Origin of the sequence: Flavobacterium muglaense, from assembly GCF_014305155.1 — a bacterium.
Classification (GTDB): Bacteria; Bacteroidota; Bacteroidia; order Flavobacteriales; family Flavobacteriaceae; genus Flavobacterium; species Flavobacterium muglaense.
Genome location: NZ_JACRUK010000020.1, coordinates 1 through 57,671, shown reverse-complemented (window position 1 = coordinate 57,671; position 57,671 = coordinate 1). Strand labels below are relative to the sequence as shown.

At 34.7% G+C, this 57,671-nt stretch carries 55 protein-coding genes (1 of these 55 running past the window's edge); 33 read left to right on the top strand and 22 right to left on the bottom strand.

Going from position 1 to position 57,671, the window contains the following annotated elements:
• The 9 genes from H8R24_RS09885 to H8R24_RS09845 all read left to right on the top strand — a co-directional run.
• Positions 1-432 carry the 3' portion of a hypothetical protein gene (locus tag H8R24_RS09885; RefSeq protein WP_187018405.1) on the top strand. Its footprint begins 108 nt before the window's first position, so only the last 432 of its 540 coding nucleotides appear in the window; its start codon lies off the left edge, out of view; it ends in the stop codon at positions 430-432.
• Positions 433-439: 7 nt separating this feature from the next.
• Positions 440-868, top strand: coding sequence for a curli-like amyloid fiber formation chaperone CsgH (gene csgH / locus H8R24_RS09880; protein ID WP_187018407.1), 429 nt, complete (start codon positions 440-442; stop codon positions 866-868).
• Positions 844-1,164, top strand: coding sequence for a CsgE family curli-type amyloid fiber assembly protein (locus H8R24_RS09875; RefSeq protein ID WP_187018524.1), 321 nt, complete (start codon positions 844-846; stop codon positions 1,162-1,164). The genes csgH and H8R24_RS09875 overlap by 25 nt, the downstream gene beginning before the upstream one ends.
• A gap of 16 nt (positions 1,165-1,180) precedes the next feature.
• Positions 1,181-1,582 carry a curli production assembly/transport component CsgF gene (locus H8R24_RS09870; protein WP_187018409.1) on the top strand — a complete coding sequence of 134 codons (402 nt, stop codon included), beginning with the start codon at positions 1,181-1,183 and terminating at the stop codon, positions 1,580-1,582.
• Position 1,583: 1 nt separating this feature from the next.
• Complete coding sequence (locus H8R24_RS09865) at positions 1,584-2,972, top strand: CsgG/HfaB family protein (protein ID WP_187018410.1); 1,389 nt, start codon at positions 1,584-1,586, stop codon at positions 2,970-2,972.
• 48 nt (positions 2,973-3,020) lie between these two features.
• On the top strand, positions 3,021-4,514 hold the full coding sequence (locus H8R24_RS09860) for a carboxypeptidase regulatory-like domain-containing protein (RefSeq protein WP_187018412.1): 1,494 nt from the start codon (positions 3,021-3,023) through the stop codon (positions 4,512-4,514).
• 189 nt (positions 4,515-4,703) lie between these two features.
• Entirely contained in the window at positions 4,704-5,882 is a 1,179-nt protein-coding gene (locus tag H8R24_RS09855) for an AIR synthase related protein (protein ID WP_187018414.1), read from the top strand.
• 69 nt (positions 5,883-5,951) lie between these two features.
• A complete protein-coding gene (locus tag H8R24_RS09850) occupies positions 5,952-6,311 on the top strand; it encodes a hypothetical protein (RefSeq protein WP_187018416.1) in 360 nt (119 codons plus the stop codon).
• Positions 6,312-6,338: 27 nt separating this feature from the next.
• Positions 6,339-6,941: a GNAT family N-acetyltransferase gene (locus H8R24_RS09845; RefSeq protein ID WP_187018418.1), complete on the top strand. Its 603-nt coding sequence runs from the start codon at positions 6,339-6,341 to the stop codon at positions 6,939-6,941.
• A 75-nt stretch (positions 6,942-7,016) separates the two neighbouring features.
• Here H8R24_RS09845 and H8R24_RS09840 read toward each other — a convergent pair whose 3' ends face one another.
• Complete coding sequence (locus H8R24_RS09840; protein ID WP_187018419.1) at positions 7,017-8,912, bottom strand: heavy metal translocating P-type ATPase; 1,896 nt, start codon at positions 8,910-8,912, stop codon at positions 7,017-7,019.
• Between the two features lie 292 nt (positions 8,913-9,204).
• Between H8R24_RS09840 and H8R24_RS09835 the strand changes: the two genes are divergently transcribed.
• Positions 9,205-9,645, top strand: coding sequence for a hypothetical protein (locus H8R24_RS09835; RefSeq protein ID WP_187018421.1), 441 nt, complete (start codon positions 9,205-9,207; stop codon positions 9,643-9,645).
• A 73-nt stretch (positions 9,646-9,718) separates the two neighbouring features.
• Here H8R24_RS09835 and H8R24_RS09830 read toward each other — a convergent pair whose 3' ends face one another.
• The 6 genes from H8R24_RS09830 to H8R24_RS09805 all read right to left on the bottom strand — a co-directional run bounded on the left by H8R24_RS09830 (position 9,719) and on the right by H8R24_RS09805 (position 15,543).
• A complete protein-coding gene (locus H8R24_RS09830) occupies positions 9,719-10,864 on the bottom strand; it encodes a peptidylprolyl isomerase (protein ID WP_187018423.1) in 1,146 nt (381 codons plus the stop codon).
• Between the two features lie 38 nt (positions 10,865-10,902).
• Positions 10,903-12,027 (bottom strand): peptidylprolyl isomerase, encoded by a 1,125-nt coding sequence (locus tag H8R24_RS09825; RefSeq protein ID WP_187018425.1) that lies wholly within the window; start codon positions 12,025-12,027, stop codon positions 10,903-10,905.
• 19 nt (positions 12,028-12,046) lie between these two features.
• Positions 12,047-12,748: a gliding motility-associated peptidyl-prolyl isomerase GldI gene (gene gldI, locus H8R24_RS09820; protein ID WP_187018429.1), complete on the bottom strand. Its 702-nt coding sequence runs from the start codon at positions 12,746-12,748 to the stop codon at positions 12,047-12,049.
• 6 nt (positions 12,749-12,754) lie between these two features.
• Positions 12,755-13,762: a DHH family phosphoesterase gene (locus H8R24_RS09815; RefSeq protein WP_187018431.1), complete on the bottom strand. Its 1,008-nt coding sequence runs from the start codon at positions 13,760-13,762 to the stop codon at positions 12,755-12,757.
• A 68-nt stretch (positions 13,763-13,830) separates the two neighbouring features.
• Positions 13,831-15,087: a voltage-gated chloride channel family protein gene (locus H8R24_RS09810; protein WP_187018434.1), complete on the bottom strand. Its 1,257-nt coding sequence runs from the start codon at positions 15,085-15,087 to the stop codon at positions 13,831-13,833.
• A 72-nt stretch (positions 15,088-15,159) separates the two neighbouring features.
• Positions 15,160-15,543, bottom strand: coding sequence for a RidA family protein (locus tag H8R24_RS09805; protein ID WP_187018436.1), 384 nt, complete (start codon positions 15,541-15,543; stop codon positions 15,160-15,162).
• A 225-nt stretch (positions 15,544-15,768) separates the two neighbouring features.
• Here H8R24_RS09805 and H8R24_RS09800 point away from each other — a divergent pair, with 225 nt between their 5' ends.
• Positions 15,769-16,362 (top strand): hypothetical protein, encoded by a 594-nt coding sequence (locus tag H8R24_RS09800; protein ID WP_187018439.1) that lies wholly within the window; start codon positions 15,769-15,771, stop codon positions 16,360-16,362.
• 145 nt (positions 16,363-16,507) lie between these two features.
• On the top strand, positions 16,508-17,209 hold the full coding sequence (locus H8R24_RS09795; protein WP_187018441.1) for a hypothetical protein: 702 nt from the start codon (positions 16,508-16,510) through the stop codon (positions 17,207-17,209).
• 21 nt (positions 17,210-17,230) lie between these two features.
• Here H8R24_RS09795 and H8R24_RS09790 read toward each other — a convergent pair whose 3' ends face one another.
• Positions 17,231-17,758 carry a hypothetical protein gene (locus H8R24_RS09790; RefSeq protein WP_187018443.1) on the bottom strand — a complete coding sequence of 176 codons (528 nt, stop codon included), beginning with the start codon at positions 17,756-17,758 and terminating at the stop codon, positions 17,231-17,233.
• A 240-nt stretch (positions 17,759-17,998) separates the two neighbouring features.
• On the opposite strand from H8R24_RS09790, the gene guaA reads away from it, so the two are divergent.
• The 6 genes from guaA (at position 17,999) to yidC (ending at position 26,155) form a co-directional block, all read left to right on the top strand.
• Positions 17,999-19,528, top strand: a complete 1,530-nt coding sequence (gene guaA / locus H8R24_RS09785; RefSeq protein ID WP_187018445.1) for a glutamine-hydrolyzing GMP synthase — start codon at positions 17,999-18,001, stop codon at positions 19,526-19,528.
• Between the two features lie 125 nt (positions 19,529-19,653).
• On the top strand, positions 19,654-21,666 hold the full coding sequence (locus H8R24_RS09780; protein ID WP_187018448.1) for a LysM peptidoglycan-binding domain-containing protein: 2,013 nt from the start codon (positions 19,654-19,656) through the stop codon (positions 21,664-21,666).
• Positions 21,666-22,067 carry an OsmC family protein gene (locus tag H8R24_RS09775; protein WP_187018450.1) on the top strand — a complete coding sequence of 134 codons (402 nt, stop codon included), beginning with the start codon at positions 21,666-21,668 and terminating at the stop codon, positions 22,065-22,067. The genes H8R24_RS09780 and H8R24_RS09775 overlap by 1 nt, the downstream gene beginning before the upstream one ends.
• Positions 22,068-22,151: 84 nt before the next feature.
• Positions 22,152-22,385 carry a DUF3820 family protein gene (locus H8R24_RS09770; protein WP_187018452.1) on the top strand — a complete coding sequence of 78 codons (234 nt, stop codon included), beginning with the start codon at positions 22,152-22,154 and terminating at the stop codon, positions 22,383-22,385.
• A gap of 152 nt (positions 22,386-22,537) precedes the next feature.
• Positions 22,538-24,151 (top strand): CTP synthase, encoded by a 1,614-nt coding sequence (locus H8R24_RS09765; RefSeq protein ID WP_187018455.1) that lies wholly within the window; start codon positions 22,538-22,540, stop codon positions 24,149-24,151.
• A gap of 108 nt (positions 24,152-24,259) precedes the next feature.
• Entirely contained in the window at positions 24,260-26,155 is a 1,896-nt protein-coding gene (gene yidC, locus H8R24_RS09760; RefSeq protein WP_187018458.1) for a membrane protein insertase YidC, read from the top strand.
• Positions 26,156-26,381: 226 nt separating this feature from the next.
• Here yidC and H8R24_RS09755 read toward each other — a convergent pair whose 3' ends face one another.
• Positions 26,382-27,341, bottom strand: coding sequence for a fasciclin domain-containing protein (locus tag H8R24_RS09755; RefSeq protein ID WP_187018460.1), 960 nt, complete (start codon positions 27,339-27,341; stop codon positions 26,382-26,384).
• Positions 27,342-27,777: 436 nt separating this feature from the next.
• On the opposite strand from H8R24_RS09755, the gene H8R24_RS09750 reads away from it, so the two are divergent.
• From H8R24_RS09750 to H8R24_RS09730, 5 genes are all read left to right on the top strand, one after another.
• Positions 27,778-28,440 (top strand): toxin-antitoxin system YwqK family antitoxin, encoded by a 663-nt coding sequence (locus H8R24_RS09750; RefSeq protein WP_225876798.1) that lies wholly within the window; start codon positions 27,778-27,780, stop codon positions 28,438-28,440.
• Positions 28,441-28,518: 78 nt separating this feature from the next.
• Positions 28,519-29,706, top strand: a complete 1,188-nt coding sequence (gene mnmA / locus H8R24_RS09745; protein WP_187018465.1) for a tRNA 2-thiouridine(34) synthase MnmA — start codon at positions 28,519-28,521, stop codon at positions 29,704-29,706.
• Between the two features lie 39 nt (positions 29,707-29,745).
• Entirely contained in the window at positions 29,746-31,362 is a 1,617-nt protein-coding gene (locus tag H8R24_RS09740; RefSeq protein ID WP_187018467.1) for a S8 family peptidase, read from the top strand.
• A 15-nt stretch (positions 31,363-31,377) separates the two neighbouring features.
• The gene (locus H8R24_RS09735; protein ID WP_187018469.1) at positions 31,378-32,322 is read left to right on the top strand and encodes an NAD(P)H-dependent flavin oxidoreductase; all 945 of its coding nucleotides are present in this window, start codon (positions 31,378-31,380) and stop codon (positions 32,320-32,322) included.
• 9 nt (positions 32,323-32,331) lie between these two features.
• Positions 32,332-32,742 carry a hypothetical protein gene (locus H8R24_RS09730; RefSeq protein WP_187018472.1) on the top strand — a complete coding sequence of 137 codons (411 nt, stop codon included), beginning with the start codon at positions 32,332-32,334 and terminating at the stop codon, positions 32,740-32,742.
• 49 nt (positions 32,743-32,791) lie between these two features.
• Here H8R24_RS09730 and H8R24_RS09725 read toward each other — a convergent pair whose 3' ends face one another.
• Positions 32,792-33,226, bottom strand: coding sequence for a DUF4268 domain-containing protein (locus H8R24_RS09725; RefSeq protein WP_187018475.1), 435 nt, complete (start codon positions 33,224-33,226; stop codon positions 32,792-32,794).
• A 95-nt stretch (positions 33,227-33,321) separates the two neighbouring features.
• Here H8R24_RS09725 and H8R24_RS09720 point away from each other — a divergent pair, with 95 nt between their 5' ends.
• Entirely contained in the window at positions 33,322-33,978 is a 657-nt protein-coding gene (locus tag H8R24_RS09720; protein WP_187018477.1) for an NUDIX hydrolase, read from the top strand.
• 101 nt (positions 33,979-34,079) lie between these two features.
• On the top strand, positions 34,080-34,889 hold the full coding sequence (locus H8R24_RS09715; RefSeq protein WP_187018480.1) for a lysophospholipid acyltransferase family protein: 810 nt from the start codon (positions 34,080-34,082) through the stop codon (positions 34,887-34,889).
• A gap of 43 nt (positions 34,890-34,932) precedes the next feature.
• Here the strand turns inward: H8R24_RS09715 and H8R24_RS09710 are convergent, their stop codons facing one another.
• Together H8R24_RS09710 and H8R24_RS09705 are read right to left on the bottom strand one after the other, a co-directional pair.
• Positions 34,933-35,586, bottom strand: coding sequence for a hypothetical protein (locus H8R24_RS09710; RefSeq protein ID WP_187018482.1), 654 nt, complete (start codon positions 35,584-35,586; stop codon positions 34,933-34,935).
• 5 nt (positions 35,587-35,591) lie between these two features.
• Positions 35,592-36,086, bottom strand: a complete 495-nt coding sequence (locus tag H8R24_RS09705; RefSeq protein WP_187018485.1) for an RNA polymerase sigma factor — start codon at positions 36,084-36,086, stop codon at positions 35,592-35,594.
• Positions 36,087-36,355: 269 nt separating this feature from the next.
• Between H8R24_RS09705 and H8R24_RS09700 the strand changes: the two genes are divergently transcribed.
• Complete coding sequence (locus H8R24_RS09700; RefSeq protein WP_187018487.1) at positions 36,356-37,660, top strand: NAD(P)/FAD-dependent oxidoreductase; 1,305 nt, start codon at positions 36,356-36,358, stop codon at positions 37,658-37,660.
• A 99-nt stretch (positions 37,661-37,759) separates the two neighbouring features.
• Here the strand turns inward: H8R24_RS09700 and H8R24_RS09695 are convergent, their stop codons facing one another.
• Positions 37,760-38,824 carry a DUF3810 domain-containing protein gene (locus tag H8R24_RS09695; protein ID WP_187018490.1) on the bottom strand — a complete coding sequence of 355 codons (1,065 nt, stop codon included), beginning with the start codon at positions 38,822-38,824 and terminating at the stop codon, positions 37,760-37,762.
• 245 nt (positions 38,825-39,069) lie between these two features.
• Between H8R24_RS09695 and H8R24_RS09690 the strand changes: the two genes are divergently transcribed.
• Entirely contained in the window at positions 39,070-40,533 is a 1,464-nt protein-coding gene (locus H8R24_RS09690; protein ID WP_187018492.1) for an aminoacyl-histidine dipeptidase, read from the top strand.
• Between the two features lie 354 nt (positions 40,534-40,887).
• Here the strand turns inward: H8R24_RS09690 and H8R24_RS09685 are convergent, their stop codons facing one another.
• From H8R24_RS09685 to H8R24_RS09660, 6 genes are all read right to left on the bottom strand, one after another.
• Positions 40,888-41,142: a DHCW motif cupin fold protein gene (locus tag H8R24_RS09685; protein WP_225876799.1), complete on the bottom strand. Its 255-nt coding sequence runs from the start codon at positions 41,140-41,142 to the stop codon at positions 40,888-40,890.
• A 74-nt stretch (positions 41,143-41,216) separates the two neighbouring features.
• The gene (locus tag H8R24_RS09680; protein ID WP_187018494.1) at positions 41,217-41,984 is read right to left on the bottom strand and encodes a carboxypeptidase-like regulatory domain-containing protein; all 768 of its coding nucleotides are present in this window, start codon (positions 41,982-41,984) and stop codon (positions 41,217-41,219) included.
• 88 nt (positions 41,985-42,072) lie between these two features.
• On the bottom strand, positions 42,073-44,001 hold the full coding sequence (locus H8R24_RS09675) for a DEAD/DEAH box helicase (protein ID WP_187018496.1): 1,929 nt from the start codon (positions 43,999-44,001) through the stop codon (positions 42,073-42,075).
• A gap of 204 nt (positions 44,002-44,205) precedes the next feature.
• Positions 44,206-44,784 carry a non-canonical purine NTP diphosphatase gene (locus tag H8R24_RS09670; RefSeq protein WP_187018499.1) on the bottom strand — a complete coding sequence of 193 codons (579 nt, stop codon included), beginning with the start codon at positions 44,782-44,784 and terminating at the stop codon, positions 44,206-44,208.
• A gap of 64 nt (positions 44,785-44,848) precedes the next feature.
• A complete protein-coding gene (locus H8R24_RS09665) occupies positions 44,849-46,357 on the bottom strand; it encodes an FMN-binding glutamate synthase family protein (RefSeq protein ID WP_187018501.1) in 1,509 nt (502 codons plus the stop codon).
• A gap of 64 nt (positions 46,358-46,421) precedes the next feature.
• Positions 46,422-47,225: an NYN domain-containing protein gene (locus tag H8R24_RS09660; protein WP_187018503.1), complete on the bottom strand. Its 804-nt coding sequence runs from the start codon at positions 47,223-47,225 to the stop codon at positions 46,422-46,424.
• A gap of 228 nt (positions 47,226-47,453) precedes the next feature.
• Between H8R24_RS09660 and H8R24_RS09655 the strand changes: the two genes are divergently transcribed.
• The gene (locus tag H8R24_RS09655) at positions 47,454-48,716 is read left to right on the top strand and encodes an aminotransferase class I/II-fold pyridoxal phosphate-dependent enzyme (RefSeq protein ID WP_187018506.1); all 1,263 of its coding nucleotides are present in this window, start codon (positions 47,454-47,456) and stop codon (positions 48,714-48,716) included.
• A gap of 128 nt (positions 48,717-48,844) precedes the next feature.
• Here H8R24_RS09655 and H8R24_RS09650 read toward each other — a convergent pair whose 3' ends face one another.
• Positions 48,845-49,963 (bottom strand): GTP cyclohydrolase, encoded by a 1,119-nt coding sequence (locus H8R24_RS09650; RefSeq protein ID WP_187018508.1) that lies wholly within the window; start codon positions 49,961-49,963, stop codon positions 48,845-48,847.
• Positions 49,964-49,972: 9 nt separating this feature from the next.
• Positions 49,973-50,935 (bottom strand): transporter, encoded by a 963-nt coding sequence (locus H8R24_RS09645; protein WP_187018510.1) that lies wholly within the window; start codon positions 50,933-50,935, stop codon positions 49,973-49,975.
• Positions 50,936-51,070: 135 nt separating this feature from the next.
• Here H8R24_RS09645 and H8R24_RS09640 point away from each other — a divergent pair, with 135 nt between their 5' ends.
• The 5 genes from H8R24_RS09640 (at position 51,071) to H8R24_RS09620 (ending at position 57,460) form a co-directional block, all read left to right on the top strand.
• A complete protein-coding gene (locus H8R24_RS09640) occupies positions 51,071-51,355 on the top strand; it encodes a DUF4834 family protein (RefSeq protein ID WP_222617387.1) in 285 nt (94 codons plus the stop codon).
• 48 nt (positions 51,356-51,403) lie between these two features.
• Complete coding sequence (locus H8R24_RS09635) at positions 51,404-53,827, top strand: YfhO family protein (RefSeq protein WP_187018513.1); 2,424 nt, start codon at positions 51,404-51,406, stop codon at positions 53,825-53,827.
• Positions 53,828-53,880: 53 nt separating this feature from the next.
• The gene (locus tag H8R24_RS09630) at positions 53,881-55,170 is read left to right on the top strand and encodes a glycosyltransferase family 4 protein (protein ID WP_187018515.1); all 1,290 of its coding nucleotides are present in this window, start codon (positions 53,881-53,883) and stop codon (positions 55,168-55,170) included.
• A gap of 53 nt (positions 55,171-55,223) precedes the next feature.
• Positions 55,224-56,690: an oligosaccharide flippase family protein gene (locus tag H8R24_RS09625; protein ID WP_187018517.1), complete on the top strand. Its 1,467-nt coding sequence runs from the start codon at positions 55,224-55,226 to the stop codon at positions 56,688-56,690.
• 473 nt (positions 56,691-57,163) lie between these two features.
• Positions 57,164-57,460 (top strand): hypothetical protein, encoded by a 297-nt coding sequence (locus H8R24_RS09620; RefSeq protein ID WP_187018519.1) that lies wholly within the window; start codon positions 57,164-57,166, stop codon positions 57,458-57,460.
• Positions 57,461-57,487: 27 nt separating this feature from the next.
• On the opposite strand, the gene H8R24_RS18060 is transcribed toward H8R24_RS09620, so the two are convergent.
• A partial coding sequence (locus H8R24_RS18060) for a hypothetical protein (protein WP_222621508.1) occupies positions 57,488-57,671 on the bottom strand: 184 nt, incomplete at its 5' end.

The following is a 57,671-nucleotide window of genomic DNA, read 5'->3' as shown; positions in this document are numbered from 1 at the left end:
GAGTATTCTAAGGACTTACAATATCATTTAGTTTCTCAAATGGATTATAAAAATCTAAAAAGTTCCTCGACCGAGGATTTTTATCGTAATGGTGATATAAGCGTCAATCAAATAGGTGACTACAATAAAAGTATTTTAAAAATAGCGGCATCATCAGTAGCTATTGATATCCTTCAAAACGGATCTAGAAACGAATTTGAACTCAATAAAAACACCAATACCTTAATGCAAAGAGTGGTTCAAGAGGGTCACAATAACCGCATTCGAGATTTATCAACTTACAATCCTGCTGGTTACGATATAAATATGGAGTTTATTCAAAAAGGGAACAATCAAAGTATTCAAAATTATGGTGTCAATTCTATTTCAAAAGACATGACCGTAATACAAAAAGGAAATGGAGCATCAGTTTTAATTATCAATCATAAATAATCAAGTTATGAATCGTTACAATCTATTTGCCGGTATTTTATTTTCGCTATTTTCAGTGGTTTGTTGTGCTCAGATTTCAAATACCAAAGTGAAGGCTAAAATAGAATTTGAACAAATAGAGGGTAATATTAAGTTAACGGGTACTGCCGAAAATCTAACAGCAATGGTTCAAAGTATGTCCTATACTTTATCAGTTATAAAAAAAAACACGACTACAAATAACAGTTCAACAAATGCGCAAGAAGGCTTTTTTAGTCTGAATCCCAATGAAAATAAAAACCTATCAACTACTCAGATTAATTTAAGTAAAGAGGATCAAGTGATTGTTTTATTGCTTTTTTATGATGAAAATAAAAAATTAATAGGGAAGGACAGAGTCGTTTTTGGAGATGAAAAAAAAAAGCAGCACAAATACCTACAGACGGATTTGAATTAACGGGTATCGTATCAGATGAAACAAAGACCAGAGTAGGGAAGGATTTCTATGATCGTTTTTATTATTTGTATAATGAATACAGAGTTAATTCAAAAGAAATCGTTGTGGTTGAAGAAGAATTTAGTTTTTCAAGAAATACAAAAATTAGTATCAAGATTAAAAATGAGGTTGTTTATGAATTCTTAGCACGTCCAGACGAAGAATACATTGACACTATGGCAAAGCAGGCTATTTATGAATCTTATTTGTATTTGAAAAACCTAGAAAAAGAAAGCAAATATTTTACTCAGTATTAATTTTAATATAGATTATATGAAACTCTTATTCTCGCTCGCTCTATTCTTTTTTTCAATGTCAGTTTTCGCGCAAGATTTGGTTTATAAGCCCAAAAATCCCGCTTTTGGCGGCGATACGTTTAATTATCAATGGATGATGAGTGCGGCTGAGGCTCAAAATAAATTTAAAGATAAAACCGTTCAAACTCCAGAACTTACAGAGCTGCAACAATTTACACAAGATCTTAATTCACAGCTGTTAAGCGCTGTATCACGAACCTTATTTACACAGCAATTTGGTGCCGAAGGAATTAGTGCAGGTAGTTATACTTTTGGTAGTTTGGCAGTAGAGATATATCCCTCTTCTGGAGGTTTAACAGTTGATATATTAGATACTAAAACGGGCGAAAAAACGCAAGTAATCATTCCAAACAAATAATATGAGACTATATAATTACTTAATTATACTTGTTTTTTTTATGGTTGCTGGCTGTGGTGCTTATTACAATCAACCCACCGGCATAGAAAGAGCGATTATTGGCGAGAGTACGCCAGCAACTACACTTTTAAAAGATTTACCAAAACCAAAGGAGCAAATTGTAGTGGGTCTTTATAAGTTTAGAGATCAAACAGGGCAGTACAAAGCTTCAGAAAACGGAAGTAATTTTAGTACCGCAGTCACACAAGGAGCTACTTCGATATTGATCAAAGCATTGGAGGATTCAAAATGGTTTATTCCTATAGAAAGAGAAAATATAGGCAATTTGCTGCAAGAGCGAAATTTAATTCGCTCTACTCGACAAGAATATACTAAAGATGTAGATCCTAATGTACCTCAAATTACACCATTGCTTTATGCTGGTGTGTTGCTAGAAGGAGGGATTGTTTCCTATGATTCTAATATCATTACGGGCGGTTTTGGTGCTCGGTATTTTGGTACAGGTGGATCATTGAAATACAGGCAAGATCGAGTAACCATCTATTTACGTATGGTTTCTACGGCCAATGGAAAAATTTTAAAGTCGGTTTATATTTCAAAAACAATCTTATCCCAAGCCATAGATCAAAGCTTGTTTAAGTATGTTAGTTACAAACGGTTGTTAGAAGTAGAAACAGGCTATACTACCAATGAACCCGTGCAAATGGCGGTTACCGAAGCGATTGAAAAAGCAGTTTCAACGCTAGTACTAGAAGGGATAAAAGATGGTATTTGGCAATCAGATGCGTCAAAAGAAGTAGTTGATGCTGCATTAAACGAGTACAAACAGGAGAGTTTAGAGGCCGATTTTAAAACTATTTATGGTCGAAATTTAATAGGGAGGCGTTCTAGATTTGCTATTGAATTAGCAGGAGGGACTGCTTTGATGGATGGTGATTATCCAAGTTCGATCATGCGTCCGATGGGACGTGGAGCGTTGAAATATTTTTTCTCTCCTTCTTTTAATTTGAGTGCTTCTACTAATGTGATGAAACTAGCTAATAAAAATTTGCTAGACGCGGGTTATGCTACATTTGATCTAAATGCCGAGTATATTTTGCTACCCAAAGACAAATTGTCGCCTTATATTTTTGCCGGTGGTGGTTATGGTGTAAATAAAAAATTCGAAAACATACATACCAAAGTACAGTATGGCGCAGGGCTAGAATATATGGCGTCAGATCATCTTGGGATTAAGCTCTATGGGGAACATAACTTGACCTTTAGTGATAATGTTGATTATCTCAAAAGAGGAGTTCGAGATGATTTCTATTACCGATTTGGCTTTGGATTAACCTATTATTTTTCAAGTAAAAAAAGTAATGTGTTTGAGAAATACAAAAAAAAGTAAAAGTCCTCCCTAGAAATAGTGGTGTCTATAAATCTTAATTCGATACGGATGAAAAATATTTATCTTATAATTAGTTTTCTTATTGTTTTTGTAATGGCATCTTGTAGTGAGGAAAAAGCCCCTGGTGAGGAGTATGGAACGGTAGAAGGTAAGGTAGTTAGCGCCGTCGATTTTACTCCTTTGGCTAATGTTAAAGTTTTTTCAAGCCCCAATACGAGTATAGTTTTTACGGATGCCGATGGAAAGTTTACAGTGCCAAATGTAAAAGTGGGTGACTATTCCTTTGAAGCTCAAAAAGACGCTTATGTTTCTAAGTTTGAAGCCGCGACTGTAAACGTGGGACAAACCACCAGTTTAGTATTTGAACTTAAGCTATCAACAACTAACAATAAACCGCCGGTAGCGCCTACCTTGGTAAGTCCACTCGAGAATGCTATTGATCAACCACTTTCAGTAAATCTTAGCTGGACGGCTACAGATCCAGATGATGATGCGTTGAAGTATGAAGTCACTCTAAGAAACGATAACAATAGTGATGTCATCGTCTATCAAGATATAGCGGTTACTAATTTTACAATAACAGGATTAACTTATAGTACGAAGTATTATTTTCAAGTTTCGGCATCTGATGGAATAAATCCGCCTGTACTTAGTACTGTTCGATCGTTTACAACCTTGCCTTTTCCTAATGGTAGATTTTTATTTGTAAAAAAAATATCCGATAATAATGTTATCTATTCGGGTGACGAAAACGGAAATCAATTGCAAATAACTAGCTCAAATGTCAACAGCTGGAGACCCAGAAAAAACAATCAATCTAATAAAATAGCATTCATTAGAGCTAGCGGAGCTCAAAATCATATTTACACAATGAATCCTGATGGGACTGCTGTTACAAAAGTCACAAATTCGGTTCCTATTGCAGGTTTCAATCCTGATTATCTCAATTTTTCTTGGGATAGCTCCGGCAGTCAAATCATTTATCCTTATTTCGATAAATTATATCGCATAAATAAAGATGGTAGCGGATTGACACAATTGTATCAAACGCCCAATGGCAAGTTTATATCTGAGTGTGACTGGAGTAACGATGGTAGTAAAATAGCATTAAAAGTAAACGATGCTAGCGGATATAAGACCGAGATCTACGTCATAAACACTGCCGGCGTAGTTGTGAATCAAATTATTTCGGGAACAACAGGTGCAATTGGTGGACTTAATTTTGCAATTACAGGACAAAAGCTACTCTTTACAAGGGATGTTTCTGGTTTTGAAAACGAAAATTACAGACAACTGGACACTCAGGTTTTTCAATATGATTTTAGCACCAGCTTAATTACTCAAATTGGTATCGATAAACCGCTTGGTACACTAGATCTAGACGCTAGATATTCTCCTAACGAGTCGGAACTCATTATTGTGAATACTTCAAATGATGGATTGTCAGTAAAAAACATAGTGCGGTTCACGCCTAACATAAATAACTTGGGAGCATCACGAGCGGTACTTTTTAGTAATGCTTACATGCCAGATTGGGAATAATAACCAGTATATTTCATTTTGAAAATGCCTATCAGTTTTAGATAGGCATTTTTACGCGCATTATCTTTTAATCTAGCCGCTATTTTTCCTGCAAGACTTCCTGAATCCCAATAGGCAAAACCCAAAAAAAATATTTATCTTTGCCAAAACAACCCAGTTGCTGATTAGCAATTTACACAACTACACTAAATGAGTTCAGATACTTCAAAAAGATATGCACAACGTGGTGTTTCGGCATCCAAAGAAGATGTACATAACGCCATTAAAAACATTGATAAAGGTTTATTCCCACAAGCATTTTGTAAAATTGTTCCAGATTATTTAACTCAGGACGAAGACTATTGCTTGATCATGCATGCTGATGGCGCGGGAACAAAATCATCTCTTGCTTATATGTATTGGAAAGAAACAGGAGATATTTCAGTTTGGAAAGGGATTGCTCAAGATGCATTGATAATGAATATCGACGATTTATTATGTGTAGGAGCAACAGATAATATTTTGCTTTCATCCACAATTGGAAGAAATAAAAATTTGATTCCTGGTGAAGTTTTATCAGCGATTATTAATGGAACCGAAGAGTTAATCAAGGAGTTAAAAACTTTTGGTGTAACCATTCATTCTACAGGTGGAGAAACTGCCGATGTAGGAGATGTGGTACGTACCATTATTGTAGATTCTACGGTGACGGCTCGCATGAAACGTTCAAAAGTAATCGATAATGCTAATATTAAAGCAGGTGATGTAATTGTAGGAATGGCTTCTTTTGGTCAGGCAACTTATGAAAAAAGTTACAATGGCGGAATGGGAAGTAACGGTTTAACATCGGCACGTCATGATGTTTTCGAAAAATATTTAGCTACCAAATATCCTGAAAGTTTTGATGCTGCAGTTCCTGAGGATTTGATTTATTCAGGTCAAGTAAAACTGACGGATGCTGTCGAAAATTCGCCTATTGATGCAGGGCAGTTAGTGCTTTCTCCAACGAGAACTTATGCACCTATTATCAAGAAAATTTTAGATAAATACTCATCTGATGATATTCACGGAATGGTGCATTGTAGTGGAGGAGCGCAAACTAAGATTTTACATTTTGTACAAAACTTACACATTATAAAGGATAATTTATTTCCGGTACCACCACTTTTTAAATTGATACAAGAACAATCAAAAACAGATTGGAAAGAAATGTACCAAGTATTCAATTGTGGACACCGTATGGAGGTGTATGTTCCTGAGGCTATAGCGCAGGATATTATTGCAATTTCTAAATCATTCAATGTAGATGCTCAAATTGTAGGTAGAGTCGAAGCTGGCGATGATAAAAAGTTAACAATCAATAGTGAATACGGAACTTTTGAATATTAGCAAGCGTTATGCATGTAGTGACTGATAGATTTTTAATCTTTCAATTTTTTAATCTTTCAATTTAATAAAATGTACGAATTAGTATTTTGGAAATATCTAGAAGAAGTATATTTAAACCATCACTTGGTTTATGAATCCATTTCTGAAGAGCAAGCAATAATTGACGGACTAGAAGAACTTCCTGTTCAAGTAATTTTGAATAGAATAGCATCAGTATTCTCAAAATGGGAAAAAGTAGATGATAAAAGCTGGAAAAACAATGTTGGAGTAGGTGCTTTTCAAGTGCGTACTACTGCACAAAGTATAAAAATTGATTGCTATGGTACACAAGGTACAACGATGGATAAGTTGGTGAATATAATGGAGGAATTCAAATGTCCGTTGTATGATCCTCAAGTGCCGGAGCGTTACGATGAAATGAGTGAATAGTATATTGTGTTTCTAAATAGTTGATGTATGAGTTTAAACTTTTCTCAGGGTCTAGTTCTTGAAAATAATCATGTTTTACTTCGTTCTCTTCAAGAAAGTGATTTAGAATATTTAGTTCCTTTTGCTATCAATGAGCCCAACACTTGGGAGTATTCTATGGTTCGCGTGGATGGTAAAGACAATATGATCAAGTACATTCAAACTGCGATAGATGGAAGAGAAAATCAAAATCAATTTCCCTTTATCGTTTTTGATAAAAAATCTGGTAAATATGCAGGCTGCACTCGTTTCTATGATATCAAATTAGAGTTCAAAACCCTACAATTAGGGTATACGTGGTACGGAGAGCAATTTCGGGGTACTGGAATTAATAAACAATGTAAATACTTACTGTTGCAATTTGCTTTTGAAACCCTTGGAATGGAGCGTGTAGAATTTCGCGCGGATAATAACAATAAACGTAGTATCGCAGCAATGAAAAGTATTGGCTGTAAAGAAGAAGGAATATTGAGAAGTCATATGCCAACTTTGGAAAGTGAAGTACGTCGTGATGCTATTATTTTAAGTATTCTTAAAAAAGAGTGGTTTGATGAAGTAAAATATAATTTGTTAAAAAAAAGAGTATATTAATAATTGTTTTTGGCTAATGAGATTCTATTGTAATTTGTTTTTATGTAATCGTAAAATACAATTCATCTAGTTTTATTATTGATCTACGTTTTCAAAATTCATTAAACTCAAACTAGATAAAATAACAATTAGAGTAACGCCAACATCTGCAGCAATAGCAAAAACCAAATTGCTATAACCCAAAAAGGCCAATGTGATAAAAAATATTTTAACCGAGATGGCACCAATCGTATTGATTTTGATTCTATTTAATGTTCTTTTACTTAGACGTATTAAAAAAGGTATTAAAGATAGGTTGTCGTTCAATAAAGCTATGTTTGCGGTTTCTATGGCTGTATCACTTCCTGCTGCTCCCATAGCAATTCCTACTGTACTTTGAGCAAGTGCAGGAGCGTCATTAATACCATCTCCCACCATAGCTACGTCGCCAAATTGATGAATAAGTTCTTTTATATTATTGGACTTATCTTCTGGCAGTAAGTCTCCATATATTTTTTCAATTCCAACTTGTTTTGCAACATTATAGGCCGCTTTTTTATTGTCACCACTAAGTATGATAAGCTCCAAATTCATGGCTTGTAATTGTTTTATAGCTTTAATGCTATCGGGTTTTATTTCGTCTGTTAAACCGATAATTCCTGCGACTCCATCACCAAAACTAATCACTACGCTTGTTTTTCCTTCTGTAGCTAGTTGTTGAACTATTTTTTCAGCTTCCTCAGGGACTTCATGATATTTCTTAATAAAATCAAGTTTGCCAACAAACACGCTTTCTTTTTTGCACACAAGACATGTTGCAATCGCTCCTTTACCCAAGTGACTAATTAATCCTTCGGCTTGATGTGGTTCAAATCCTTCCTTAATACTTGCTGTAACAATGGCTTGAGCCAATGGATGTTCGGACAATAGTTCCGTTCCAGCTGTACATGCCAATAATTCCTCCCGACTCGTTCCATTTAGCGGGAAGACATCAGTAACTATTGGATTTCCGTAAGTAATTGTTCGAGTTTTATCTAATGCAATAGCTTTTAAATTGGCCATTGCTTCAATATATTTCCCTCCTTTTACCAAAATACCTTTTGCGGAAGCGTTACCAATCGCAGCATAAATAGCAACTGGTGTTGAAATTACCAGGGCACATGGACAAGCAATAACTAGTAAAGTAATGGCTTGTTTGAGCCAATGATCAAAATCCAAGTGCAATATAAAAACGGGAACAATCAAAACAAAAAAAGCCAAGCCAATAACAGTAGGCGTATAATATTGCGAGAATGTTTGAATGAATTTCTGAGTTTCACTTTTGGATGCGGATGCTTCAAAGGTGAGTTGGATAATTTTTGAAAAAGTAGTGTCTGTTGATAATTTAGTAGTTCGAATTTCGATAAAACCGTGTTGGTTTAATGTTCCTGCAAAAACAATATCACCAGGATGCTTATCTTTTGCTAATGGTTCGCCTGTGATCGATGCCTCATCAATCAAGGTATCACCAGTTATTATTTTTCCATCAAGCGGAATCATCTCACCAGGTTTTACTTGAATAGTGGTTCCTATTGTAATTTTATCAATCGGTATATTTAGCTGCTCTAATTTTACAAAAGCCGATTTGGGAACTTTATGAATGAGTTCATCAAGAGCCGATTTTGAATTATCTAAACCAATATCCTCCAATCTCTCACCCAAAACATAAAGTACGATTACAACTGCAGCTTCGGGATATTCACCAAGGTAAAACGCAGCAACTACTGCAATAGTCATCAGTAAATTAATGCTACTAAATTTAAGTTTAAAAATGGCTTTAACACCATTTAGTAGTACTTCGTGGCCTATACCAAAAATAAAAAAAGTAAAAACGATGGGTGAGTAGGGCATAGGTATGTCTATGCCTAGCAAGGATAAAATTTCTAAAACAATAACAAAGGTGACTGCAAAAAAAAGAAATATAAATTTTTTGTCTTTAATAGGGAGCTTCATAAATTTTTTATTGAATGACTTTGTCATCGTATTTCGTACAATCATAGCATAAGTATAAAGCTGTATTTAGTGGCGAAATAGGAATAATTTGTGTGTAATGAATGAAATTTTTATTAAAGATAATTACAATATGTTCGGTTTTTAGAATTTGGATTGGAATTTAACTTAATTTTGTAATTATAAAATAGGCAAATATATGATGTTTTAAAGGCAGTTTCAGCTTGTAATTTTTACATCAATTTGTAGTATGTTTTGACAAAAACTTTGCGAACTTTGCAGTCAAATATTTGATATGAAAATAAATTTAAAAAGCGGAATTGATAAACTCATTTTCGGAATGAAACAAAATGATGTAATTGCTATTTATGGTAAGCCAGATAGGAATTACAAAGACGAAGATGATAATGTTATTTTCTCTTATAACGCGCTTAAAATCCGTTTGACATTTTACCAAGAAGAAGATCTTAAGTTAGGGTATCTAGTTGCTTCAAGTGCTGATTTAGAGTTATTCGAAAATAAAATTATTGGAAGAAAAATCAAAGAAGTAAAAAAAGATTTATCTCGTAAAGGAATTGCAAAATTCACTCAAGAAGAATTTGATACTTTCGAGAATTACTTTAATGAAGACAACTGGATCATCTTGCAAACGGAATTTGATGAGGTTGTTAAGTTTGAAATAGGAGCTATCATCAATGAAAAAGATGAATTTGACTGGAAGTTTGGTAAAAAATAGACAACCAAGAACAAAAATAAAACCCGATACAATCTAGAATTGTATCGGGTTTCTTATTTTGTATGTACAGGGTCTATTTTGCAGGTTGCTTGTCAAACATTTCTAATTCAAATATAAGCGCAGCATTTGGCGGAATTACTCCTCCAGCTCCTCTTTCTCCATAAGCAAGATTGGATGGGATAAAAAGCACTGCTTTGTCTCCATAGCCCATAGCACTTAATCCTTCGATAAATCCAGGAATCATACCATCTTTTCTTCCACATTGAAAAGGAAATGCTTGGTATCCATTTTGTGCCGCTCTATTTGGATCGTATTTCCCATATGCTTGTGCAACATCTTCAAAGCTACTGTCAAATAAAGTTCCGTCTTCAAAATAGCCAGCATAGTGAAAATAGAAAGTAGAACCATCAACCGGTTTTACACCAGTTCCCGGTTTGACAATCGCGTAAGTAAGTCCTGAAGCAGTTGTGGTTGCTGTTGCTTTTACTTTGGCAAAGTAAGCCAGTTTATTGGCAATGACTCCAGCATATTTTGCGTTGTTTGCTTTTACTTTTTCCGCTTCTAGCAAAGCTTGCTTTTTGGCATCTTCTGCTTTATTGTTAAAATAGTCTGAAAAGATTTTTACAGCATCAAACTTTTTAGCCTCAGTTCCTTTTCTTACAATGGTTACTTTAGTTATGACATCATTTTGAGCAATGCTATTTACAATTTCCATTCCTTGAGTCAGATGACCAAAAATGGTATGCTTCCCGTTCAACCAAGGTGTGTCTTTGTGCGTAATGAAAAATTGACTTGAATTCGTAGCTGGCCCAGAGTTAGCCATAGCTAGCACACCTGCTTTTTCAAACTTCAAATCAGTAAATTCGTCCTTGAATGAATATCCTGTTCCGCCAGCACCTGTTCCTGTTGGGTCTCCAGTTTGAATCATGAAATTATCAATAACTCGGTGAAATTTTAAACCATCAAAAAAGGGTTTTCCTTTTAGTTTGGCATCTGTTACAAAGGTGTTTTTACCTTCGGCAAGTGTGATGAAATTAGCTACTGTTACAGGAGCTTTAAGATAATTAAGTTGAACTGTTATGTCTCCTTTATTTGTTGCAATGGTGGCATAAATGCCTTCTTGAACAACTGGTTTTTGAGCAGGTACCGCTTTTTTAGAGGTTTGCGCTTGGGTAGAAATGATTCCGAAGAATGCTAAAATTAAAAATTTAAATTTCATTTTCATTAAATTAAGGTCTGACTTTTTTTAATTATGTTTTACTTTACAGTTGGATCTATTAACTCGATTTCAAAAATGATGTTGACATTAGGCGGAATTACATCTCCAGCACCGCCAGCACCGTATGCTAAATGTGAAGGAATGAATAGTATTGCTTTGTCCCCCAATGATAACTTACTTAAGCCTTCGATAAATCCGGGAATCATACCGTCTTTTTTTCCTGCTTGAAAAGGAATTGGTTGGTATCCACCTTGGTCAGCTCTATTTTGATCGAATTTTCCAAAAGTTTCAGCGACATTTTCAATACTACTATCAAAAAGTTGGCCATCTTCCAGAAATCCTGCATAATGGATGTAGATATCGGCTCCTTTTGCTGGTTTTTTTCCAGTTGATTTTTTGGTAATAACGTATTTAAGACCGCTTGACGTTTTAGTTGCTTTGCTTTTTAAAGCGTTAAAGTATTTTACTTTGTCTTCGCGAACATCTTTGTATTTTTCGTCATATTCTTTTTTAGCTTGAGCATCAATCTCCTTTTTCTTTCTTTGATTTTCGGCTTCAATCGAGAAATAATCGTAAAATACTTTTATGGCATTAAACTTTTTAGCGGCTTCACCATTTCTAATAATAGTAACGCTTTTTATAAAATCGCTTTGTTCCACTCTATTGACTACTTCCATGCCGTTTTCAATTACATGGCCAAAAATGGTGTGCTTCCCGTCCAGCCATGGTGTAGGGACATGAGTGATAAAAAACTGACTGCTGTTGGTTCCTGGTCCGTTATTAGCCATAGCCAAAACACCACCATTCTCAAATCGAAGATCACTAAATTCATCTTTAAATTTATATCCTCCATCTCCTGAGCCCGTTCCTAATGGGTCTCCAGTTTGAATCATAAAGTCTTTTATAACGCGGTGAAATCGTAAACCGTCAAAAAAGGGTCTCCCTTTTAAATGTTCATTGGTTACAAAATCATTTTTTCCTTCGGCCAAAGTCACGAAGTTAGCAACGGTAATTGGCGCTTTTTTATACTCTAAAGCTAAAATAATGGTTCCTTTATTCGTTTCTATTTTGGCATATAAACCATCAGGAAGATTACTGTTGTCTTCTTTGCAAGACGTTAAAGTAGTAATTACGAGTAATAGAAATAAGATGCTTTTTTTCATATTGATAGTAGTTAACGTATTATTTTAGAGTGTCTTTTGCGGTAGTGACAGTCTTTTTAGCAGGAAGTTGCGGTTTGGGAGCTGTTTCTTTTTTAACTTTTTTTACTATGGTTTCAGTAGTTTCTGGTGCTATTGCCTCTGTAGATGAGGTTGGTGCTGTTTTTTTGTAGCTAGGTTCCGGTTTAAAATCTCGTAAGGTCACGGTACACATTAACGGCTGATTAACACCTATTTTTTTATTGTCTCCATGATACCCAAATCCCATGTGCGAAGGAAAAAGAAAGATTGCTTTTTCGGTTTTATGCAATAGTTTTATTCCGTTTCTTAAACCCATCATGATGTCTTCTTTGTCTACACGATACGCTTGTGGTTTTAATTCCTCTTGGGTATAAATCACAGCTCCATTGAGGTCTTTTATTTCATAGTCAAAGTAGGCGATGTCTCCTTTTTTTGGAGTCAAAGTATCAGTTAGATTCTTAGTTTCATAAGCGTACCAATAGCCTTTTGACGATGCTATATACTCCATTGTAGGGGTACTTTTTATAACTGCTTGTATTTGGTCTTCTTCGGTTGCTACGAGTTTTTTATTTCTAGCCACAGATTTTTTCATGAACGACCCAGATGCTTGTGAGATTGGTCTTCGCGCTTCTTGATGCTGCTTACAACTAGAGACAAGTCCGGTTACAAATAATAGCATTACAATTAAATGAGTGTATTTCATACTACGTTATATCGTTAATTGGGTTACTAAACTTTCAAATTTGTTTATTGTTTCTTCCATTGAAACCTCTGATTTTCCTCCAGCGGCATTGCGGTGTCCTCCACCGTTAAAATGAGCTCTAGCAAATTCATTTACATCAAAGTCACCTTGCGATCGGAATGATATTTTGATTATTTTTTCGTCTTTATTTTCGATAAAAATAGCGGTAAAAACAACTCCTTTTATGCTTAAACCGTAATTTACAATTCCTTCGGTATCGCCTTTTACGTAATCAAAAGTAGTTAACTCCTCCTGAGTAAGTGTTGTATAAGTAGTTTGATAGTCTGTTAAAACCTTCATGTTTTGAAGTGCTCTACCTAATAATTGCAAACGACTGTAAGAGCTGTTTTCAAAAAGCAAGTTGGGTATTTTTGTATTTTCGACTCCCAAGTCAATCAATTCAGCTACAATGCGGTGTGTATTACCTGTTGTTCCTGGAAATCTAAACGAACCAGAATCAGTCAAAATACCAGTGTAAATACAAGTTCCGATGGTTTGATTAATATCGGCTTTTTTGTCCAAAAACGAAATAAAATTATATAGCATCTCGCAAGTAGATCCCATCGACGTATCCGAATAAGTAACAGTAGCGTAGTCATCCGGTTTTTGATGGTGGTCAATCATGATATAAGGGGCCTTCATTTGGGCAAGAACCTGTTCCATATCCGAGCCTACACGATGAAAAGCATTGAAATCTAATGTGAAGATTAACTCTGCTTCTTCAAGGATTTTTGTACAGTTTTCTTTGTCTTTTTCGAATATTTTAACGGTTTCTGAGCCTGGAAGCCATGCTAAGAAATCAGGGAATTCATTAGGAGCAATAACTGTTGGATGGTGGTTGTTTTTTAATAAAAAATGATATAAACCTAAAGTTGAACCCATTGCATCTCCGTCAGGACCTCTGTGTGGGATGATTGCAATTTTTTTGGGTGTTGCTAATAATAACTGTATTGCGTGAATGTCTTGTGTTTTCATAGTTTGCGAAATTACATTTTTTTAATGTAAAGTTTTAGCTCATTTTTAATTTAACATGCTTTTAGATATTAGAAATTATCTAATTTTTGTCTTTTTAGTTTTTTATATAAATGATATTTAGGTCCTTTTACTATTTGAGAATGGTAAATTCCTACCGGTCCAGATGCTAAATAAGCAATAAAACAGGCTGTACCTATATAGATACCGTTTTGAAGTCCGAAAAGTTCTAAGCCCATAACGGTGCAGGCGATAGGAGTATGAGTGGCACCCGAAAAAACCGCTACAAATCCCAATCCGGCTAAAAATGCGATGGGTAATGGTATAAAACCAGACAAGCAACTTCCAAGCGTGGCACCAATAAAAAAGAGTGGAGTAACTTCTCCGCCTTTAAAACCTGCTCCTAGGGTGAATCCAGTAAACAATATTTTGAGCAAAAAGTCATAATAAGCACTAGGGGTTGAAAACGACTCTACAATAGTAGGTACGCCTAGTCCCATATATTTTGGAGTGTTTATAAAGTACATCGCTATGGCAAAAAGTAATCCGCCTACAAAAGGACGCAAAGGCGGGTAAGAGATCGTTTTTGAAAATAAATGCCCCCAGAAATGAGTGCTTCTAGAAAAGAGCATAGCAGCAAGACCAAACAAGATGCTAATAGGAAGGATCCATGCTAGGTTTTCGATTGTAATTTCGGGAGTGGTAGGGATAGAATAATGCGTGTGTTTAACAGCCCAAAACTCAACTGTAAAGTAGGCAATGAAAGCGACTAAGAAAGAAAGCACGAGGCTTTTTAAGCTTATTTTACTAAAATACACGACTTCAAGAGCAAATATAGCGCCTGCTAGTGGAGTGCCAAAAACGGATGCAAAACCAGCACTTATTCCTAGTATAATTAATGTTTTTCTATCAGAAGCGTCAAGTTTAAACAAGCTAGTAAATTGATCGGCTATTGCGCCACCCATTTGCACTGCCGTTCCTTCTCGTCCAGCTGATCCTCCAAAAAGATGTGTTACAATTGTACCAATAAGGACTAATGGAGCCATCTTTATTGAGATTTGCTTTTTCGGCGCTTCGTATTCTTCTAGTAATAAGTTATTTCCTCGCACTACAGAGCTGCCGTAATAATGGTACAAAAGACCAATGCCTAAACCACCAATTGGCAATAGCCAAATAATCCAATTGTGGTGCGCTCTATATTGAGCAGCCCATTCTAAAGCAACAAGTAACAGTGCAGACGCTGATCCCGATAAGGAACCAATTATGGTGCAAATGAACACCCATTGAAATATAAGAACGCTAGTATTTTTTATTTTTTCTAAATTCATTATGCTAATAAAAAAGATTGTAATTCTTTATTTTGCTAAAGTATTACAATCCTTTTAAATTATCTTCTTTTTTTAAGAAACAACCGCTGTGAATTCTATCTCAACTAGATATTCAGGAGCAACTAATTTACTGATTTCATAAAAGCCTGTAGTTGGTTTTACTTCTTTAAAAAACGCAGCATGAGCATTTGCGACAGTTTCAAAGGTGTTAATGTCCGTGGTAAAGATACGCGTTCGGATCACGTCTTTCATGCTAGCGTCTAGATCTTCGAGTACTTTTGCTACCCGTTCTAGAATATTAAAAGTTTGGGCATAGGCATCAGTTGCTGTAACTTTTTCGCCATCGACTATAGCCACTGTCCCAGAAACTTCAATAATATTACCAATGCGCACGGCACGACAATAGCCCATTTTGTCTTCCCATGGAGAACCGGTCAAAATGTTTTCTCTTTTCATTGTAATTGTGTTTGATTGTTGGGTTTAGACCAAAACGTAAATCTTGGTATATTTTTTGCAATTTAAAGAATTACGAGAAAGTAAAAAACACCTTTTTTGTTTAAAAATGTTCGTTTTTAATAGAATCTTTATCGATTAAAACGAAATATTTTGTAAAGTTTAAAGTTATCAATATGAGTAAAGTGAAATGGTTTTGCTGGTTTTTTAATTTAAATAAAATAGGTGATGGATAGATGTAGGAGGTTTTTTAGTGGCGTTTTTGTCTTTATTTTGCTCTTTGGAGCAATGAGTGAAGGTTATTCCCAAGAGGAGTTTGGTGCAAATTTTAAGGCCATTCCGCCAAAAGAGAAAGAAATTAAAGTAAAAAAAGCGGGTCCTTCAATAGCGCCACCGCCAAAAGTGATTCCTTATATTGCAGCAGTTCTACCAGAAAACAAGTTCAAGGTGCCTAAAAATGATAAAGTTGTGGCAGCGGTGCTGTATCAGCGCAATCAAGATTTAGGGGTGTACAAAACCAGTTCAAAAACAGCAAGGGTGCAGTATAGAGATGGTGCTTATGTGGATGGTGATCGCATAAGAATATATGTCAATTATAAGATCGTAGATCATGATGTGCTATTGGAAGAAGATTTTAAAGGATTTGAAATACAGCTCGAAAAAGGTGTAAATAGAATTGATTTTGAGGCATTAAACGAAGGTTTTGCAGCTCCAAACACAGCCGAGTTTAAAGTGTTTGACGATAAAGGAGTTGTGATTTCGGCAAGTCAATGGAATATTGGGCAAGGTTTTATGGCAACTATAATAGTAGATAGGCAATAAAAGCTCGTTTTGGCTAAAATTTAAGGGATAAGGTTAAAGTTTTTTTAATGTTGCGCTTCGCTTTTGTTTTCTAAAAATAAAGCTTGGTATATTTGTTGCAACTTGATAATTAGAATATTTGTATAAAAAAACAAAGCGATAAAATATGAAGCAGGTAGTTTGGATTGTTATGATGTGTTTTGCTATAAACGGCTACTCTCAATCAGAGTTTAGTTCAAAGTTTAAAGCGATTCCTCCTGTGGATACAAGCGTAAAAATCAAAAAAACGCCTCCGCCAACAGTTGCACCACCGGATATTGTAGCGCCTAATATTCTTAAAAAGCCAGAAACTAAATTTCAGAGTACCACATTCAAGATTGGAGATCCAGATCCTATTTCGATGATTCAAACGAATGATTTTATTAATCCAGGTGATGAAGTACGTGATAAAATGAATAAAAGTATCAATAAAAGCTTAGTTAATAGCGGCTTAAAAGAGGATACTTCGTATTTAAATCAAAAAGATTTGGATTTTGGTACGATTAGAACCAAATCAAAAACCTTGCTAATTAGAGTACGTGATTACGGTGCAATTGATGGTGATTTGATAAAAGCAACGAGTATTCATGATTATAAATCAATTGTTTTAGTAAATAATTTGTATTTAGATAGTGGCTTTAGAGATATTCACATGGATTTAAAAGAAGGCTTGAATTACTTAGAGTTAGAAGCGTTAAACCGTGGTTCATTAGGTGGAAACACAGGAGCTTTCTATATTTATGATAGCGCCGGCACCTTACTTTTATCGGATTTATGGAATAACTTTGATAAAGGTGTAAAATCTAAATTCACCTTTATCAAAGAATAAGGATTCTATAATTTTTAATAATTAAAACGGATCAGCTGTAACCGTAAACTTCATATCAGCTTTTATGGTTACATCCGAAGTTATTGTTTCTTTAGTGACTGCAACTGTTCGTAGTTTGTAACTAGACGCTTTAATGTATTTGTCTAGTTTTTCGGTGGTAGGTGTAAGTGTTAGTGTATTAGTAGTAACACTAATATTGTCTAGGTAGGCAAGTTCAATTTCGTCATTAGCATCTGTCGAAATGTAGATGTGAATGGATTTTAAAAAGCTAAACGTTTTGTCAGTTGGGTCTGTAATGCTTAGTTTCAATTCTTTCAACTTGACATCTTTTACTAAGCTGGCTTTCGTATTGTTGTTCTCAAAATCAGCGCTAGAATTTGTAGTCACGTCAGGAGTGGGGATTCCATTTGCAATATTAAGTGGAAAACCAACGCCTATTTTAAACTCGGTTTGATTAGAAACAGTAAAAGTGAGCAACTTGTCAATCACGCTACAAGAAACAATAAATAAGGATAAAAGACCGATCAGTGTATGAGTTTTAATTTTCATTAGGTATTTAATTTAGAAATAATTGGGTTTTAAAAGCTTGATTGTTGCATGCTTTTGAGCAAATATACGATATTAAACTAGATATGGTTTTGCGGTATTTTTGATCTAATAAGTAGAAATTAAAAGGGTTGACAGGTCATTTTTATAAGAAAATAAGCCTATTAAGGAATCTTTGAAAAAAAAATAAATATTTTTCAAATTTCGATTTTTCAATTCCGAATATAAAAAGTATTTTTGCGCATGCAACACAACGTACTTATTTTAGATTTCGGATCGCAATATACTCAGCTTATTGCGCGTAGAGTTCGCGAATTAAATATATTCTGCGAAATTTTTCCTTACAATCATTTTCCGAGTGATTTATCAAGTTATAAAGCCGTAATTTTAGGTGGAAGCCCATTTTCTGTGAGAGCAGATGACGCTCCGCATCCTGATTTGTCACAAATCAGAGGAAAATTACCTATGTTAGCCGTATGTTACGGTGCGCAATACTTAGCTCACTTTAGTGGTGGAGAGGTTGCAGCATCAAATACGAGAGAATATGGTAGAGCAAACTTATCTTATATAAAAGAAGATGAAATTTTCTTCGAAGGAGTTGATCTTAATAGTCAAGTTTGGATGAGTCATAGTGATAGTATTAAAGCCTTGCCTACTAATGGTGTAAAACTGGCTAGTACACACGATGTGGAATTTGCGGCTTACAAAATTGAAGGCGAAACAACTTATGCCATTCAATACCATCCAGAAGTTTTTCACTCAACAGATGGTTCAAAAATGTTAGAGAATTTCTTGGTAAAAATTGCCGATGTTCCGCAAACATTTACACCAAATGCATTTGTTGAAGAAATGGTGTCAGAGTTAAAAGAGAAATTACAAGATGACAAAGTAGTTCTGGGACTTTCAGGAGGAGTAGACTCAACTGTAGCTGCTGTTTTATTACATCAAGCAATTGGTAAAAACCTATATTGTATTTTTGTAAATAACGGTTTGCTTAGAAAAGATGAATTTCAGAGCGTTTTAGATCAATACGAAGGAATGGGATTAAATGTAAAAGGAGTAGATGCTTCTCAACGTTTTTATGATGCCTTAGCTGGAGTTACTGATCCTGAATTAAAAAGAAAAGCTATTGGTAATGCATTTATCGAAGTTTTTGATGCTGAATCGCATCTTATCGAAGATGTTACTTGGTTGGCTCAGGGAACGATTTATCCAGATGTAATTGAATCAGTTTCTGTAAAAGGACCATCTGCAACAATTAAATCACACCACAATGTGGGAGGTTTGCCGGATTATATGAAATTAAAAATCGTGGAGCCTTTACGTATGCTTTTCAAAGATGAAGTACGTAGAGTTGGGGCGAGTTTAGGAATTGATCCAGAATTATTAGGAAGACATCCTTTTCCTGGACCAGGATTGTCAATTCGTATTTTAGGAGATATTACTTTAGAAAAAGTGCAAATTTTACAAGATGTAGATAAAGTTTTTATCGACGGTTTGAAATCTTGGGGATTGTATGATAAAGTTTGGCAAGCAGGAGCTATTTTGCTTCCGGTGAACAGTGTAGGGGTTATGGGTGATGAGCGTACATACGAGAAAGTGGTAGCGTTGCGTGCAGTAGAATCTACGGACGGTATGACTGCAGATTGGGTACACTTGCCTTATGATTTCTTGATGAAAGTGTCTAATGATATTATCAATAAAGTAAAAGGAGTAAATAGAGTTGTTTATGATATAAGCTCTAAGCCACCAGCAACTATAGAATGGGAATAACGAGTAAGCTTTTTATAGTTTAAAAAACATAAACTCTCGTTTTTTATAAAGACGGTATCAGATTTTGGAACAAAATTTGATACCGTTTTCTTATCTTTGACCTATTAATTTTATAAATAAAAATAATGAAATATTTTTTTGCGATCTGTATTACTGTTCTATTAGGTGTAAATACTGTTTTTTCTCAGGGAAAAGCAATTGGCCACAAAGTAGAAAAAGGAGAAACGATAACTCAAATAGCGCAAAAGTATCATGTAACACCTTATGATATTTATCAACTCAATCCAGATGCACAAAGCGGATTAAAGTCTAATATGGTTTTGATAATTCCAAATAAATCGGGGGTTAAAATAGCTGAAACAAAACCAGCTGAAGTTGCAAATGCAACAACACACGAAGTGCTTCCAAAAGAGACTTTGTACGGAATTGAAAAAAAATACGGCATCTCTGATGAGAATTTAAAAAAAGCCAATCCTTTTCTTGAAAATGATGGTTTGCAAATAGGTCAGGTATTGACTATTCCTTCAAAAAATGCAGTAACAACAGGAGTGAAATCAAATGGTAAGTCTGCTGTAACTTCTAAAGTTGTTGGGGCTTCAAAAGAGCAGTATGTGTTTCATGATGTGCTTGCAAAGGAGACTAAATATTCAATTTCAAGAAAATATGGATTAACAATCGAAGAATTAGAAAAACGCAATCCAGAAGTTGTGACTAATTTACCAATTGGATATCGCTTGACGATAAAAGGCACTGCGCCAAAAGTTGTGGAAGAAGTAATGGTTAAAGCGGACGTTGTTGAGGCAAAGGTTGCCGCAGCTAAAGTAGAAACAACGGCTCAAAATCCAGTATTGACGACTTTGAAAAACAACTATGCAACTTATGAAGTACAGCCAAAAGAGACACTTTATAGCTTGTCTAAAATGTTTGATATTAGTCAGGATAAGTTAATCGAATTAAATCCAGAACTTGCAAATAGTGTTGAGATAGGTATGTTATTAAAAGTACCAGCCAAAGAAGCGCTTGTTGCACCAGTAAAAAAAGAATATACATCATTAGTTAAAATCATAGAAGACGGAAAACGTAAAAGAATGGCAATGCTATTGCCTTTTAATGTGGCTGCTATTCAAAACGATACGGTGAGTTCTACTTATAATCGTTTGAAAAAAGATCGGTTTTTAAACATGACGCTTGATTTTTATGCTGGAGCATTAATAGCAATTGACTCTGCTAAAACATTAGGTTTCCCAATTGATGTTGAAATATACGATTCAGAAGAAACAAAGAATGGGTCTAAAGTAGCTGCCCTTATTAAGGCTAACAGATTAGATTCGGTCAATGCTATCGTAGGGCCATTTTATCAAAGTAATGCAGAGGTAGCTGCCCAGCTGGTAGCATTGAATAATGTACCAGTTGTTTCACCTCTTTCTAAAGATTTAGGAAATCCGTATCCAAATTTATACCAAACGATTCCAACAAATGAAGTTGTTAAAAACACCGTTTTTGATTATATGCGTGCTCATAATGGGAATATAGTAGCAGTAGTTGATAAGAAAAAGCAATCTATTTTACAGTATTTAAAAGACTATCAAAGTACTGTTCCGTTGGTTGATTTTAGAGATAATGGAAGTGTTTCGGCCGAAAGTTTAAAAAGCATGTTAGTAAAAGGAAAGACTAATTACGTGGTAATGGAAACGGCTAATACTTGGATGATTAAAACGATAATAGCAACGATGGTCAGTGCAATGCCTACTTATGATATGCAATTGGTGATATTAGAGCCTAATGAAACGTTGGATACCGATGAGATTAAGTTTTTGAACTTGACTAAATTGAAGTTGATGTACCCTTCTGTAATTAGAGATAATGTGACTGAGGCAACTGCTATTTTTGATAAAAAGTATAAAAAAATAAACAATGTGTTTCCAAGTGATTATGCGACTCGTGGTTTTGACGTGACCTTTGACACGATGCTGCGTCTCGTGCAAAACGTAAAGTTTGAAGTGACGGTTAATGAATCAGCAACGGAACATGTTGAGAATAAATTTGCGTATTATAAAAAAGAAGATGGAGGATATACGAATAAGGGCGTTTTCTTGATGTATTATGATACCGACTTAACAATTAAAGAAGCGAAATAATGACTTCAAAAGTAACCTATTTAGGAGATTTAAGAACTTCATCAATCCACGTACAATCAGGGAGTGAAATAATTTCAGACGCACCATTAGATAATAATGGCAAAGGCGAAGCTTTTTCTCCAACAGATACAGTGGCAAATGCTTTGGCAAGTTGTATGATGACTGTTATGGGAATAAAAGCAAGAGATTTAAATATCGATTTAACAGCTTCGGTTGCGGAGGTGACAAAGATCATGAATGCTGAACCGAGAAGAATTGGTGTTGTCGAAGTTCATTTTGATATGCATGGAAATCCGGATCAAAAAAGTAGAACTATTTTAGAACGTACGGCAATGACTTGTCCTGTTTCATTAAGTTTACATCCTGAAATCGAGAAACGAATTACTTTTAATTGGAAGTAATAAAAATATAAATAGAGTGAAAGCCAAGAAGTAATATGTTAAGTCGTGTTGTTTCTTGGCTGTTGCTTTTTTAGTAGTGTACAAATGGATAAAAATCAAGAACAGCTAATTAAATTGGCACATACCAAAATGCCTTTTGGTAAATATGAAGGTTGGTATTTAATAAGTTTACCCGAGTATTATGTGGTTTGGTATCATAATAAAGGATTTCCAAAAGGGGAATTGGGTGAACAATTAAAATTGATTTATGAGATAAAACTCAATGGCTTAGAAGAATTGATATTAAATATTAAAAAAAGATATCCAAAACAGCGTTAATTTCTTAAATTAATGCTGTTTTTGTTTTGAAATATAACAGTTGTTGAATTCTCAATTTTCCAAATTATCTCAATTCTAAATTAGTATTTTCTCGATTTATAATCGTATTTTTGCCAAGTTTTTTACACAACTACAATACAAACAACATCATAATGAATCAAACAAAATATATTTTTGTTACTGGAGGTGTAACTTCTTCCTTAGGGAAAGGAATTATAGCAGCATCTTTAGCAAAACTGTTACAAGCAAGAGGATATAGGACAACTATTCAAAAGTTTGATCCGTACTTAAACGTTGACCCAGGAACATTGAATCCGTATGAACATGGAGAATGTTATGTGACTGATGATGGGGCTGAAACAGATTTAGATTTAGGTCATTATGAGCGTTTTTTAAATGTTCCAACTTCTCAAGCGAACAATGTTACTACAGGAAGGATTTATCTTTCGGTTATTGAAAAAGAGCGTAGAGGAGAGTTTTTAGGTAAAACAGTACAAGTTGTACCTCATATCACTAACGAAATTAAGGATAGAATGCAATTACTTGGTAAATCAGGTGATTATGACATTGTTATTACTGAGATTGGTGGTACGGTAGGAGATATTGAGTCGTTGCCTTACATCGAATCTGTACGTCAATTAGTTTGGGATATGGGTGAGAATAATGCTATCGTTATTCACTTAACCCTAGTTCCTTATCTAGCTGCTGCAGGGGAATTAAAAACAAAACCTACTCAACACTCTGTTAAAACATTAATGGAAAGCGGCATCAAAGCTGACATCTTAGTATGTAGAACTGAGCATGAGATTTCGGATGAAATTAGAAATAAATTGGCATTGTTTTGCAATGTAAAAAGAGAAGCAGTAATTCAATCTATTGATGCTTCTACAATTTATGAAGTTCCTAACTTAATGCTAGAAGAAGGACTTGATGTTGTAGCTCTAAAAAAATTAGATTTGCCTAAAAAAGCAGCGCCAGACTTAAAAACATGGAATACTTTTTTACGTAGAATTAAAAACCCAAAACAAACCGTGAATATTGGTTTGATTGGGAAATATGTAGAAATGCAGGATTGTTACAAATCAATTTTGGAGGCTTTTATTCATGCAGGTGCTAGTAATGAAACCAAAGTAAATGTAGTTTCGATCCATTCAGAATATATAGATGCGGATAATGTAGGGGAGAAATTTAAAGATCTTGACGCTATTCTTGTTGCTCCAGGTTTTGGAGAAAGAGGTATTGAAGGTAAAATAGCTGCGGTGCAATATGCACGTGAAAACAAAATGCCTTTCTTTGGGATTTGTCTTGGAATGCAAATGGCAGTAATCGAATATTCTCGTAATATTCTTGGTTATGCTGACGCAAATTCTACAGAGATGAACGAAACAACGAAGCATCCTGTTGTAAACTTGATGGAAGAACAAAAAAATGTCACAGACAAAGGAGGGACAATGCGTCTTGGAGCTTGGAAATGTGATATCAAGCCGGATACTTTAGCATATAAGATATATGGTCAAACTGCGATAACAGAGCGTCACCGTCACCGTTATGAATTTAATAGTGCGTATGCCGTGGAGTTGCAAAACGCTGGTTTGAAAGCATCAGGTGTGAATCCAGATACTGGTTTGGTAGAAATTGTAGAAATAGAAGATCATCCTTTTTTTATTGGAGTTCAGTACCATCCAGAATATAAAAGTACAGTTGCGAATCCACACCCACTTTTTGTGAATTTTGTTGCTGCTGCTGTAAAAGCGAGTAAAAAATAATAGTAATACCCATTTTGTTATAGTAATTATAACAAGATATATGAATGCTAATTCTAATCGTAGCGAGTTTTATTACTCAAAACATTAAACTTTGAACAAAAAAACATAATGGAAGAAAAAAAATTTGACCCCAATTCGATAATTGGTTTTATTTTGATATTTGGGCTATTAATTTGGATCATGTATAACAATAAGCCGTCTGAGAAAGAGATTGCTGCCGAGAAAGCCAAAAAAGAATTAGTTGTAAAAGAAACAGCAGAAGCTAAGGCTGTTGCTGCGAATGCAGTTACAGCTCCTGTAGCGGTTAGTGATACATTGCAAATGGCAAATTTGCAAAAGTCTTTAGGGAGTTTTGCTTATTCTGCCGCATTACCATCAGCGAAAGAGGCTTTTACTACTATTGAAAATAAATTAGTAGTTTTAAAAATTGCTAATAAAGGAGGTTATATTGTCGAAGCAACTTTAAAAAACTACGATAAGTTTAATAAAGGTTCTGGAGAATTGGTTAAATTGATCAAAGACAACAATGCCAATTTAAATATTCAGTTGTTTACAAGTGATAATCATACTTTAAATACTAAAGATTTATATTTTGAGCCTACTTTAACAAAAAATGGTGCAGATCAAGTTTTAAGTATGCGTTTAAAATCGGCTGATAATCAATATTTAGAATATAAATATGTGTTGAAAGCAGATGATTATATGCTTGACTTTGATATTAAATCGCAAGGATTGAGTACGGTATTGAATACGTCAAAACCTTTGAATTTAGAATGGGCTTTAAAAGGCTATACTAATGAAAAAAGTATCACTACTGAAAACCGTTATTCTGAAATGTACTATGAGCATGAAGATGGGAAGAGTGATTATATGGGTTCTGGGAAAGATAAAACAGAAAATGTTGAAGGTGTTTCTTATATCGCATACAAACAACATTTCTTTTCATCTATTTTATTGACAAGTACTCCTTTTGCGAAAGCAGAATTGTATTCGAATAATTTAGTTGGAGGCGATAATAAAGACACAACGTATACAAAACAATTTAAAGCAATTGTTCCATTGGCATTTAAAAATGGGGAGATTGATCAAAAAATGAACTGGTATTATGGTCCTACGGATTATAAGTTATTGAAATCATACGACAGAAACTTAGAGGATATTGTAGCCTTAGGTTGGGGGATTTTCGGTTGGATCAACCGTCATGCTTTTATTCCAATGTTCGGATTTTTGTCCATGTTTATTTCTCAAGGTTGGGCAATTGTATTGTTTACAATCTTAATTAAATTAGTAATGTCTCCTATTACTTATAAGTCATTTTTGTCACAAGCAAAAATGAAAGTTTTGAGGCCTGAGATTGCTGAGTTGGGTGAAAAATTCAAAAAAGACCCGATGAAAAAACAGCAAGAAACAATGAAATTATACAATAAAGCAGGAGTAAACCCAATGGCGGGTTGTGTTCCGGGTTTATTGCAAATGCCAGTATTCTATGCCTTGTTTCAATTTTTCCCTTCGGCGATAAGTTTACGACAAAAAGGATTTTTATGGGCAGATGATTTATCATCTTATGATTCAGTTTATCAATTGCCTTTTAGTATTCCAGCATACGGTAATCATATCAGTTTGTTTCCAATCTTAGCATCGATAGCCATTTTCTTTTATATGAAAATGACAACTGGAGATCAACAAATGGCAGCTCCACAGCAAGAAGGTATGCCGGATATGGCAAAAATGATGAAAATCATGATTTATGTATCTCCATTGATGATGTTGCTTTTCTTTAATAATTATGCTGCTGGTTTAAGTTTGTATTACTTTATCTCTAACTCGATTACAATAGGAATCATGCTTGTGATTAAGAATTACATTATTGATAGCGATAAAATTCATGCTCAAATTCAAGAAAATAAATTGAAAGAGCCGAAAAAGCAAGGTAAGTTTCAAAGAAAACTGCAAGAGGTAATGGAGCAACAAGAAGCTCTAAAAGCAGAACAGAAAAAGAAATAGTTTTTTAATAAAGCTTGTTTAATAAAATAATGCCCCAGAAGAGTAAACCACTTTTTTGGGGCATTTTATTTATCTCAAGTGTGGTATTTTTGGTAATGTAAGTTGCTGTTTATTAAGTTGTTTTGATATTTAAATCTCTGCTTTTAATGAGTCAACGCTATTAGTGCAGTAGTGTAAAAAAGGCTCCTTATTGTCAAATAAGGAGCCTTTTTAATTTTTATGTTTATTAGAAAACAGGAAGAAGTACTTTGTCAATAGCGTGGATTACTCCGTTTGAACATTGTACATCAGTTATAATGATACTAGATATTCTATTGTTCGCATCTTTGATCTTTGCTCCGCCAGTCAAATTTATGGTAAATTTTTGTGCTGGAGTAAGGATTGGAGTAACGCTTTGCCCTTCGGTTAAGCTTGCAGCCAGCACATTAGCAGGACTTATAACATGGTATTGTAGTACTTTAGTTAAATTAGCATCAGAGACACTTGCAATTCCGCCCGGAGCTAGTTCAATGTTCAAAGCTGTAAAAGCGGCGTTAGTAGGAGCAAAGACTGTAAATGGTCCTGTTCCAGATAAAATAGATACAAAATCAGGTTGGTTCGCTTTGGTAAGTGCTCCCACGAGTGAAGTGAAATTAGGATTTGCGGTTGCATGAGTCACTACAGTAGGGAGTCCAATAACTTTATCAACTAGATGAATGACGCCGTTAGAAGCCATAATGTTTGGTGTGGTTACAGTTGCAACGCCGTTTAGTTTAACGCCATTACTTATGTTGACATACATGCTCAATGTATTAGTTGTTGAAGCTGTTCCCTTGGCTAGTGTTTTAATGTAACCTTCTTTTAAGTCCGTGGCTACTAATTTTGTTGCAATTACGTGGTTTAATAGTATTTCTTTTAATGCTTCTTTTGGTACTTCATTTACAGTTTTGTAAGGTGTTGTAGCTAGGAAAGCGGTAAAGGCGTCATTTGTTGGGGCAAAAACGGTGTAAGATCCACTGGCTTGTAGAGTAGTTGTAAGTTCAGCTTTTTGTAACGCTTGTACCAAAATGCTTAGATTGTCGGTTTTAGATGCAAGTCCTGTAATCGTGTTATCAGTCATAGAGTTGTCATCGCTGTTGCATGAGGTTAAAAAAACTAAAAGCGTAAAAACGATAGTTAAATTTTGTAATTTAAATAGATTTTTCATAATTGTTAAGTTTAATGTTGAAACAAACTTAGAAAATTTTATTTTGTTTATCTTTTTATGATTAATAATAAACAAAATTAAAACTTTAGTATTTTATTGTAAATTGTTTAATTGTTTTTGATTCTTTTTTATATTATTGATAATGCGGTTATTAGTGTGTTTTATGGTGCTTTAAGCCATTATTGTTGTTGATTATTTTTTTTAAAAAAGTTAAACAATATTACGTATTTTGTGTTTTTTTTTGAGCACAACAGTGTTTTAATTTATGTTGGCCGTGTTTTTGTGAATTAAAAAGAGTTTTAGTATTTGAATCCTTTTTTATGGATTTAAATGTAAATTTGTTTCTTTAACGCAGTTTGTATTTTAATTATAATTTTTATCACTAATGGCAAATCATAAGTTTTGTTTTTGTAAAGTATTTTTCTTCATTTTGTTTATGCAGGCAGTATCGGCGCAGTCTTTTACAAATGCTTTAGATTCGAATGGTAAGAAGCATGGAATTTGGAAGGGCATTTATCCTGAGTCAAAAAGAGCTCGATATGAAGGTAGTTTTGTTCATGGAAAAGAGATAGGTGTTTTTAAATATTTTGATGATACTAAGGCTGGTTCTGTTATTGCAACCCGTGAGTTCAATGCTGTTGATTCAGGAGCATACACTATTTTTTATGATCAAAAAAATAATAAAGTCAGTGAAGGGAAGTCGGTAAATAAATTAAATGAAGGTCCTTGGAAATATTATCATCAAGAATCGGATAAAGTGATGACTACCGAAAATTATAAAAACGGAAAGCTAGAAGGAGTTCGTACTGTTTTTTATTTAAGTGGAAAATTGGCAGAAGAAGCAACTTATGTTAAGAATTTAAAAGAGGGGATTTATAAAAAATACTCAGAAAACGGAATTGTGCTCGAAGAATCCATGTATAAAAATAATGAGTACAATGGTTTAGCAATTTTTAGAGATCCCGACGGAAGCATTGTTTCAAAAGGACAGTTTGTAAACGGTAAAAAAGCTGGAATGTGGCAATTTTTCGAAAAAGGGAAGCTTTCCAAAGAGATAAATATGAGTTTGCAGCAAGGCGTTATTAAAGCGAAGAGGTAATTAAACGGCTGTTAGAACTCATACTGCAATAAAACTTTGTAACTTTGCAGACTTATAAAATTAATAAAGATTTTCGAAATGAAACGTGTTGTAGTAGGACTTTCAGGTGGTGTAGATTCAAGCGTTGCAGCTTATTTATTGCAAAAACAAGGATTTGAAGTGATTGGTCTTTTTATGAAAAATTGGCACGATGACTCGGTTACTATTTCAAATGAATGCCCATGGCTAGAAGATAGTAATGATGCCTTATTAGTAGCCGAAAAATTAGGAATCCCTTTTCAAACAGTAGATTTAAGTGAACAATATCAAGAGAAAATCGTTGATTATATGTTCCGTGAATATGAAAAAGGCCGTACACCTAATCCAGATGTTTTATGCAATCGTGAGATTAAATTTGATGTCTTTATGAAAATTGCATTAAGCCTTGGTGCCGATTATGTGGCTACAGGACATTATTGTAAAAAAAGCGAAATAGAAGTAGCTGGTCAACCCGTATATCAATTGCTTGCAGGAGCTGATAATAATAAGGATCAGTCTTATTTTCTTTGCCAGTTGTCTCAAGAACAACTAGCGAAGTCTTTGTTTCCAATAGGAGAATTAAATAAGCCAGAAGTTCGTGCAATAGCGGCTGAAATGGAATTAGTAACTGCAGAGAAGAAAGATTCACAAGGTTTGTGTTTTATTGGTAAAGTGCGTTTGCCAGAATTTTTGCAACAAAAATTACAACCAAAAGAAGGTGTAATTATTCAAATAGATAAAAATGATCCTGTTTATACCTCAGTGACACAGGAGGAGTCAACGGCAGAAGAACAGTTAGCAGCAGTAGCCCGCAAAATCGAGTATACGCCGGCAATGGGAAAAGTGGTGGGTAAACATCAAGGAGCACACTATTTTACAATTGGGCAGCGTAAAGGCTTAAATGTAGGTGGAACTACCGATCCTTTGTTTATTATTGCAACAAATGTGGAAACAAACACTATATACACAGGTTTAAGTAGCCAACACCCAGGATTATTTAGAAAAGGATTGTTTATTGACAAGTCTGAAGTGCATTGGATTCGTACCGATATGGCTTTGGCCAATGGGGAAACAATGGAAGTAATGGCAAGAATTCGCTATAGACAACCGTTGCAAAAAGCAATCTTGCATCAATCAGAAAGCGGTATGTATATTGTATTTGATGAGCTACAATCTGCAATTACTGAAGGTCAATTTGCAGCTTGGTATATTGGGGATGAATTAGTAGGTTCGGGAGTTATTTCCTAACTTGCTACTGTAATTATTCTTTTAATCTAAAAGTAAACTATGAAAAAGGGCTTTTTATTCTTCTTTATGTTTCTAAGCACCATAGGATTTGCGCAAGAAGATGCTTGGGTGTATTTTAATACCAAAACAAACGCGCAGCCTTATTATGATACGCCACTATTGATGTTGTCACAAAGGTCAATTGATAGAAGAGTGCGACAAAGTATTGCTTTAGATTTAAAAGACGTTCCTATTGATGTAGCTTATATCAATCAAATTAAATTAGTGGCAGGATTAACGGTTAAAGCCAAATCGAAATGGCTTAACGCAATCCATGTTCGCGGTACTCAAGCGGTAATTAATTCATTGAAAAATTTCAGTTTTGTAAATAAAGTTGATTTTGCTAACAAAGCCCTGAATCAAACGGGTAAGGTGGCTGTTGGTGCTAAAAACACGAGTCAGAACACAATCAGTGAGACGAAGGTTGCATACGCTTACGGTACATCAGAAAATCAAATTAAGATGCTGAACGGCCATGTTTTGCATGAACAAAATTATACAGGAACAGGTAAAATAATAGCAGTAATGGATGCCGGTTTTCCCGGGGTAAATACAGCTTTGCCATTCAAAAGATTGAGAGATAATAACCAGATTTTAGGCGGTTACGATTATGTTAGTCGTAATGATAACTTCTATACAGGGGATTCTCATGGAACATTAGTTTTATCGACTATGGGAGGATATCAGGAAAACGCCTTGGTAGGTACAGCGCCAGATGCTTCTTATTATTTGTTTATTACAGAAGACGCAAATTCTGAAAACCCTATCGAAGAATCATTATGGGTAGAGGCGGCAGAAAAGGCCGATAGTCTTGGAGTGGATGTGATCAATACCTCATTAGGGTACTTTGAATATGATAATACTAATTATAATCATACTTATAGTGAATTAAATGGCGTTACTGCGTTTATGTCAAGAGGAGCCGAAATTGCCTTTAGTCGAGGAATGATTGTGGTAGCTTCGGCAGGGAATGAGGGAACGACATCAAATCCGCATGTTGCAGTGCCTGCCGATGCCGTATCTGTATTGGCAATAGGAGCAGTCTCTGCAACCAAAATCAAAGCGTCATTTAGCTCCATTGGACCTTCTTATGATGGAAGAATCAAACCAGATCTCATGGCTCAAGGAGTTTCGGCAGTGGTGTCTGATCCCTCAGGAAATATCTCAACAGCTGATGGAACGTCTTTTTCTGGCCCTATAATGGCCGGGATGATTGCTAGTTTTTGGCAAGCGTTTCCTCAAAAAACAAACAAACAAATTAGAGATTTAGTCGTTAAATCGGCAGATAGATATACGTCACCTTCGGCTCAATATGGATATGGAATTCCAAATTTTAGTACGGCATTAAATGCTGGTTCATTAGGCGTAGATGATTTTAATTTTTCGAAATTGATAACATATCCTAACCCTACATTTGATTACGTTTCGTTTACTTTTCCCGAAAGTATTTCTAATGGAAAGGTTATTATCTATTCTTTCTTAGGTCAAAAAGTATTAGAACAAGAAATTTCAGGTCAAACAGATTCTGTATCTTTATTAGGTTTGACTAATGGAACTTATATTTATAAAATTGAATCGGATACTTTTTCAAAAAGCGGAAAAGTCATTAAACAGTAAAACTCACTTGAATCAATGAATAAGATAACACAGCTTTTTAAGATTAAATATCCCATAATTCAAGGAGGAATGATATGGGTGAGTGGTCACAAATTAGCCAGTGCAGTAAGCAATGCAGGCGGGTTAGGATTAATAGGAGCAGGCTCAATGTATCCAGAGGTTTTGCGTGAGCACATCCAGAAATGCAAGCAAGAAACAGCAAAGCCTTTTGGCGTGAATGTTCCGATGCTGTATCCTAATATTGAAGAAATAATGAAAATAATTGTCGAAGAAGACGTAAAAATCGTCTTTACATCGGCAGGAAATCCTAAAACTTGGACTTCGTTTTTAAAAGAAAAAGGAATAACAGTTGTACATGTTGTGAGTAGTTTGGCATTTGCTTTAAAAGCGCAAGAGGCTGGAGTTGATGCTGTTGTTGTCGAAGGCTTTGAAGCTGGAGGACATAACGGTAGAGATGAAACAACTACTTTGACCTTGATTCCAATTGTAAAAGAGAAAGTTACAATACCTGTGATAGCAGCTGGAGGAATTGGGACTGGTCGTGGAATGCTAGCAGTTATGGTTCTTGGTGCGGATGGAGTGCAAGTAGGAAGCAGGTTTGCTGCTTCGACAGAATCATCGGCTCATGATAATTTTAAGCAAACAATTATAGAAGTTAAGGAAGGTGGAACGCAGTTGACTTTGAAAGAGCTAGCACCTGTGCGATTGATAAAAAATAAATTTTACAATGACGTACAAAGCCTATATGAAAAATGTCCAACTAAAGAGGAATTAATTGATTTACTTGGTAGAGCGCGTGCAAAGCGTGGTATGTTTGAAGGAGATTTAGTCGAAGGAGAACTAGAGATTGGACAAATAGCCGGACTGATAAACGAAATTATACCAGCAGAAGCGATTATTGTCGAAATGATGAACGACTTAGCAACTGCCCAAAAAGAGGTACAGCATTTTGACTTTTAATTGTAGAAAATGAATAAAATAAAATTTTACATAATATTGCTTTTTATCGGTTTTGGGATACAGCAATCGTACGGTCAGACGTATAAGTTTAAAACATCTGGTTTTAGTGTTTTGCAAAAAAACGAAAGAGGAAAATGGGGAAATTGGTCTGATTTGAATTTGGTGAACATATTAGTTTCATTAGATACTAACAAAAGCCGATTTGTAATTTATTCAGAAGTGATTCAATTGTTTGAAATAGTGGAGTATCAGCCTGTTTCTGAAAATGAAACAGATCTAGTCTATTCATTCACCTGTAAGGACAATAATGGAGAAGATTGTACATTGTCTATCATTACTAGAAAAAAGCAAGACAATAGAAAGCAGTTGTATATTAATTATGACAATAGGATTATTGTCTATAATATTTTTAACATTTAATAAGGTATAAAAAAAGTCGCAATTTGCGACTTTTTTTATGCTTTGTAAATTATTCTACGTCCTTGATGAATTCGTCATATTCTAGGTAAAAAAGCTCTAGAGCGTGCATTTTATCATTATAAAAATCAAAAATAGCGTCCCAATTGTTTCTGTTGCTTACGCCAACACCTAGTTTTTCTACCCAGATCCGGCTAATGGTTTTTCCGTTTTCTAAGACGTATTCTTTTTCAAAAACTAGGTCTTTAATGAATTCCTCTTCGAGAATGTTTTTTAACGCTTCTAATTTTTCAAAATAAGCAATTCTTTTCTCGTCATTGCGGTGTTCAATATCAATTAGCACTTGTGCCTTTTTATTATCAACATAGAACTTAAACGAAAAGTCTTTTATTTTTGTGTCGTATAAAACCCATTTGCGGGGATATTTCTCTGCGAATGTGACCCAGAATTCTCTTTTTAGTTTTTGAGTTTCTTCTTTGCTATACATTTTATTTATCTGAATTTGATTTTAGAAAACTTGTACAATCGTATTTTCTAGAGTATATTTATATAATAATTTCAATGCAAAAATAGACTTTGATAATGGATTTTCAATCATTTTTAGAATATGTTCCTTATTTAACCCATGCACAACTTCCTGCTATGGCTGCTCATTTAAAAATGGCGCCCAAGGAACGTATTGAAGGTTTAGATACTAAAGGTGAAAATAAAAACCCTAGAAAAGCGGCGGTAATGATGTTGTTTTATCCTAAAAATAATAAAACACATCTGGTACTCATAGTCCGTAATTCGTATGAAGGGGTGCATTCAGGTCAAATTGCTTTTCCTGGTGGAAAATATGAAGAGGAAGATCTGGATTTTGAAACAACAGCTTTGCGCGAAACACAAGAAGAAGTAGGTATTGATCCCGCTATGATGCAAATTGTAAAGGCATTTACACCTATTTATATCCCGCCAAGCAACTTTATAGTCCATCCTTTTTTAGGGATTTGTCATAATGAACTTTGTTTTGTTCCTGATCCTACAGAGGTGGCTAAAATCATTGAATTGCCCTTATCTGTTTTTCTAGATGACGAAATAATTATTGACGCTCAGCTTTCTACATCCTACGCAACCAATATCAATGTTCCTGCTTTTGATATCGAAGGAAAGGTGGTCTGGGGCGCTACAGCAATGATGTTGAGTGAGTTAAAAGATGTGCTCAATGCAGTGATATGTGCTAAGATAATACAGGAATAAAGAGCATTCAAAAACGAAACAATGGACTGCATAGTTTGAAAATAGACAAAAATAATTTTCGTAAGTTTGCAACCCAAAACAAATAATAAACGTACAATTTTATGGGATTATTTAAGAGAAATCCTTTTGGTCATATCCTTTTCTTAAAAAAATGGTTAATTCGTTTTTTTGGAGCTGCTACTCATAGAAGGTATAGAGGGTTCAACGAATTACAGATTGAAGGTTCAGAGATTATCAGGAATTTACCAAACACGAACGTGCTTTTTATATCCAATCATCAAACTTATTTTGCCGATGTTGTGGCTATGTTTCATGTCTTTAATGCTAGTTTAAAGGGACGTGAAAACAATATAAAAAATGTTTTATACCTGTGGAATCCCAAGATGAATATCTATTATGTAGCGGCCAAAGAAACTATGACAGCGGGCTTGTTGCCACGTATTATGGCGTATGCAGGGGCCATCTCGGTAGAGCGTACTTGGCGTGCAAAAGGAGTCGATGTTACGGAGAAAAAAGATGTTAATCCTAATGATACCGAAAATATAAAAATGGCATTAAAGGATGGCTGGGTCATCACTTTTCCGCAAGGAACTACTAAGTCCTTTAAGCCGGTTCGTAAAGGAACGGCGCATATTATTAAGGACTATCGTCCTATTGTTGTACCTATTGTAATTGATGGATTCCGCCGTTCATTCGATAAAAAAGGGCTACGCATGAAAAAGAAAGGAATTTTACAATCCTTTATCATTAAAGAACCTTTAGATATCGACTATGATAATGACAGCATTGATGAGATAGTCGAAAAAGTAGAATATGCCATAGAACAACACTCTTCATTCTTAAAAGTAATTCCTTGTGAAGAAATTGAAGAACAAGAAAAATTAAATAAACTCCGCAAGTGGGAGTACTAAATAAAAAAAAATAGTTCGAATTGAACTGTTTTTTTTTTGATATTTATAAGTCTATTTTCTTTAATTCTTTATAGTTAGCCAGTAATCGTCGGAGTAAAACACCATAAATTAAGCGGTAAAACAACCATATCAATCCTATTACAGCTGCTGTTACTAGTAGGATAACCAAGAACGAAACGATATAAACACTATTCGAAATTTCAGCCAGATGCTTGCCGTCTTCAAGCATTTTATGACTCAAGGCGCTTTTCATACCAAAACTAAGGATCGCAATAAAGAAAACAGCAACAGTTACTAAATTAAAGAGGATGTAGTTGTGTACTGTTTTTCTAGTTTTCAAGATGTTTTGCATCAATAACTTCGTGCTATCAGTAGTAGATACCTTTCGGTACATCGTGTAAAACTTTATTATAAAGTAAACAATCACTACATAAATAATGGCGGTAAATATTTGTACATAGTCGTATATTCCTAAACTCTTAAAAAATCGAGTATTATTCTCTTCAATTTTAGTAAATGATAGGCCTACGCTTAAAACAATCCCCAAACTAAATTCAATGATACTTATAATAAAAATCCACTTCACAATCGAAGATGATTTTTTATGAATCATTTTATAAATGTCTTGTTCGCTTATCTGTTCAAAAGAATTTTCATTCTTTTTCCAGTCTTTTTTTAATAAATCCAGCTCTTTCATAATCGTTAAGGATTTAATATTTTTTTTAATTTCCCTTTTATTCTATTCATTTTCACTCTCGCATTCACTTCACTAATCCCCAGGGTTTCTGCAATTTCATGGTAATCTTTATCTTCTAGATACATATAAACCAATGCTTTTTCAATATCATTCAATTGAAAAACGGCTTTGTACATCAATTTAATTTGCTCCTCTTCCTCGTAGTTATAATCAATCTCTTTGATAAAATGTTGCCTGCCTTCAAACTCCACTGTAGGCACGGATCGCTTGTTTTTTCTATATAAAGTAATAGCAGTATTTAGAGCAACACGATAAGCCCAAGTAGAAAATTTGCTATCGCCTCTAAATTTTGGAAAAGCCTTCCAGAGCTGTATGGTAACCTCTTGAAATAAATCCTTATGTGAATCCTCGCAATTAGTATACAACCTACAAATCTTGTGGATTATATTCTGATTTTCTTGCAATTGCTTGACAAAAGAATGTTCTAGATTTTCGCTCATGATTGATTAGTACCCTTCTCCTTGATTTTGTTACAAATTACAGCTTTTTTATTTTGAAGCACAATATATTAAAATACAATTGCGTCTTGTCCTGCTTTTCGTTACAATCTTGTGGGGCAAAACACTTGCCCCACAAGGATTTTCACTGCAATCAGGGCTGGTAATTCATACTTTTTTTCAAAACAACATTTTCTAACCGGCGAAATAGGAGCAACAATAACTAAACTTTGTATATTTGATTTTTAAATCAATCGAAACAAAACAGTATCATGAATATCCCTAACTCAACTTTACCTAGAATTGTAATCATCGGCGGCGGATTTGCAGGAATTGCTTTGGCCAAAGAATTAAAAAACAAACAGGTTCAAGTTGTTTTACTAGACAAACACAACTATCATACCTTTCAACCTTTATTGTATCAAGTAGCCACTGGAGGTCTAGAAGCGGGGTCTATTGCTTATCCGATACGTAAGGTAATTCAAGAATATGATAATTTTTATTTTAGATTAACCAATGTTCAAGAGATAGATACTAAAAACAAAAAAATAATTACTGAAATAGGGGAGCTTAGCTATGATTATTTGGTGATGGCAACGGGGTCAAAAACAAATTATTTTGGTAATAAAGACATCAAGCGATACAGTATGGCTATGAAAACCATACCACAATCCTTAAATATCCGTAGTCTAATTCTGGAGAATTTTGAGCAAGCTGTTTTAACTACAGATACAGCAGAGCAAAATAGTTTAATCAATTTTGTTCTTGTTGGTGGCGGACCTACAGGAGTGGAGCTTGCAGGCGCTCTAGCCGAAATGAAAAAAGCAATCCTACAAAAAGATTACCCTGATCTTGATATTGCCAAAATGGAGATCAACCTGATTCAAAGCGGGGACCGAATCCTAAATACGATGAGCGAGAAATCATCTGCGGCTGCCGAAAAGTTTCTAGAAAGCTTAGGGGTGAAAATCTGGAAAAACGTACGTGTGACTAATTATGACGGGCGCACCATCACCACAAATTCCGATTTGATTTTTGAAACTGCTACTGTAATCTGGACCGCAGGTGTTCAAGGTGCTCTTGTTGCAGGATTGGATGCCAACTCATTAGTAGAGCGTGTGGAGCGAATTCGAGTAAATGAATTCAGTCAAGTAAAAGGATATGACGATATTTTTGCCGTAGGAGATATTGCATCAATGGAATCTACTGCATATCCGCAAGGACATCCTATGATGGCACAACCCGCACTGCAACAAGGCGAGCTACTAGGTCAGAATATTATCAAACTTATCCAGAAAAAGAAAATGATTCCGTTTGAGTACAATGACAAAGGTTCAATGGCAACAATTGGTCGTAATAAGGCCGTTGTCGACTTGCCTAAATACCATTTCAATGGCGTTTTTGCTTGGTTTGTATGGATGTTTGTACATTTGTTTTCCCTTATCGGATTCAAGAACAAAGCGGTTGTATTCCTAAATTGGGTCTACAATTACATTCGTTTTGATCGCGAAGGGCGTTTAATCATTCGACCGTTTAAAAAGAAAAGTTTTACCACTTTTACAAGTGATGAAGTTTAGTTTTTTAAGGCTTTAAAGTTGCGGTTATACAGTGTTTAATCTTTTTAATTAATAGTTTAAAACAGGACTAATTTAGAGCTATTATTGAATAGTATCGCATTATAATTTATCCGAGGTACGATAGTAATTGATCATTAGATCTACAAATTTACTATAACTGTCAATCCCGTCTTTTTGCTGATTCATTTTTAAGAAATTATCATAAAAAAGGTGAAAAGCCGTTTCTAAAGGCGATTGGTATTTGTTCCAGAAATCGGTATTTTCTTGGTAATTTTTTAAAATACCTGGGTGAACGGTTTTTAAAATATTCTTAAATGTTTTTTCATCTTCTGCTCGAATAGTTCCTAAACAGTAATTCAGCGCTAAACTGTAGCCCGAATATTGAAAATACAAATCATCGTTTTTTACAGATGCCAAAAAACCTATAAAGTTACACTCACTTTCGCTGGCATAACCCATTTGATGTGCCATTTCATGGTTTACTGTAGCAGGGAAACCGTACATTGGAATTAAATAATTTACTTGAGCTTCATTTGTAAACGGATTCAAATACCCGCCAAACCCCATATAGGACAATGGTATGCTCACTAATGATTTTTTGGTGCTCAAGGTAGTAAAGGTAAAATAGGGGTGTGTTTTGGCTAGATTATTATAACCACTCACATTCATTTTAAAAACCTTTTCTTGGGTGTACGGAAATACAACTTTTAGGCTATCATTTTGTGTCAATTGACCGTGAATAGTATTGGTTTTAGTAATTAGTTTTTGAGTAAAGGCAATAAGGTCGGCTTTTGAATATTCTTTTTGGATATGCATTTTTTCAAATAGAGGCTGGCGATAATAATTAAACGCCCACAGGGTATGAAATAAAAAATAAAGAACCGAAAAGAAACTGAGAACGGTCAAAATATTATTCTTCCATTGTAACTTCCATGTTTTTCTTTTATCCCAAAACCATTTTAGAATAAATAAAATAAGCGCAACATAAATACAATCTCCAATAGAAAAAGGAATCATTCCAAAAAATGTTCTTGAAAATCGCGAAATGCTAGGGTAGAGTTTGTTGCTGTAGTTTTGTTCTATCCATTGCGGATAAAAAGCAATGACTTTCAAAAAAAATATTTGAAGAATTAAAAAAGAAGGTAAAATATGTTTAATTTTCACAAGATGAATTTATAAAAGTGATTAGATTGTTATATACATGTACTATATGATTTTTTGTCGCAGATTCACAGATTTAATAGAGGGAATTTATTTCAAATCTGTGAATCTGTGGCTGTTTTTCTTATTAGTATTATTTTCTGATGTTTATAAAATGTAAATATAATTACAATATCAATTAGTACCGAAAAAGAATTTAAACTTTGTAACTTTGGACTTTAAAAATGTTAAACTTCAAACAATAATAAATGAGTCAAGAAATAAGAAATTTAGAACCAAAAGTACTTTGGAATAAGTTTGCCGATCTAAATGCAGTTCCTCGTCCTTCCAAAAAAGAAGAGCGTGTAATTGAATTTATGAAAGACTTTGGGAATAACTTAGGATTAGAAACTTTTGAAGATGACATCCGTAACGTGATTATTCGTAAGCCAGCGACTCCAGGAATGGAAAATCGCAAAGCAATTGTAATGCAAGGGCATTTAGATATGGTACACCAAAAAAATGGGGACACCATTTTTGACTTCGATACACAAGGAATCGATATGTATGTTGATGCAGATTGGGTACGTGCTAGAGGAACTACTCTTGGTGCTGACAATGGTTTAGGAGTAGCGGCTATAATGGCTATTCTTGAAAGTACTGATATTGCACATCCTGCAATTGAAGCTTTGTTTACAATCGATGAGGAGACGGGAATGACAGGAGCTTTGAACTTAAAAGGCGGAATTCTTCAAGGTCAGATTTTATTGAATTTAGATACAGAAGAAGACGATGAAATTGATATTGGTTGTGCAGGAGGTATCGATGTTACCGCTTCAGCTGAATATGATGAAGAGGAAACTCCAGAGGCTTCAGTAGGATATAAAATTACAGTGAAAGGATTAAAAGGAGGCCATTCAGGAATGGATATTCATAAAGGATTGGGAAATGCTAATAAAATTATGAACCGTTTATTATTTGATGGTTTTGATAATTTTGGTTTACAAATTTCTCAAATTCAAGGAGGTAGTTTGCGTAACGCAATTCCTAGAGAGAGTGTTGCAACTGTTGCTATTGCCGAGGTTTATGATGAAGCTTTTGTGTTTGATATGCAACAAGTTGTAAATGATATTAAAACCGAATTAAAATCAACGGAGCCTAACTTAGAAGTGGTTTTTGAGAAATTAGATGCTGCTCCTGTAAAAGTAATGCCTTCAATTGCGCAATTCTATTTTGTTAGAGCCATGTATGCAGCTCATAATGGTGTGTACAGCATGAGTGCTGATTTTGATAATCTAGTAGAAACTTCAAATAATATTGCAAAAGTAGTTTTAGGTGATGGAAACCTATCGGTTCAATGTTTAACGCGTTCGTCTGTAGAAACGGCTAAATTTGATTTGGCTAACAGTTTGCGTTCTGCTTTTGAGCTAATGGGTTGCGAAGTAGAGCTTTCTGGGTCTTATCCGGGATGGACACCAAACTCTGAGTCAGAAATAATGGACGTTTTAGTACCAATTTACGAAAAACAAAATGGTGTAAAACCACGAGTTGTTGCTTGTCACGCAGGATTAGAATGTGGGATTCTAGGAACTAATTATCCAGGAATGGATATGATCTCTTTTGGGCCTACAATTCATGGAGCGCATTCGCCTGATGAAAGAGCAAGTATTTCATCCTCTCAAAAATTCTGGAAATTCTTAGTTGAAATTTTAGCTAATATTCCAGTGAAGTAGTATTTAGAGTTCAGTATATAAAAAATATAGAGTTCAGTTTCAATTGGAACTGAACACTATATTTATAATACTGACTACTAATTATTAGTCTCTTTTAGGAGCATTTTTCTTGTCTCTCTTTTCTTCTTTCTTCTCTTTAGCCGTTTTTAACGGTTCTTTTTTTGCTGTTTTTTTAGCGTCTTGACTTTTTGCCATGATAGTTGTTTATATTTTAAATTGTTAATTCAGTTGTTTTAAGTAAATGTATGTAAATAATGATTGTTATGGTATTTTATTTTAAAAAATCGCCATCAATGATTAGTAATTCAACTTCTTCGGTAGTTGTGGAGCGATGAGAGCTCTTGTCGTCTGCTACTACATAGTATCTCCTTCGCTCAATATAATTTGTTCTCCAGTGGCAAGCTCGCTTGTAAAACGGCCTTTCAAGCAATGTACAATATGTCCTTTTTGACACCAATGATCTGCTAGGTACTCTTTTGAGTATTTCACTTTTCGAATGCGTAAACCGCCTAGATGCAAGGTTTGCCAGTAGGAAGTTCCAGTTGTTCCTGGATGCTCTGTTTTTTCTATGATTTGCCAATTGATGGATTGGAAAGGAATGTTAGCCATTTTTTGGATAATATAAAGGTTAAAAAAATCCCCAACTGCGTGGCAATTGGGGATTACTATATTTAAATAACGTTTTATCTTTTCTTTAAAATCTTGTATTCTTCATAACAACCACTTATGGCGTCCATGATTTGTAAATCATTGGCAGTTTGAATAAAGGCTTCGGAGTAATTGCAACGTTGTAAAATTTCTGCGATTTCTTTTTTGTCAACACCTAATAAAACGGCAATGGTCTCTCTGTCAAATTTAGATTCTAAAAGATTACGTACAGTGTCGTCTTTCTTCATCACCTTTAGTTTTTTTAACTCATTGGGTTTGTTTCCAAAGAAATTATAAAGCACATCCGCAGGGTTGAAAATGGATCCTAGTACTTTTCCAAATGCATTTGGGGAATATTCACCAGCTTCATAACCGTGGGTCAAGCCCGAAATACTATAACGGAAATTTTCTTGCGTAGGAATAGTTTTAGAATCTACTTCTAAGTAGCCAGTAAGGTGAAAAGGTCTGATGACTACTTCCTCTAAAGCGATGGCTTTTTCAGTAAGATAAATTTTTGCTACTTTGTTTTTGATCCAGTCATTGGTCACTTTTACTCTTAAAGATTGAAAACCCAAAAGTGATAAATGTAAGGTGTCAGTGGGTTGAACATCAATTTCAAAATACCCTTGAGAGTCTGTTCTAGCACCTCGTACTTTGTTGATGTTGATAATGTTAACATTGATTAACGGTGACTTTGTATCGTCATTATAGATATATCCAGATACTTTTTGAGACGGCGTTAAATCTTGAGCATGGCTCGAAACGGAAACTAATAAAAAAAAGAGAACTATAAAATATTTCATAAACTGATTTAAGACTTTAAAAGTAGTAAATCAGGATTAAATATTTTATAGTTCCCTTATATAATTATCAGAAAATTAACAGTAGATGTTAGTCTCTTCTTGGTCTTCTTGGTCTTGGTGCATCACCAAAACTTTCAGAGCGTCTTGGTGCTCTATCAGAAGAACCTTCTCCTCTTGAAGAGCTTCTTCCTCCGAAACCACCTTCTCTTGGAGCAGAGCTTCTTTCGCTTCTGAAACCACCTTCTCTTGGAGCTGAATTTCTATCGCTTCTAAAGCCTCCAGATGAACCTTCGCGTCTTGGTGCAAAGCTTCCTTCTCTTCTTCCGCCGCCAGATCTACCTCCGCCGAAACCACCACCAGAACTTCTTCCGTTGTGATCACGTCTTCCGCCACCGTCATTTTTAGAAATTTCAACATTGATACGACGTCCTTCTAATTGTACGTTGTTCAATACTTCCATTACTTTATCAGTGTGCTCAGGATCAGTGTTAAAGAAAGAGAAACCTTCTTTTACGTCTACTTTGAAAACATCATCACGACCTAGGTCTAATGTCTCTTTCAAGTAATCTTTTAATGACATCCAATCAAAGTTATCTCTTGAACCTATGTTCACGAAATATCTTGTTGCACCACCATTATTGTTTTCTCTTGGAGCACCATCTCTATCGTCACGATCACGTCTTTCAGAGTTCGATTGATTAGAGATATCTCTAGTTTTCTTGTAGTAGTTGATAAAACGGTTGAATTCTACAGAAACCATTTTCTTGATTAACTCTTCTTTCGTTAAGTCTTCAAGAACATTGTTAATTGCAGGAAGATAGTTGTCAATTTCGTGATCAACTTCTACATCTTTAATTTTATTAGCTAAGTGTAATAATTGGATTTCGCAGATTTCAATTCCAGAAGGAATTGTTTTTTCTTCGAATTTTTGCTTGATGATTCTTTCGATAGAAGAAATCTTACGCAATTCACTTTTAGTTACAATAACGATAGAAGTACCTAGTTTACCAGCACGACCAGTACGACCTGAACGGTGATTGTAAGTTTCTATTTCGTCCGGTAATTGGTAGTTTACTACGTGAGTAATGTTATCAACGTCAATTCCACGTGCAGCAACGTCAGTAGCTACAAGCATTTGGATTTGGCGACCTCTAAAAGATTTCATAACACCATCACGTTGCGCTTGAGATAAATCTCCATGCAATGCAGCAGCACTGTATCCATCTTCAACTAATTTTTCAGCTACAGCTTGAGTATCACGTTTCGTTCTACAAAAAACTACTGAGAAAATGTCTGGATTAGCATCGGCTAAACGCTTCAAAGCTTCGTAACGGTCACGAGCATTTACTAGGTAAAACTCATGAGAAACTGTTGCAGAACCTGAATTCTTAGCACCTACAGTAATTTCAATAGGGTCTTTCATAAATTGTTTTCCAATACGTGCTACTTCAGCAGGCATTGTTGCAGAGAACAACCATGTGTTTTTTTCGTCTGGAGTTGTTGATAGGATGTTTACGATGTCTTCGTAGAATCCCATGTTCAACATTTCATCCGCTTCATCTAGAATACAAAAATTAATTTGAGAAATGTTTACTAAACCTCTATTAATCATGTCTTGCATTCTTCCTGGAGTTGCAACGATAATTTGTGCTCCTCTTTTTATGTCTCTCGCTTGTTCTGTAATGCTAGCTCCACCGTAAACTGCTACCACATTAATACCTTTTTCGTATTTAGAGTAGTTTTTAAGTTCGTTGGTAATCTGCAAACACAATTCGCGTGTTGGAGATAAAATTAATGCTTGTGTATTTCTGTTGTCGGCATCAATTTTCTGAATAACTGGAAAACCAAATGCTGCCGTTTTCCCTGTCCCTGTCTGAGCCAACGCAACCATATCTGTGTCTTTTTCCAATAATAGGGGAATCGCTTTCTCCTGTACGTCCGTCGGATTTTCAAATCCTAGATCTAAAATCGCCTTCAGTAACGATTCACTCAATCCTAATTGTTCAAATTTATTCATATGTATTTTTAAAATAGGGTGCAAAATTACTGTTTATAATTCATATAAACTAATGGAATTTTAAGTTTTGTTGATTTATTATTATTTGATTATCAGAAAGTTATATTTTATTTTGGAGTTTGTAACTTCTGAAATTGAATTTTGAGTGTAGTTTTTGGGCTTTAAATTTAAAAATTTGATCTCAAAATGTTGTATTTAAAACAATTATTTTTGTTTTTTTAAAAACGCAATTAACTCTTGCGTTGCTTTCCCTCGGTGGCTGATTTCATTTTTGATTGCGGCAGATAACTGTGCAAATGTTTCTTGATATTGAAGTGGTTGAAAAATAGGATCATAGCCAAAGCCTTTTTCTCCACGTTTTTCCTCGGTAATTGTCCCTTTGGCAATTCCGGTAAATAAATGCTGTGCGCCGTTTGCATTCAAAGTGATAACGGTTTTGAATTGGGCATGTCGGTTTGGTTTTCCTTTTAAGTTTTCTAAAAGTTTGTCCATGTTGGCATTAGAATCTTTTTGTTCTCCAGCATATCTAGCAGAGAAAACTCCAGGTTCGTTGTTTAAGGTTTCGACTTCAAGACCTGTATCGTCTGCAAAACAGTCGTAACCGTATTTTTGAGTTACATAGTTGGCTTTTAAAATGGCATTGCCTTCTATGGTATCAGCTGTTTCTGGAATTTCTTCGAAGCAACCTATTTCTTCAAGGCTTACTATTTGAATGCTAGGGGGGAGTAGTTGCTGTATTTCGGCAATTTTATTTTTATTATTCGAAGCGAATACGAGTTTCATAGGTTTTATTTTAATGGTGTAAAGGTGTGTTTCTAAAAAAAAAGGAGGTATCGCCATTCTGTTTTTACAACTGTGACACACTAGTGAGATTGTCAGGAAAATAGAGGTCAGATAGTTTTGTGAATTCATCACCACGCATAAAGATCGAATTGTCTACCTCGCTATAAGCTGTTTTTCCGGCTGCCGCCAAAAGTTCGTTGGCAGCATGTAAAGTGTTTTTATGAAAATAATACACTCTTTCGGCTTTGTCAGTCACTACTAATCCCTTCATTAGCATTTTATCTTGGGTTGCAACACCTGTTGGGCAGGCATTGTTGTTGCATCGCAACGCTTGAATGCATCCTAATGAAAACATGAAACCTCGAGCACTATTGCATAAGTCGGCTCCCATGGCGATGGCTCTAAGTATAGAGTAGCCCGAAATGATTTTGCCGCTACCAATTACTCTAATTTTGTCTCGAATGCCCAGATTAATAAGGGTTTTGTTTACAAAGATTAAAGCGGGTTCAAATGGCATTCCTACACCGTCCGAGAATTCTAAAGGTGCTGCTCCTGTTCCTCCTTCGGCACCATCTACGGTAATGAAATCGGGAAAGCAATGTTGAACGATCATCTCGTGGCAGATGGCTTCGAACTCACTCGATTGACCGATGCATAATTTAAATCCAATAGGTTTGCCATTGGATAAGCTTCTAAGTTGTGCAACGAATTGAATGAGTCCGCTGGGGTTGTTAAAAGCAGTATGGCTGGGAGGGGAGAGAATGGTAGTGTGTGGTTCAACGCCTCTTATCTTTGCGATTTGCTCGGTATTTTTACTCGCAGGTAATACACCTCCGTGTCCTGGTTTAGCGCCTTGCGATAGTTTTATTTCTATCATCTTAACTTCGGGCTTGTTGGATTTATCTACAAATTTATCGGCGTCAAAATTTCCTTCTTTGGTACGGCATCCAAAATAACCAGTTCCTATTTGCCAAGTAATATCGCCACCTTGTAAATGAAATTCGGTGAGTCCGCCTTCACCAGTGTTGTGGTAGAATTCACCTTTTTTGGCACCTTTGTTTAACGCTACAATAGCATTTTCGCTCAAGGATCCAAAACTCATAGCGGATATGTTGAGAATAGAAGCCGAGTATGGTTGCTTGCAATCTGGGCCGCCTATTGTAACCCGTGGCATATCGTCATTTACTTTGGCGGGGAATATGGAATGTTTTATTCCTTCATAATTGGATTGATTAATGTCTAATTGTGTTCCAAAAGGAGTTGTAGCATCGATGTTTTTTGCCCTTTGATAGACTAGTGAACGCTCGTTTCTGGAAAAAGGTTTTCCGTCGGTGGTGCGTTCAATAAAATATTGCTGAATTTCGGGTGCAATCATTTCAAAGAAGTATCTAAAATACCCTAAAACAGGAAAGTTACGTAAAATAGCGTGCTTGTGCTGGATGCTGTTTAAGAAGCCTATGAATAATAAGGACACGCAGAGTATCGGAAATAGCACACTAGTCTTGAGATTGTAATAAGATAGGATGGATAGTATTAAAATGGCTATCCCGAAAATAAAAAACTTTTTTCTCATTGTAGATTGTATTAGCTCAAATAAATGGTGTTAAATATTGGTACAGGCTGCTGTAATTTGTTTTTTAGCTAAAACGCAATCGTACATATACGTGTTTGATTCCTTTTTTATCAGAGTCTCTTTCGTCAATTTCAAGAATGTCAGTTAGGGATTTTAACATGGGCGTCAGTTTAGGGAAGCCATAGTTTCTTGGGTCAAATTCTGGTTTTTTCTTCACGATTAAGTTTCCTACATCGCCAAGGAATGCCCATCCGCTGTCATCGGCAATATCGTCAATAGAGTCTTCGATAAGATCAATGGTAGGTTCGTCTATTTTATTAAGTGGTTTTTGAGTGTTTTTCTCAATAACTTTTTCGGTAGTTTTTCCGATTACTTTTTTGTTTTCGTTGTTTGTTGTTCTTTTAGGCGCGTTTTTCTTGATTGCACCGTCTAAAACCTCAATGAATACAAAACGATCACAAGCGCTAATGAAAGGTTTTGGCGTTTTTTGTTCGCCAATTCCAATTACTTTCATGCCAGATTCACGTAATCTAATGGCTAAGCGAGTGAAATCACTGTCGCTTGAAACGATACAGAAGCCGTCTAGTTTACCAGAGTACAGTAAATCCATTGCATCAATGATTAGAGCGGAGTCGGAAGAGTTTTTTCCAGAGGTATAACTGTATTGTTGTATAGGGGTAATTGCGTGTTCGAGTAAAACGCCTTTCCATCCGCCGGCATTTGGTCTGGTCCAGTCGGCGTAGATGCGTTTAGTGGTTGGTGTTCCGTACTTGGTTATTTCTTCCATCATTCCTTTTACGTTACTATAAGGAACGTTGTCGGCATCAATTAGTACGGCTAATTTTAATTCTTTGATATTATTTGACATGTATAGTTGTATTGAAATATTAGTCAAATATACAAAGTTTATTTTTGGATTTTGGATTTTTAGCCCTGATAGAAACGGCATCCTTTTACTTTTTTTCTTTAAAAAAGTAAAAGATATAGTGAATAGCAGGACTAGCTACAAAAAATAAATTTGGTTTCAAGACTTTTATAAAATATAAATAATTATTTTTGCAACTTCTTAAAATTAAAATTATTACTTAAATATATTATGGTAAAGGATTTATTCGAAAGAATTCAAAACAATAAAGGCCCGTTAGGGAGATGGGCTTCGCAAGCAGAAGGATATTTTGTTTTTCCAAAATTAGAGGGTGAATTAGGGCCTAGAATGCAGTTTGGTGGGGAAAACATTTTGAACTGGAGCTTGAATGACTATTTAGGTTTAGCAAATCATCCTGAGGTGAGACAAGCAGATACTGATGCAGCAATTCAATTTGGTGCAGCTTATCCTATGGGAGCGAGAATGATGAGTGGTCATACTAAATACCATGAACAATTAGAACAAGAATTAGCTGCTTTTGTAATGAAAGAATCAGCTTACTTATTGAATTTTGGTTACCAGGGGATGGTGTCAATTATTGACGCATTGGTTACTAAAAACGATATCATTGTATATGATGTAGATTCACACGCCTGTATTATTGATGGGGTACGTTTACACATGGGGAAACGATTTACTTATAAGCATAATGACTTAGAAAGTATGGAGAAAAACCTGCAACGTGCTACAAAAATGGCCGAAACTACTGGTGGTGGTATTTTATTTATTACCGAAGGAGTTTTTGGAATGCGTGGACAACAAGGAAAATTGAAAGAGATTGTTGCTATGAAGCAAAAATACAACTTCCGTTTACTTGTAGATGATGCACACGGTTTTGGTACTCTAGGAAAAACTGGAGCTGGAGCAGGTGAGGAGCAAGGTATTCAAGATGATATTGATGTTTACTTTTCGACTTTTGCAAAATCAATGGCTAACATTGGAGCTTTTGTGGCAGCTGATAAAGATGTTATTGATTATTTGAAATACAATTTACGTTCTCAAATGTTTGCTAAGGCGTTGCCAATGATACAAACAATAGGTTCGTTAAAACGATTAGAGTTGTTGCGTAATCATCCAGAATTGAAAGATAAATTATGGGATAATGTAAATGCGTTACAAAACGGATTGAGGGAAAAAGGTTTTAACATAGGAGATACAAATACTTGTATTACACCAGTATATCTTGAAGGAAGTATTCCTGAAGCGATGATTATGGTGAATGACTTGAGAGAAAATTACGGTATATTCTTATCTATTGTTGTGTATCCAGTAATTCCAAAAGGAATTATATTATTGAGAATGATTCCTACTGCTTCTCACTCAATTGATGATATTAACGAAACACTTGTTGCATTTGAAGCAATTCGTGAGAAATTAGTGAATGGTACATATAAAGAGATTGCAGCTAGAACTAAAGTAGATTTAGATGCTTAATATTTAATGTTCAGTGATCCGTTTTTAAAAAGTGATCCACTAAAATAAAAAAATCCATTCGTCGAGGCGAATGGATTTTTTTTATTTTGAAACTGATCACTCAAAACTTGATTGCTGACTACTCGTTTTTACAGTTCTTTTCTAAATGTTTTTCTACGGCAATAGATTACTGGGTCAAAATTTTTCCATAGTAAATGAATGGCGTGATTATCGGCTAATTCAGGTGTTCTAATGCAGGTTTCTATTCCTTTCTCGGTGAAAGTAGTGTGGTATTCCTTGAAAATAATGGCGTGAACTCCTTTGTTTTGGTATTCAGGATGCACTCCAATCAAGTAGAAAGTAACTTCTTTGCTGTTTTTTCTGGCGTTTAATAAATGGTAGAACCCAAAAGGGAATAGTTTACCATTGGCTTTTTGCAAGGCTTTGGAAAAGCTAGGCATAACAATGGCAAAGGCAACCAGTCTACCGTCTTTGTCTTCTACAAACTTGATGTATTCTGGATTGATAAAGCTGATGTATTTTTTCTTGAAATACTCTTTTTGTGTGTCTGAAATAGCAACAAAAGAAGATAAGCTAGCGTAAGAGGCATTGAATAAGTCAAACATCTTGTCCACATACGGCATCACGTCTTTGGTTTTCTTGAAGTTCAAAGATTTCAGTTGGTACCTCCTTTTGATTAATTCCTGTGCTTTGTCAAAATATTCTAGTTTGACATTCTTGAATGGGAATTTATTTTCTAGGTATTCTTTTTCGGGTACAAAACCTAATTGTTCGAAATGTGTTGCATAGTAAGGGTGGTTGTACCAAGTAATCATGGTTCCTAATTGGTCAAATCCTTCGGTAAGAACCCCTACTTTGTCTAGATTAGAAAAGCCCATTGGTCCTTCAACATGTTCAAGGTTGTTTTTTCGACCTAATTCATATACTTTTTCAAGTAAAGCTTTTGTAACTTCAATATCATTAATGGTATCAAACCAGCCAAAACGCACTTTCTTTTTTTGTTGGTCGTTGACTTCACTCCAATTGATGATTGCGGCCACGCGACCTACGATTTCATTGCCTTTGTAAGCAATATAAAAGTAGGCTTCGGCATTTTCAAAGGCAGGATTTTTAGTTTTGTCAAATGTTTCTAGCTCATCGGCAATAATAGGCGGAACCCAGAATTCATTGTCTTTATATAAAGAAAAAGGGAATTTGATATAATCTGTTAGTTCCTTTTTTGTAATCGCTTCTTTTATTGTAATCATGGTATTTTATTAGGGAGTATTGTCTATTGCGTCTTTTCGCTTTTGATTCTTTTTTTCTACTTTCTTTTGGGTTTTAGATTTTTTACCGCCTTTGTCTAAGCTCATTCTTACTTCTTTGTAATTAGCATCATAGCGCCATGAAAAACCGATGCCACCATACAAGATAGAAGGCGTTGTTTTTAAACTGCTACTGATAGAAGCGTCAATTTGTAAGTCTTTGTGCAGTAAGTAGGCAGCTCCACCACGTACGATGGCATCGCTGTAGAAATCACTTTTATAACCTTGGTTTTCGACAAAACCAGACCAATGCTTGTTGAATCCCTTAGTTAAAGTAAGTACGTAACCGTAGCTAGGGTAGTCTGTAGCGATGTAATCGCCTATAATATTTGTTACAAAAACCCATGATCCATCTCCCAAGTGATTTTGAGTGATTAACATTATTTTTGGAGATGCTTTTGGTTGATTTGGAAAAGCATACGGATTGTTGCCTACATTGAAATTGGCTCCTGCAAAGACAGATACAGCAGGAATTAATTGATGCCAATTGAATCTTTGATTGGCTTTCCAGCTGTAAATATTTGCTTTTTTCTCGTAGTTTTTAAACGGATCGTACAGTAAATATTTCGCTCCAAGGATGGTTTGCTTTAAACCACTTAATTTGTTTTCTTGAAAATTACTTGTTTTTATCTGATTTTGATATTGCAAATCGGCAATTAATTCTAATTGCTCCTTGAAAAAACCGTAACGAATGGTTAGGTCAAGTCCAAAACCATTTGCATCATAAGCTAGTAAATCATGATGTTCCTTGATTCCGTATATTCCTGATTCGACTTGAATTACAGATTTCCCTACTGCAAAGGCTGACATGGTTTCACCTGGGCGGTTAGAGTTTATTTCATCAGTGTGTTGTCCGTAGATAAGAGCGGGCAAACATATTAAAGCATAAAGGAGCTTGTTTTTAAGTGTGGACATATTATTTTTTTGAGATTAAAAGTAATAACGCATTTCAAATGTACTATATTTTATCATTTATTTAAGAATGATATTTTAATTTTGTCCCGAAGTTTCGATTAGGATTTATTAATTTTGTAAAAAAAAAATATAAAAATGATACAAACAGCCTCTTTTACAGGATTTATAAGAATACTGTTTTATATACTTGCTTCTTATTATATATTTAAATTTTTGGCAAAATTGTTTTTGCCTTTAGTGGTGAAAAAAGTAGTAGAAAAAGCAGGGCAAAGTTTTCAAGAACAACAACAACGTGCTCAAGGTGGTGCGTGGAATCAAACTCAGTCTAAAGATGAGGTGATTTATACAACCAAGAATGATAAAAACCCAAGAGAAACTAAAAAAGTAGGGGAATATGTCGATTACGAAGAAATAGATTAAATTTGGCCTTTTTACCAAACACACTTTTTTTAAACAAACACTCAAAAATTGAAAATATTAAATAAGTTCTATCCGCACGCTCTTGCCATTATGGGTTTTTTAATGGTATCTGTTCTTTATTTTTATCCTGTATTGCAAGGAAAGCAAATCTTCCAATCGGATATTGCTCAATATACAGGAATGGCAAAGGAGCAAAATGATTTTAGAGCAACAGAGCATATAGAGCCTTATTGGACAAACTCGGCTTTTGGTGGAATGCCTACTTATCAATTAGGGGCTAAGTATCCGTATGATTTTATTGGTGCGATTGATGATGCTTTGCGTTTTTTACCGCGTCCAGCCGATTATTTATTTCTATATTTTCTAGGATTCTACGGGCTTTTGCTTGTACTCAAAGTGGATCCTTTGAAAGCATTTTTCGGCTCTCTTGCTTTTGGTTTTTCGACCTATTTAATTATAATTCTAGGAGTTGGTCATAATGCTAAGGCACATGCTATCGGTTACATGCCGCTAGTCATTGCGGGATTTATTTTAGTCTATAGAAAAAAATATATTGTTGGTGGATTGTTGACCATGTTTGCAACAGCGTTAGAAATAAACACGAATCACTTTCAAATGACTTATTATTTGTTGATTTTCTTATTGATACTGTCTGGTTATTTTATTTATTTAGATATTAAAAGTAAGGAGTACAACGGTCTTTTGAAGTCAATAGGAGTCCTAGCTGTTGCTGGAATTCTAGCTATTGGAGCCAATGCGACTAACTTATTAGCTACTTCAGAATATGCGAGCTTTAGCACCAGAGGAAAAAGCGAGCTAACGTATAATCCTGATGGCTCAAAAAACACCAATACTAGCGCAATGACTCGTGATTATATTACAGAATATAGTTATGGTGTTGCCGAAAGTTTCAATTTGATAGCTCCAAGACTTTTTGGAGGTTCAAATCATGAGGCTGTTGGGAAAGACAGTAAAATGTATGAATTCATGATCGGGCAAGGTGTTCCAGATGCGCAAGCGACAGACTTTGCTTCGGGACTACCTACTTATTGGGGCGATCAACCTATCGTAGCTGCACCGGCTTATATTGGTGTGGTAGTTTTCTTTTTAGGAATACTAGCTTTGTTCATTGATGATCGTAAAATAAAATATGTATTCCTGTCGGGTGCAGTAGTTGCATTAGTGCTTTCTTGGGGTAAAAACTTCCCGGTTTTAACTGATTTTTTTATTGATTATGTACCCATGTACAATAAGTTTAGAGCAGTTTCATCCATACAAGTAATTCTAGAATTGTGCTTCCCTGTCCTCGCTATAATGGGACTGCAATCCTTTTTTAAGCTCGAAAAAGAACTACAGTGGAAACCAGTTTGGCAATCGACTGCAGTAGGTTTAGGGCTTATTGTTCTTTTGTTTTTTAGCAAAAGTATGTTTAGTTTTTCAGGTGCCAATGATAGTTACTATATAGAAAGTTACGGTCCTCAATTTGTAGAAGCTTTAAAGGGAGATCGAATGAGCCTGTACAGTGCGGATTTGTTGCGTTCTGGGTTTTTTATTGTTTTGATTTCCGCTATTTTATGGCTATTTACTAAGAATAAGATCGCTCAAAATACAGCTATTATTTTGATCGGATTGTTCATGGTTTCTGATTTGTTTTTTGTGGATAAAAACTATGTTTCATCCAAAGATTTTGTGAGTGGTAGAGAAGTTGAAGTTCCGTTTCAAGAAACTGCTGCCGATGCTGAAATTTTAAAAGACACCTCACATTACCGTGTTTTTGAGGTAAACGGAAATTTTTCTAGCGCAAGAGCATCTTATTTCCATAAATCAATAGGTGGCTATCACGCAGCAAAACCTAGACGCGTACAACAGTTATTTGATTATCAAATAGCCAAAAACAACTTGGACGTACTGAACATGTTAAATGTTAAATATGTGATTCAAACGGACAAAGAAGGAAAAGAATTTCCTATCATTAATCCAGATGCCAATGGGAATGCGTGGTTTGTAAGCGATGTGAAATTGGTGAATAAAGCCAATGACGAAATGCAAGCTTTGAATAAATTAGATACCAAAAGAGCAGCTGTGTTTAATTTACACTTGTATGGTGATAAGTTCAAGAATGCTCGATTGAAACGAAACTTAGATACAACCGGCACTATAAAACTAGAGGTATACAAACCCAATTACATAAAATATGCATCAACTAGTAAAAATGAAGGCTTAGTTGTTTTTTCTGAAATTTATTATGAAAATGGATGGAATGGTTATATTGACGGCGTAAAAACAGAACATTTTCCTGTTGATTATGTTTTAAGGGCAATGATTATTCCAGGAGGAACACATAAGATAGAGTTCAAGTTTGAACCAGAAGTCATTAAAACAGGAAGTATAATCACTTTAGTAAGTATTGCGGGTATGTTGCTGTTGTTAGTAGGAGGGATTTATTTCGAAAGAAAAAAAATCAATAAATAAAAGATACGTATGTAGAGACGCGCTTCCGTGCGTCTTTTTATAAAATAGAAATATTGAAGCCTGAATCAAAAAAAGTTCTTATCATAACGTATTATTGGCCACCTGCGGGAGGACCAGGAGTGCAGCGTTGGTTGAAATTTGTAAAATATTTACCAGATTTTGACATCCAACCTATTGTTTATATTCCAGAGAATCCCACCTATCCTATTATCGACCAAAACTTAGTTCATGAAGTTTCTGGAGAAACAGTTGTGCTACAGCATAAAATTTTTGAGCCCTATCAATTGGCTTCTTTTTTGTCGAAAAACAAAACAAAAAAAATCAGTTCAGGTATAATTCCAAATCAAAAAAAGCAAACTGGATTAGATAAAGTTTTTCTTTGGGTGAGAGGAAACTTGTTTATCCCAGATGCGCGTGTTTTTTGGGTCAAACCATCCGTTTCCTATTTAGAAAAGTACATCGCTGATCATAATATAGATACCATTATCACATCTGGGCCACCACATAGTTTGCATTTGATAGGATTGCAGTTGAAGCAAAAATTGAATCTTAAATGGTTTGCTGATTTTCGTGATCCTTGGACTACAATAGGGTACCATAAATCATTGCGATTGTCTAATTATGCCGCCAAAAAGCACAAGAAACTTGAGCATGTTGTCTTGAATACAGCCGATACAATTATTGTGACGAGTAAAACTACTAAAGCTGAATTTCAAGCCATAACCAATAAGCCGATTGCAGTAATAACAAATGGATATGACGTAGAACCGGTGGTAAATGAACCGCTTGATACACTATTTTCACTCGCACATATAGGATCTTTCTTGTCTGAAAGGAATCCGAAAATTTTATGGGAATGTTTACAAGAATTAATTGCTGAGGTATCTGGTTTTAAATCACATTTAGAGTTAAAATTAATAGGAGCAGTCAGTCAAGAAGTATTAGACGCCATAGCGCATTATGAGCTCAATCCGTATTTAAAAAATTTAGGATACGTGTCACATGCTGAAGCAATAGCCCATCAAAAAAAGTCCCAAGTTTTATTATTGATCGAAATAGATTCTGAAGATACCAAAAGTATTATCCCAGGTAAATTATTCGAATATATGGTTTCAAACCGCCCTATAGTTGCAATAGGCCCGAGAGATTCTGATTTTGCCGAAATTATCACAAGCACGAATACCGGTGTGTTTTTTGAGTATTCGGATAAAGTGAAATTAAAAAGAGTAATTTTGGATTTTTATAATCAGTTTTTAGAAGGAAAATTACAATCTAATGGAGTAGGATTGCAAAAGTTTTCCAGAAAAAATTTGACTAAAGAATTGGCTAAATTGCTGCAATAAAAGGAATTAGCGCAATGCTTTGAACTTTTGAACCTTAAAATTAAAATCCTAAAATGGGAATAGTATTAAATCAGTCTTTAAAGAATACAATAATAACTTATATCGGTTTTGGAATAGGAGGCGTAAGTACTATTTTTTTATTCCCTCATATTTTAGGTAAAACCTTCTACGGACTATCTAATTATATTCTTTCGTGTGCCAATGTGATTATGCCGTTGTTTGCCATTGGGATGCAAAATACTTTGGTAAAATTCTATTCACAATGTAAAACAGAAGAAGAAGAAAGCCGTTTTATGTCCTTTACGGTGCTATTTCCTTTGTTTTTGAGTATTCCATTGCTTTTAATTGGTTTGCTTTTCTTTGATGATATTTCGTATTTCTTAACCAAAAAAAATGCAATTGTAAAAGATTTTATTTGGCTTATTCCATTCATAGGGTTATGTATGGCTTATTTTGAAATATTCTATGCGTGGGCAAGAGTACACATGCATTCTGTTTTTGGTAATTTTATAAAAGAAGTTGGTTTACGGTTCGTTTCTTTGTTAGGACTGCTCGCTATTTACTTCAAGTGGATGACTATAGTTGAGTTTATCTATTATACAGCAGCCATTTATTTCTTGGCTTTTTTAGTAACCATGTTGTATGCTTTTCGAATTAAAAAGCCTGTTTTTCAATTTGTAATCCCTTCAAATGTAAAAGAGATCTTAGTATATACTTTTTATATTATTTTGTCAGGAAGTGTTGCTAATTTGCTGTTGGATGGTGACAAGATCATGCTCAATCAGTATATGGATATTGGTAATATTGCTTTTTATTCGGTTGCTACTTATATTGCTTTAGTTATTTCGGTGCCAAGTAGAGCGATGCATCAAATTGTGTATCCTATTACAGCAAAATTGATGCACAATGACCAACATGATGAACTGAATGAATTGTACAAAAAAACCTCTATTAATTTACAAATAGTAGGTGGTTTTGTAATGCTTTGTATTTTTGTAAATATCGAACAATTGTACGAGATGATTCCTAAAGAATATAGTGGAGGAATTTTAGTCGTATTTATGATTGGTCTATCTAAGTATTTTGACCTCATTTTAGGGAATAACAATGCTATTATTTTTAATACCAAGTATTATAGAGCCGTTTTGTTTTTAGGTGTTTTACTAGTTTTTTTAACAGTAGGTCTAAATATGATTTTTATTCCTATATATGGTATCATGGGAGCTGCATTTGCTAGTTTGTTATCTATCACCATTTATAGTTTAGCTAAATTAATGTTTGTTGTTAAGAGATTGCATTTATATCCTTTTACTTTACAAACGGTATACTCTTTAGTATTAACAGTGCTGTTATTTGGACTATTCTTCTTTTGGAAATTTCCTTTTTATCCAATAGTAGCCATTGCACTAAAATCAATATTGGTAACAATAGCATACGTTTATCTCAATTATAGGTTTGTAATTTCAAAAGAGATTAATGGAGTAATTGACACGGTTCTAGGAAAGCTAAAACTAAAGTAATAAGAACTAATTGATGTTACAAGCAGGTAGCGGTTTTAAGTAAGTTGTTTTTTCGAGTATTTTGTTTTTTAATGTATTGATTTTTAATAATCTAAGTATGTGGTAATCTTGTAATGTTTTCCTTTTAATGCATACTATTTTATAATTTATAAAAAGTATTTTTATCCGATGAGTTTTCAAATAAAACAAATAAGGAGTGTCTTGCCTTTCGTAGCAGCACTTTAAGATAGTAGTAGCGACCAAAAAGGATGGGGCTTTAAACGGTAATCAATTGTAATTTACAATTGAGAAAGTTATTTTTACAGCTTTAAATTTGGTTTGTAACTCTATTCTATGATTTTTTTTGGCAGTGCATTTTTTTTGAAAAATCACTAAAAGTGGGTATTGTGATAACTAAATTAACTGCTTAATTTTATACTCTCTTTACAGAGGATCAAATAAGGATTTATTACGAAAATTTAAAAGCTACAAAAATGGAAATCAATACTTTAACGCCAGAGGAGAATTTCTCTAAATTTTCAAAAATTTTGAAAAAAAAGATAAATAATGGTTTTACTATAGTGGAGCGAAATGATAAATTACCCTTTGCTGTTTTGACTAAAAAGCATAAAAAAGTAAATCATAACTTTAACTTTTTAATTTCTTGTATTACTTTCGGTTTATGGTCTTTGCCTTGGTTTTATATGACTTGCGTTTCAAATAAAGACAAAGTCATTTTGGTAGCCTTAGATGAAGATGGAAATCCATTTGAAGACAAATGCTTTAACTAGGGCTTGCTGAAAAAGTATTCTCAATTTTCATATAACTGGATTTAATTTTACCAAATAATCACTTTCATAATTGGGATTTCTTAAGAAAAGAGATGAAATCAGGTCATTCAAAAAGAGCCAAAAATATTCCTTGTTTAGCTTTAGAATATTCATCACAAAGAATATGGCACCTATCCAAGATTCGCTGGTTTGTGCCAATCTTGCCATAATC

What these genes read in the sequence shown, in the direction of transcription:
- H8R24_RS09725 (WP_187018475.1), bottom strand. Translation starts at nt 33,226, where the DNA reads ATGTATAGCAAAGAAGAAACTCAAAAACTAAAAAGAGAATTCTGGGTC.
- H8R24_RS09850 (WP_187018416.1), top strand. Translation starts at nt 5,952, where the DNA reads ATGTACGAATTAGTATTTTGGAAATATCTAGAAGAAGTATATTTAAAC.
- H8R24_RS09720 (WP_187018477.1), top strand. Translation starts at nt 33,322, where the DNA reads ATGGATTTTCAATCATTTTTAGAATATGTTCCTTATTTAACCCATGCA.
- H8R24_RS09620 (WP_187018519.1), top strand. Translation starts at nt 57,164, where the DNA reads ATGGAAATCAATACTTTAACGCCAGAGGAGAATTTCTCTAAATTTTCA.
- H8R24_RS09665 (WP_187018501.1), bottom strand. Translation starts at nt 46,357, where the DNA reads ATGAGAAAAAAGTTTTTTATTTTCGGGATAGCCATTTTAATACTATCC.
- H8R24_RS09740 (WP_187018467.1), top strand. Translation starts at nt 29,746, where the DNA reads ATGAAAAAGGGCTTTTTATTCTTCTTTATGTTTCTAAGCACCATAGGA.
- H8R24_RS09795 (WP_187018441.1), top strand. Translation starts at nt 16,508, where the DNA reads ATGAAGCAGGTAGTTTGGATTGTTATGATGTGTTTTGCTATAAACGGC.
- H8R24_RS09640 (WP_222617387.1), top strand. Translation starts at nt 51,071, where the DNA reads ATGATACAAACAGCCTCTTTTACAGGATTTATAAGAATACTGTTTTAT.
- gldI (WP_187018429.1), bottom strand. Translation starts at nt 12,748, where the DNA reads ATGAAATACACTCATTTAATTGTAATGCTATTATTTGTAACCGGACTT.
- H8R24_RS09735 (WP_187018469.1), top strand. Translation starts at nt 31,378, where the DNA reads ATGAATAAGATAACACAGCTTTTTAAGATTAAATATCCCATAATTCAA.
- H8R24_RS09680 (WP_187018494.1), bottom strand. Translation starts at nt 41,984, where the DNA reads ATGAAATATTTTATAGTTCTCTTTTTTTTATTAGTTTCCGTTTCGAGC.
- H8R24_RS09805 (WP_187018436.1), bottom strand. Translation starts at nt 15,543, where the DNA reads ATGAAAAGAGAAAACATTTTGACCGGTTCTCCATGGGAAGACAAAATG.
- H8R24_RS09780 (WP_187018448.1), top strand. Translation starts at nt 19,654, where the DNA reads ATGAAATATTTTTTTGCGATCTGTATTACTGTTCTATTAGGTGTAAAT.
- H8R24_RS09685 (WP_225876799.1), bottom strand. Translation starts at nt 41,142, where the DNA reads ATGGCTAACATTCCTTTCCAATCCATCAATTGGCAAATCATAGAAAAA.
- H8R24_RS09775 (WP_187018450.1), top strand. Translation starts at nt 21,666, where the DNA reads ATGACTTCAAAAGTAACCTATTTAGGAGATTTAAGAACTTCATCAATC.
- H8R24_RS09790 (WP_187018443.1), bottom strand. Translation starts at nt 17,758, where the DNA reads ATGAAAATTAAAACTCATACACTGATCGGTCTTTTATCCTTATTTATT.
- H8R24_RS09655 (WP_187018506.1), top strand. Translation starts at nt 47,454, where the DNA reads ATGGTAAAGGATTTATTCGAAAGAATTCAAAACAATAAAGGCCCGTTA.
- H8R24_RS09815 (WP_187018431.1), bottom strand. Translation starts at nt 13,762, where the DNA reads ATGAAAACACAAGACATTCACGCAATACAGTTATTATTAGCAACACCC.
- H8R24_RS09650 (WP_187018508.1), bottom strand. Translation starts at nt 49,963, where the DNA reads ATGATTACAATAAAAGAAGCGATTACAAAAAAGGAACTAACAGATTAT.
- H8R24_RS09835 (WP_187018421.1), top strand. Translation starts at nt 9,205, where the DNA reads ATGAAAATAAATTTAAAAAGCGGAATTGATAAACTCATTTTCGGAATG.
- mnmA (WP_187018465.1), top strand. Translation starts at nt 28,519, where the DNA reads ATGAAACGTGTTGTAGTAGGACTTTCAGGTGGTGTAGATTCAAGCGTT.
- H8R24_RS09770 (WP_187018452.1), top strand. Translation starts at nt 22,152, where the DNA reads ATGGATAAAAATCAAGAACAGCTAATTAAATTGGCACATACCAAAATG.
- H8R24_RS09870 (WP_187018409.1), top strand. Translation starts at nt 1,181, where the DNA reads ATGAAACTCTTATTCTCGCTCGCTCTATTCTTTTTTTCAATGTCAGTT.
- H8R24_RS09750 (WP_225876798.1), top strand. Translation starts at nt 27,778, where the DNA reads ATGCAGGCAGTATCGGCGCAGTCTTTTACAAATGCTTTAGATTCGAAT.
- H8R24_RS09670 (WP_187018499.1), bottom strand. Translation starts at nt 44,784, where the DNA reads ATGAAACTCGTATTCGCTTCGAATAATAAAAATAAAATTGCCGAAATA.
- H8R24_RS09715 (WP_187018480.1), top strand. Translation starts at nt 34,080, where the DNA reads ATGGGATTATTTAAGAGAAATCCTTTTGGTCATATCCTTTTCTTAAAA.
- csgH (WP_187018407.1), top strand. Translation starts at nt 440, where the DNA reads ATGAATCGTTACAATCTATTTGCCGGTATTTTATTTTCGCTATTTTCA.
- H8R24_RS09705 (WP_187018485.1), bottom strand. Translation starts at nt 36,086, where the DNA reads ATGAGCGAAAATCTAGAACATTCTTTTGTCAAGCAATTGCAAGAAAAT.
- H8R24_RS09625 (WP_187018517.1), top strand. Translation starts at nt 55,224, where the DNA reads ATGGGAATAGTATTAAATCAGTCTTTAAAGAATACAATAATAACTTAT.
- H8R24_RS09690 (WP_187018492.1), top strand. Translation starts at nt 39,070, where the DNA reads ATGAGTCAAGAAATAAGAAATTTAGAACCAAAAGTACTTTGGAATAAG.
- H8R24_RS09700 (WP_187018487.1), top strand. Translation starts at nt 36,356, where the DNA reads ATGAATATCCCTAACTCAACTTTACCTAGAATTGTAATCATCGGCGGC.
- H8R24_RS09710 (WP_187018482.1), bottom strand. Translation starts at nt 35,586, where the DNA reads ATGAAAGAGCTGGATTTATTAAAAAAAGACTGGAAAAAGAATGAAAAT.
- guaA (WP_187018445.1), top strand. Translation starts at nt 17,999, where the DNA reads ATGCAACACAACGTACTTATTTTAGATTTCGGATCGCAATATACTCAG.
- H8R24_RS09855 (WP_187018414.1), top strand. Translation starts at nt 4,704, where the DNA reads ATGAGTTCAGATACTTCAAAAAGATATGCACAACGTGGTGTTTCGGCA.
- H8R24_RS09845 (WP_187018418.1), top strand. Translation starts at nt 6,339, where the DNA reads ATGAGTTTAAACTTTTCTCAGGGTCTAGTTCTTGAAAATAATCATGTT.
- H8R24_RS09860 (WP_187018412.1), top strand. Translation starts at nt 3,021, where the DNA reads ATGAAAAATATTTATCTTATAATTAGTTTTCTTATTGTTTTTGTAATG.
- H8R24_RS09825 (WP_187018425.1), bottom strand. Translation starts at nt 12,027, where the DNA reads ATGAAAAAAAGCATCTTATTTCTATTACTCGTAATTACTACTTTAACG.
- yidC (WP_187018458.1), top strand. Translation starts at nt 24,260, where the DNA reads ATGGAAGAAAAAAAATTTGACCCCAATTCGATAATTGGTTTTATTTTG.
- H8R24_RS09645 (WP_187018510.1), bottom strand. Translation starts at nt 50,935, where the DNA reads ATGTCCACACTTAAAAACAAGCTCCTTTATGCTTTAATATGTTTGCCC.
- H8R24_RS09810 (WP_187018434.1), bottom strand. Translation starts at nt 15,087, where the DNA reads ATGAATTTAGAAAAAATAAAAAATACTAGCGTTCTTATATTTCAATGG.
- H8R24_RS09755 (WP_187018460.1), bottom strand. Translation starts at nt 27,341, where the DNA reads ATGAAAAATCTATTTAAATTACAAAATTTAACTATCGTTTTTACGCTT.
- H8R24_RS09830 (WP_187018423.1), bottom strand. Translation starts at nt 10,864, where the DNA reads ATGAAATTTAAATTTTTAATTTTAGCATTCTTCGGAATCATTTCTACC.
- H8R24_RS09840 (WP_187018419.1), bottom strand. Translation starts at nt 8,912, where the DNA reads ATGAAGCTCCCTATTAAAGACAAAAAATTTATATTTCTTTTTTTTGCA.
- H8R24_RS09865 (WP_187018410.1), top strand. Translation starts at nt 1,584, where the DNA reads ATGAGACTATATAATTACTTAATTATACTTGTTTTTTTTATGGTTGCT.
- H8R24_RS09660 (WP_187018503.1), bottom strand. Translation starts at nt 47,225, where the DNA reads ATGTCAAATAATATCAAAGAATTAAAATTAGCCGTACTAATTGATGCC.
- H8R24_RS09730 (WP_187018472.1), top strand. Translation starts at nt 32,332, where the DNA reads ATGAATAAAATAAAATTTTACATAATATTGCTTTTTATCGGTTTTGGG.
- H8R24_RS09675 (WP_187018496.1), bottom strand. Translation starts at nt 44,001, where the DNA reads ATGAATAAATTTGAACAATTAGGATTGAGTGAATCGTTACTGAAGGCG.
- H8R24_RS09765 (WP_187018455.1), top strand. Translation starts at nt 22,538, where the DNA reads ATGAATCAAACAAAATATATTTTTGTTACTGGAGGTGTAACTTCTTCC.
- H8R24_RS09800 (WP_187018439.1), top strand. Translation starts at nt 15,769, where the DNA reads ATGGATAGATGTAGGAGGTTTTTTAGTGGCGTTTTTGTCTTTATTTTG.